The sequence below is a fragment of the Methylorubrum zatmanii genome, from assembly GCF_014845115.1.
Taxonomy (GTDB): domain Bacteria; phylum Pseudomonadota; class Alphaproteobacteria; order Rhizobiales; family Beijerinckiaceae; genus Methylobacterium; species Methylobacterium zatmanii.
In genome coordinates, this window is sequence record NZ_NKUI01000063.1 from 1 (window position 1) to 46,179 (window position 46,179).

The 46,179-nt window shown below is 72.1% G+C and carries 51 protein-coding genes, 1 pseudogene and 1 riboswitch; of the genes and pseudogenes, 8 read left to right on the forward strand and 44 right to left on the reverse strand.

What is annotated here, in order from left to right; translation table 11 throughout:
- Positions 1 to 115: 115 nt before the first annotated feature.
- Positions 116 to 727: a histidine phosphatase family protein gene (locus MZTS_RS08815; protein ID WP_192283295.1), complete on the forward strand. Its 612-nt coding sequence runs from the start codon at positions 116 to 118 to the stop codon at positions 725 to 727.
- Positions 728 to 812: 85 nt separating this feature from the next.
- Here the strand turns inward: MZTS_RS08815 and MZTS_RS08820 are convergent, their stop codons facing one another.
- From MZTS_RS08820 to MZTS_RS08945, 26 genes are all read right to left on the reverse strand, one after another.
- Positions 813 to 1,553, reverse strand: coding sequence for a hypothetical protein (locus MZTS_RS08820; protein WP_009866795.1), 741 nt, complete (start codon positions 1,551 to 1,553; stop codon positions 813 to 815).
- 79 nt (positions 1,554 to 1,632) lie between these two features.
- On the reverse strand, positions 1,633 to 2,649 hold the full coding sequence (locus tag MZTS_RS08825) for a nickel/cobalt transporter (RefSeq protein ID WP_192283296.1): 1,017 nt from the start codon (positions 2,647 to 2,649) through the stop codon (positions 1,633 to 1,635).
- Entirely contained in the window at positions 2,640 to 3,299 is a 660-nt protein-coding gene (locus MZTS_RS08830; protein WP_009865399.1) for a DUF1007 family protein, read from the reverse strand. The genes MZTS_RS08825 and MZTS_RS08830 overlap by 10 nt, the downstream gene beginning before the upstream one ends.
- Positions 3,300 to 3,425: 126 nt before the next feature.
- Positions 3,426 to 3,884 (reverse strand): cytochrome c-type biogenesis protein, encoded by a 459-nt coding sequence (locus tag MZTS_RS08835; RefSeq protein WP_009865400.1) that lies wholly within the window; start codon positions 3,882 to 3,884, stop codon positions 3,426 to 3,428.
- Positions 3,884 to 5,884, reverse strand: coding sequence for a heme lyase CcmF/NrfE family subunit (locus MZTS_RS08840; protein WP_192283297.1), 2,001 nt, complete (start codon positions 5,882 to 5,884; stop codon positions 3,884 to 3,886). Before MZTS_RS08840 ends, MZTS_RS08835 begins: the two co-directional genes overlap by 1 nt.
- A gap of 46 nt (positions 5,885 to 5,930) precedes the next feature.
- On the reverse strand, positions 5,931 to 6,440 hold the full coding sequence (ccmE, locus tag MZTS_RS08845) for a cytochrome c maturation protein CcmE (RefSeq protein ID WP_009865983.1): 510 nt from the start codon (positions 6,438 to 6,440) through the stop codon (positions 5,931 to 5,933).
- A 172-nt stretch (positions 6,441 to 6,612) separates the two neighbouring features.
- Positions 6,613 to 8,133 carry a c-type cytochrome biogenesis protein CcmI gene (gene ccmI / locus MZTS_RS08850; protein ID WP_192283298.1) on the reverse strand — a complete coding sequence of 507 codons (1,521 nt, stop codon included), beginning with the start codon at positions 8,131 to 8,133 and terminating at the stop codon, positions 6,613 to 6,615.
- 147 nt (positions 8,134 to 8,280) lie between these two features.
- On the reverse strand, positions 8,281 to 9,696 hold the full coding sequence (locus MZTS_RS08855) for an ATP-binding protein (RefSeq protein WP_192283299.1): 1,416 nt from the start codon (positions 9,694 to 9,696) through the stop codon (positions 8,281 to 8,283).
- Positions 9,697 to 9,981: 285 nt separating this feature from the next.
- Complete coding sequence (locus tag MZTS_RS08860) at positions 9,982 to 10,659, reverse strand: response regulator (RefSeq protein WP_009866692.1); 678 nt, start codon at positions 10,657 to 10,659, stop codon at positions 9,982 to 9,984.
- Between the two features lie 161 nt (positions 10,660 to 10,820).
- Positions 10,821 to 11,192 (reverse strand): PepSY domain-containing protein, encoded by a 372-nt coding sequence (locus MZTS_RS08865; RefSeq protein ID WP_192283300.1) that lies wholly within the window; start codon positions 11,190 to 11,192, stop codon positions 10,821 to 10,823.
- Between the two features lie 189 nt (positions 11,193 to 11,381).
- Entirely contained in the window at positions 11,382 to 11,618 is a 237-nt protein-coding gene (locus tag MZTS_RS08870; RefSeq protein ID WP_192283301.1) for a hypothetical protein, read from the reverse strand.
- Between the two features lie 19 nt (positions 11,619 to 11,637).
- Positions 11,638 to 11,991, reverse strand: a complete 354-nt coding sequence (locus tag MZTS_RS08875) for a hypothetical protein (RefSeq protein WP_192283303.1) — start codon at positions 11,989 to 11,991, stop codon at positions 11,638 to 11,640.
- A gap of 92 nt (positions 11,992 to 12,083) precedes the next feature.
- Positions 12,084 to 12,623, reverse strand: a complete 540-nt coding sequence (locus tag MZTS_RS08880) for a hypothetical protein (protein ID WP_246482056.1) — start codon at positions 12,621 to 12,623, stop codon at positions 12,084 to 12,086.
- A 32-nt stretch (positions 12,624 to 12,655) separates the two neighbouring features.
- Positions 12,656 to 13,210 (reverse strand): lysozyme, encoded by a 555-nt coding sequence (locus MZTS_RS08885; protein WP_192283305.1) that lies wholly within the window; start codon positions 13,208 to 13,210, stop codon positions 12,656 to 12,658.
- A 67-nt stretch (positions 13,211 to 13,277) separates the two neighbouring features.
- Entirely contained in the window at positions 13,278 to 14,369 is a 1,092-nt protein-coding gene (locus tag MZTS_RS08890; protein WP_192283307.1) for a DUF2793 domain-containing protein, read from the reverse strand.
- 39 nt (positions 14,370 to 14,408) lie between these two features.
- The gene (locus tag MZTS_RS08895; protein WP_192283309.1) at positions 14,409 to 18,317 is read right to left on the reverse strand and encodes a baseplate multidomain protein megatron; all 3,909 of its coding nucleotides are present in this window, start codon (positions 18,315 to 18,317) and stop codon (positions 14,409 to 14,411) included.
- A 19-nt stretch (positions 18,318 to 18,336) separates the two neighbouring features.
- Positions 18,337 to 18,795, reverse strand: a complete 459-nt coding sequence (locus tag MZTS_RS08900) for an NlpC/P60 family protein (RefSeq protein ID WP_192283311.1) — start codon at positions 18,793 to 18,795, stop codon at positions 18,337 to 18,339.
- Positions 18,796 to 18,802: 7 nt separating this feature from the next.
- Positions 18,803 to 19,696: a DUF2163 domain-containing protein gene (locus tag MZTS_RS08905; protein WP_192283313.1), complete on the reverse strand. Its 894-nt coding sequence runs from the start codon at positions 19,694 to 19,696 to the stop codon at positions 18,803 to 18,805.
- 10 nt (positions 19,697 to 19,706) lie between these two features.
- Positions 19,707 to 20,348 (reverse strand): DUF2460 domain-containing protein, encoded by a 642-nt coding sequence (locus tag MZTS_RS08910; protein WP_009863026.1) that lies wholly within the window; start codon positions 20,346 to 20,348, stop codon positions 19,707 to 19,709.
- A 10-nt stretch (positions 20,349 to 20,358) separates the two neighbouring features.
- On the reverse strand, positions 20,359 to 20,982 hold the full coding sequence (locus MZTS_RS08915) for a phage tail tape measure protein (protein ID WP_192283315.1): 624 nt from the start codon (positions 20,980 to 20,982) through the stop codon (positions 20,359 to 20,361).
- The gene (locus MZTS_RS08920) at positions 20,979 to 21,212 is read right to left on the reverse strand and encodes a phage tail assembly chaperone (protein WP_192283317.1); all 234 of its coding nucleotides are present in this window, start codon (positions 21,210 to 21,212) and stop codon (positions 20,979 to 20,981) included. Before MZTS_RS08920 ends, MZTS_RS08915 begins: the two co-directional genes overlap by 4 nt.
- Positions 21,209 to 21,562: a gene transfer agent family protein gene (locus MZTS_RS08925; protein ID WP_192283319.1), complete on the reverse strand. Its 354-nt coding sequence runs from the start codon at positions 21,560 to 21,562 to the stop codon at positions 21,209 to 21,211. Before MZTS_RS08925 ends, MZTS_RS08920 begins: the two co-directional genes overlap by 4 nt.
- A gap of 2 nt (positions 21,563 to 21,564) precedes the next feature.
- A complete protein-coding gene (locus tag MZTS_RS08930; protein WP_192283321.1) occupies positions 21,565 to 21,975 on the reverse strand; it encodes a phage major tail protein, TP901-1 family in 411 nt (136 codons plus the stop codon).
- A 26-nt stretch (positions 21,976 to 22,001) separates the two neighbouring features.
- Positions 22,002 to 22,421 carry a tail completion protein gp17 gene (locus MZTS_RS08935; RefSeq protein WP_192283323.1) on the reverse strand — a complete coding sequence of 140 codons (420 nt, stop codon included), beginning with the start codon at positions 22,419 to 22,421 and terminating at the stop codon, positions 22,002 to 22,004.
- Positions 22,418 to 22,759 carry a head-tail adaptor protein gene (locus MZTS_RS08940; protein ID WP_009864501.1) on the reverse strand — a complete coding sequence of 114 codons (342 nt, stop codon included), beginning with the start codon at positions 22,757 to 22,759 and terminating at the stop codon, positions 22,418 to 22,420. The genes MZTS_RS08935 and MZTS_RS08940 overlap by 4 nt, the downstream gene beginning before the upstream one ends.
- Positions 22,760 to 22,784: 25 nt before the next feature.
- Positions 22,785 to 23,354 carry a head-tail connector protein gene (locus tag MZTS_RS08945; protein ID WP_192283325.1) on the reverse strand — a complete coding sequence of 190 codons (570 nt, stop codon included), beginning with the start codon at positions 23,352 to 23,354 and terminating at the stop codon, positions 22,785 to 22,787.
- A gap of 31 nt (positions 23,355 to 23,385) precedes the next feature.
- On the opposite strand from MZTS_RS08945, the gene MZTS_RS08950 reads away from it, so the two are divergent.
- Both MZTS_RS08950 and MZTS_RS08955 read left to right on the forward strand, forming a co-directional pair.
- The gene (locus MZTS_RS08950) at positions 23,386 to 24,135 is read left to right on the forward strand and encodes a trypsin-like serine protease (RefSeq protein WP_192283327.1); all 750 of its coding nucleotides are present in this window, start codon (positions 23,386 to 23,388) and stop codon (positions 24,133 to 24,135) included.
- A gap of 146 nt (positions 24,136 to 24,281) precedes the next feature.
- Entirely contained in the window at positions 24,282 to 25,127 is an 846-nt protein-coding gene (locus tag MZTS_RS08955) for a S1 family peptidase (protein WP_192283329.1), read from the forward strand.
- Between the two features lie 60 nt (positions 25,128 to 25,187).
- On the opposite strand, the gene MZTS_RS08960 is transcribed toward MZTS_RS08955, so the two are convergent.
- The 15 genes and pseudogenes from MZTS_RS08960 to MZTS_RS09030 all read right to left on the reverse strand — a co-directional run bounded on the left by MZTS_RS08960 (position 25,188) and on the right by MZTS_RS09030 (position 40,277).
- Positions 25,188 to 26,453, reverse strand: a complete 1,266-nt coding sequence (locus MZTS_RS08960) for a phage major capsid protein (protein ID WP_192283331.1) — start codon at positions 26,451 to 26,453, stop codon at positions 25,188 to 25,190.
- Positions 26,454 to 26,496: 43 nt separating this feature from the next.
- The gene (locus MZTS_RS08965; RefSeq protein WP_192283333.1) at positions 26,497 to 26,973 is read right to left on the reverse strand and encodes an HK97 family phage prohead protease; all 477 of its coding nucleotides are present in this window, start codon (positions 26,971 to 26,973) and stop codon (positions 26,497 to 26,499) included.
- A 53-nt stretch (positions 26,974 to 27,026) separates the two neighbouring features.
- Positions 27,027 to 28,187 carry a phage portal protein gene (locus MZTS_RS08970; RefSeq protein WP_009864863.1) on the reverse strand — a complete coding sequence of 387 codons (1,161 nt, stop codon included), beginning with the start codon at positions 28,185 to 28,187 and terminating at the stop codon, positions 27,027 to 27,029.
- 51 nt (positions 28,188 to 28,238) lie between these two features.
- Positions 28,239 to 29,504 carry a DNA-packaging protein gene (locus MZTS_RS08975; protein WP_192283361.1) on the reverse strand — a complete coding sequence of 422 codons (1,266 nt, stop codon included), beginning with the start codon at positions 29,502 to 29,504 and terminating at the stop codon, positions 28,239 to 28,241.
- A complete protein-coding gene (locus MZTS_RS08980) occupies positions 29,467 to 29,895 on the reverse strand; it encodes a hypothetical protein (RefSeq protein ID WP_246482057.1) in 429 nt (142 codons plus the stop codon). The genes MZTS_RS08975 and MZTS_RS08980 overlap by 38 nt, the downstream gene beginning before the upstream one ends.
- A gap of 131 nt (positions 29,896 to 30,026) precedes the next feature.
- A complete protein-coding gene (gene cobJ, locus MZTS_RS08985; RefSeq protein WP_192283335.1) occupies positions 30,027 to 30,806 on the reverse strand; it encodes a precorrin-3B C(17)-methyltransferase in 780 nt (259 codons plus the stop codon).
- Positions 30,803 to 31,600, reverse strand: coding sequence for a precorrin-2 C(20)-methyltransferase (locus MZTS_RS08990; RefSeq protein ID WP_192283337.1), 798 nt, complete (start codon positions 31,598 to 31,600; stop codon positions 30,803 to 30,805). Before MZTS_RS08990 ends, cobJ begins: the two co-directional genes overlap by 4 nt.
- Positions 31,600 to 32,232 (reverse strand): precorrin-8X methylmutase, encoded by a 633-nt coding sequence (locus MZTS_RS08995; protein ID WP_192283339.1) that lies wholly within the window; start codon positions 32,230 to 32,232, stop codon positions 31,600 to 31,602. The genes MZTS_RS08990 and MZTS_RS08995 overlap by 1 nt, the downstream gene beginning before the upstream one ends.
- Positions 32,229 to 33,548: a precorrin-3B synthase gene (cobG, locus tag MZTS_RS09000; RefSeq protein WP_192283341.1), complete on the reverse strand. Its 1,320-nt coding sequence runs from the start codon at positions 33,546 to 33,548 to the stop codon at positions 32,229 to 32,231. The genes MZTS_RS08995 and cobG overlap by 4 nt, the downstream gene beginning before the upstream one ends.
- On the reverse strand, positions 33,545 to 36,850 hold the full coding sequence (cobN, locus tag MZTS_RS09005; protein WP_192283342.1) for a cobaltochelatase subunit CobN: 3,306 nt from the start codon (positions 36,848 to 36,850) through the stop codon (positions 33,545 to 33,547). Before cobN ends, cobG begins: the two co-directional genes overlap by 4 nt.
- Positions 36,851 to 36,863: 13 nt before the next feature.
- On the reverse strand, positions 36,864 to 37,775 hold the full coding sequence (locus tag MZTS_RS09010) for a DUF4349 domain-containing protein (RefSeq protein WP_192283343.1): 912 nt from the start codon (positions 37,773 to 37,775) through the stop codon (positions 36,864 to 36,866).
- Complete coding sequence (cobW, locus tag MZTS_RS09015) at positions 37,772 to 38,806, reverse strand: cobalamin biosynthesis protein CobW (protein ID WP_192283344.1); 1,035 nt, start codon at positions 38,804 to 38,806, stop codon at positions 37,772 to 37,774. The genes MZTS_RS09010 and cobW overlap by 4 nt, the downstream gene beginning before the upstream one ends.
- A gap of 89 nt (positions 38,807 to 38,895) precedes the next feature.
- A pseudogene (locus MZTS_RS09020) lies at positions 38,896 to 39,294 on the reverse strand (DUF1636 family protein); the annotation flags it as partial.
- Positions 39,287 to 40,063 carry a CbtA family protein gene (locus MZTS_RS09025; protein ID WP_192283345.1) on the reverse strand — a complete coding sequence of 259 codons (777 nt, stop codon included), beginning with the start codon at positions 40,061 to 40,063 and terminating at the stop codon, positions 39,287 to 39,289. The gene MZTS_RS09025 and the pseudogene MZTS_RS09020, both read right to left, overlap by 8 nt.
- A 31-nt stretch (positions 40,064 to 40,094) precedes the next feature.
- Positions 40,095 to 40,277: a CbtB domain-containing protein gene (locus MZTS_RS09030; RefSeq protein ID WP_192283346.1), complete on the reverse strand. Its 183-nt coding sequence runs from the start codon at positions 40,275 to 40,277 to the stop codon at positions 40,095 to 40,097.
- Between the two features lie 42 nt (positions 40,278 to 40,319).
- A riboswitch (cobalamin riboswitch) is annotated at positions 40,320 to 40,517 on the reverse strand.
- 90 nt (positions 40,518 to 40,607) lie between these two features.
- On the opposite strand from MZTS_RS09030, the gene cobU reads away from it, so the two are divergent.
- From cobU to MZTS_RS09045, 3 genes are all read left to right on the forward strand, one after another.
- Positions 40,608 to 41,129, forward strand: a complete 522-nt coding sequence (gene cobU, locus MZTS_RS09035) for a bifunctional adenosylcobinamide kinase/adenosylcobinamide-phosphate guanylyltransferase (protein WP_378739854.1) — start codon at positions 40,608 to 40,610, stop codon at positions 41,127 to 41,129.
- Entirely contained in the window at positions 41,126 to 41,740 is a 615-nt protein-coding gene (gene cobO, locus MZTS_RS09040) for a cob(I)yrinic acid a,c-diamide adenosyltransferase (RefSeq protein ID WP_192283349.1), read from the forward strand. The genes cobU and cobO overlap by 4 nt, the downstream gene beginning before the upstream one ends.
- Before the next feature lie 350 nt (positions 41,741 to 42,090).
- The gene (locus MZTS_RS09045; protein WP_192283351.1) at positions 42,091 to 42,345 is read left to right on the forward strand and encodes a hypothetical protein; all 255 of its coding nucleotides are present in this window, start codon (positions 42,091 to 42,093) and stop codon (positions 42,343 to 42,345) included.
- Between the two features lie 125 nt (positions 42,346 to 42,470).
- On the opposite strand, the gene fae is transcribed toward MZTS_RS09045, so the two are convergent.
- The gene (gene fae / locus MZTS_RS09050) at positions 42,471 to 43,010 is read right to left on the reverse strand and encodes a formaldehyde-activating enzyme (RefSeq protein WP_026105577.1); all 540 of its coding nucleotides are present in this window, start codon (positions 43,008 to 43,010) and stop codon (positions 42,471 to 42,473) included.
- A 201-nt stretch (positions 43,011 to 43,211) separates the two neighbouring features.
- Between fae and MZTS_RS09055 the strand changes: the two genes are divergently transcribed.
- Entirely contained in the window at positions 43,212 to 43,433 is a 222-nt protein-coding gene (locus MZTS_RS09055; protein WP_192283353.1) for a hypothetical protein, read from the forward strand.
- On the opposite strand, the gene MZTS_RS09060 is transcribed toward MZTS_RS09055, so the two are convergent.
- Complete coding sequence (locus MZTS_RS09060; protein ID WP_192283355.1) at positions 43,434 to 43,880, reverse strand: hypothetical protein; 447 nt, start codon at positions 43,878 to 43,880, stop codon at positions 43,434 to 43,436.
- Between the two features lie 205 nt (positions 43,881 to 44,085).
- Between MZTS_RS09060 and MZTS_RS09065 the strand changes: the two genes are divergently transcribed.
- Positions 44,086 to 44,982: an alpha/beta fold hydrolase gene (locus MZTS_RS09065; protein ID WP_192283357.1), complete on the forward strand. Its 897-nt coding sequence runs from the start codon at positions 44,086 to 44,088 to the stop codon at positions 44,980 to 44,982.
- 75 nt (positions 44,983 to 45,057) lie between these two features.
- On the opposite strand, the gene MZTS_RS09070 is transcribed toward MZTS_RS09065, so the two are convergent.
- Positions 45,058 to 46,179: ATP-binding protein (locus MZTS_RS09070; RefSeq protein WP_192283359.1), on the reverse strand; the 1,122-nt coding region annotated here is incomplete at its 5' end.

The following is a 46,179-nucleotide window of genomic DNA, read 5'->3' on the forward strand; positions in this document are numbered from 1 at the left end:
AGCCCGGCCTGACGGCGGGACCAATCCGAAAGGCAGGCGCCGGTTTCCCCGGATGCAGGGCAGGCGCGGCATCGGAGCCGCTGTTCCGACGGCGTGGATCGCCTACATCCGGGCCATGTCACGCCCAGTCCCGCCTGCCGCCACCCGCATCGTCTGCATCCGCCACGGCGAATCGACCTTCAACGCGCATCACGAGGCGACCGGTCGCGATCCCGGGCATATCGATGCGCGCCTGTCCGAGCGCGGCCATGCCCAGGTCGCCGCCGCCCGGCAGGCCCTGCGCGACATCCCGTTCGAACTCGTCGTCACCTCGCCGCTGACCCGGGCGCTCCAGACCACCGCCGGGCTCTTCTCCGATCACCCGGCCCGGCCCGCCGTGCTCGTGGAAGTGCTCCATCGCGAGTGCCAGGAGAGCAGTTGCGACATCGGCCGCGCCGCCTCGGTGCTGGCCCGCGAATTCCCGGCCTTCCGGGTCGACCACCTGCCCGAGACGTGGTGGTACGCCGAGGGGGAAGCCGGGCCGGAAGGCTGGCATGTCGAGCCGCGCACCTTGTTCGACCGGCGCGTCGCGGGTTTCCGGGACTGGCTGCGGGCACGGCCGGAACGGACCATCGCGGTGGTCGGCCACTGCACCTTCTTCTACCACCTGACCGGCCGCTGGCTCGCCAACTGCGAAGCCTTGGACATCGACCTCGCCGACGAGCCGCGCCCGCGCGCCTACGGCTGAGACGGGGCCCGCTCGATCAGAGCGGTCCCGCATCGGCAAGCCCGCGCGGCGTCTGAGCGAAGGCCGAATCCGCATCCCGAAGGGGTCAACCGGATTTGATATGAGCACCGATCCGCGCCGCCTCGAGCCGGTCACGGGCGCTCAACAGATCGATGGCGGGTGCCTGTCGGCCGATCTGCAACGCCGCGTCGAGGAGACCCAGGGCGAGGGTCCATGTCCCTTCGGAGAAGGGAGCCGCTCCCTCCGCCACCTCGGCGGCGCAGCGCGGATCGGTGAAGGCGCGGATCGCGGCCGTAGCGGTGCGCGCCACCGCCGAGGCGCGGGCGCCGACGGCCCAGGCGCGCCGGCAAGCGGCGGCATGGGACAGGGCACCGCCCTGCATCTCGGCAACGCGCAGGACCGCGAGGGCGGTGCCGGCATCCCGCGCCGTCTCGCACCGGGCGGCGAGGGCCGGCAGGCCGGCCCCGTCGAGGAGCGGTGGCAGGATGCGGCGCACGCTCTCGAGGGCGAGGAAGGCGGTGCGGGCCGCCTCGATCTCGGGCGCATCCGCAGAGCCGGAGAGCCGCAGCACGAAGGCCATCAATCCCTGCCGCTCGGCTTCCGGCATCGCGTCGTTGAGACCGAGTGCGTAGGCCGCGAGCGGGCGCGAGAAGCAGGGCGGGCAATCCTCCGTCGCCCGGATCGCCCGATAGGGCAGCCCCGCCGCGACGATGGCCGCCTCGTTGATGCAGGTGCCTCCATCCGGCCCCGGAAAGGCATGCGAGCCCTTCAGAAGTCGCCAGTTCAGGATGGTGTCGAAGGCATCCAGGGCGCTGCGTTCGGTCAAGATGGGCGTCCTCCCGATCCGGGGAGGCAGCCTGCCACGGCTTCGCGGCGCTTGGCGAGAGCTTCCTTGGCGAAGGGCTTCAACCGCCGAAGCCCGTGGCCATGCCGCACACCATCGCCAGCCCCAGGACCAGCACGAAGGCGCCGGCCAGGAGTTCGAGGCCGCCGACCGCGAGGAGGCCGGCTTGGCCGCGCCCGCCTGCGAGCCGCAAGGCCAGCGCCTTGGCGAAGACCGCGAGGCTGGCGAGCACCCCCGTCGTCAGCGCGGTGCCGAGGGCCATGGCGAAGGTCGCGGCGATGCCGGCGGCGAGCATGCCCTGCGCGGCGCAGAACACGAGGATCAGCACCGCCCCGGCGCAGGGACGGCTGCCGGCGGCGAGCACCACGCCGGCCCGCTCGCGCCATCCCCCGAGCCGGTCGATGACGGCGGCATCGGTGAGATGGGCATGGCCGCAGCCGGGCCCGCAGGCCGTGGCGGGTGCATCGCCAACGAGGTTCGCGAGTCGCCCGGCCTTGCGCCACGTCAGGACGGCACCGAGCACGGCGACGAGGGCGAAGCTCACGGTCTCGATCAGGGTGCCGGCGCGGGTCATCCCGGCGGCGGTCGCCTTGAGGACGAGGACACCGAAGCCGACGATGGCGATCGCCACGCAAGCCTGGAGCAGGGCCGCCGCCGCGCTCAGGGCGAAGCCGCGCCGCAGGGTCCGCTCACCGGCAACGATGTAGCCGGCGATCACCGCCTTGCCGTGACCCGGCCCGGCGGCGTGGAACACCCCGTAGGCGAAGCCCATCACCACGAGCGGCATCCAGCCGCCGCCCGCCTTCAGCGCCGTGACCGCGTTCTGAAGCGCGCGTGAGAAATTCGATTGGACCGCGAGCAGCCAGCCGCCGAGCCCCGTCGCCGCAGGGGCTGCCTCGCGAAAACCGATGCCGAAGGGGGAGCGCGGCGGCGGCGCGGCGAGGTTGGGGCCGAACGCCCAGGCGATCAGGGCCAGGATGGCGGCGGCCGCGAGCACCGCGCCGGCGGTCAGCACCAGCCGAAGCGGCAGCCGGCTCGAGGCCGGCCCCGCGCGCCGGGGCGCGGCGCTTACGGACATGCGACGATGGCCCGGTTGGCGAATTGCTCGCCGTAATTCGAGGCGGTGGTGAGCGCCTCGAACATCGCCTCCGTCATCGACTGGCCGGGCTGAGCTGCGGCGGGTTCGGTATTCTTTGCCCGTGTCACCGTGGTGATGCAGCCGGGCGCGGCGCCGGGCAGGCGCACCGCATCCGTTCCTTCGGCGAGGCTGAAGGCGACGAAATAGGTCGGGTCGTAGACTTCGAGCGCCGCGACGCCCCGGCCCTGCGCGGCCGGCGCCTTCAGCGGCAGCAGGAAGCTCAAGGTGAGCCGGTCACCGTCCATCACCATGCGGGCATCCCGCGGCTCGGCGAAGGCCTGCTCCTTGCCCGCCACCTTGAGCTTCGTGAAATACGCGAACTCGGCGAGGCTGCCGGTATTCTCGGTCGCGAGCCCCTGCAACTCCTCGGACGAGAGCTTGCCGTCGCCATTGGTGTCGAGGCCCTGCGTCACGAAGGACGAATAGGCGGAGTCGAACGTCCAGGTGTGGCGGATGCCGGCGACCCGCCCGGCCTCGTAGGCAAGCTCGGCCTTGGCGGTCACCCAGACATGGGGATGAGCCGCGGCCGGACCGGCGCAGCCGAGGGCGGCGGCCAGGACGAGACATCGAAGGGATGCGGCAAACGGCATGGCGCTCGGGTCGATGCTCGGCTGGCTGTCCGGTTCGGCGACGGGGCTTACCCTGCCCGGACGATCAGGCGAAAGCAGGGCGTCGCCTCTTCCGACCAGCCGGAGACCACCTGTCGGGACGAGGCGCTATGGACGCTTGAGCAGCGCCTCGACTTCGGCGGCCTCCGCCTCGGACAAGCCCTCCGCCTTGGGTGCCCGGCGGCGCGACAGGCGCCAGATGCCGAAGGCCCCTAAGCCCACCGCGAGGAGCGGACTCAGCCAGAGCAGCAGGGTGTGCCAGCCGAAGACCGGGCGCAGCAGCACGAACTCGCCGTAGCGGGCCACCACGTAATCGACGACCTGCTCATTGCTGTCGCCCTCCTTCAGCCGCTCCCGCACCAGCACGCGCAAGTCCTTGGCCAGCGGGGCATCGGAATCGTCGATCGACTGATTCTGGCAGACGAGGCAGCGCAGGCCCTCGGAGATGTGCCGGGCCCGCGCCTCCATGGCAGGGTCCTTGAGCACCTCGTCGGGCTGCACGGCGAGTGCCGGGACCGCGACGAGGCCCAGGGCGAGCGCGACGAGCGCGGAGCGGAGGCGGGGCATCACTCGGCCGGCACCGCGGCGGGCGGCAGCTTCGCCCGCGCCTTGACCGGCGCGCCGACGCGCATGCGCCGGTCGGTGAGGGACAGCCCTCCCCCCGCCGCCATGATCAGGGCGCCGATCCAGATCAGCAGCACCAGCGGCTTGTGATAGAGCCGCAGGCCGATCGAGCCATCGGGCATCACCTCGCCGAGGCTGGCGTAGATCTGGCTCACCCCCACGGTCTTGAGGCCGGATTCGGTCACCGTCATCCGCCGGGAGGGATAGAAGCGCTTGCCGGTCTCGACGGTGCCGACCGCGTCACCCTCCTTCGTGCGAAGGGTCAGGAAGGCGGTGGTCTCCTCGTAGTTCTCGCCCTTGCGCGGGCCGACCCGGTCCAGGGTCGCGACATAGGGCCCGGCGGCGACCCGGCCTCCGGGCTTCAGGGTGGCGAGGCCTTCCGTCGCCCAGCCTTGGCCGGCAATGCCGAGCACCACCACGCCGACGCCGGCATGGGCGAGCGCCGTGCCCCAGGCCGAGCGCGGCAGGCCGAGCGCCCGGCGCCAGGTCGTGCCGAGATCGCGGGTCCGGCTCTGGCCGTAGCCGCGGGCGCGCGACCAGATTTCGAGGCCCGAGCCGATGATCAGGTAGGCGCCGAAGCCGAGGCCCACCGGCGCCATCACCGGGCCGCCCCAGGTGAGCGCCGCCGCGACGACGCCGACGACGAGGGCCAGGGCGAAGGCCGCGAACAGGCGCTGCGCGGCCGCCGCGATGTCGCCCCGCTTCCAGGCGAGCGCCTGCCCGAAGGGCACGATCACCAGGAGCGGCAGGGCGAGCGGCACGAAGGTCCAGTTGAAGAAAGGCGGACCGACCGAGATCTTCTCCGCCGTCAGCATCTCCAGGAGCAGCGGATAGAGCGTGCCGACGAACACCGTGGCGCAGGCGGCCACGAGGAACAGGTTGTTGAGCACCAGCGCGCCCTCGCGGGAGATCGGCGCGAACAGGCCGCCCTGGCGCAGGGTCGGCGCGCGCCACGCGAACAGGCTCAGCGAGCCGCCGATGAACAGGGCGAGGATGCCGAGGATGAAGACGCCGCGGCTCGGATCGGAGGCGAAGCTGTGGACCGAGGTCAGCAGCCCCGATCGCACGATGAAGGTGCCGACCAGCGAGAGCGAGAAGGTGAGGATGGCGAGCAGCACCGTCCAGACCTTCAGGGCGTCGCGCTTCTCCATCACCACGGTGGAGTGCAGCAGCGCGGTGCCGGCGATCCAAGGCATCAGCGAGGCGTTCTCGACCGGATCCCAGAACCACCAGCCGCCCCAACCGAGTTCGTAATAGGCCCAGTAGGAGCCCATGGCGATGCCGAGGGTCAGGAAGCTCCAGGCGATCAGCGTCCAGGGCCGCACCGCCCGCGCCCAGACGGCATCGATGCGCCCCTCGATCAGGGCGGCGACGGCGAAGGCGAAGCTGATCGAGAAGCCGACATAGCCGAGATAGAGCAGCGGCGGATGGATCGCGAGGCCGGCATCCTGCAGCAACGGGTTGAGGTCGTTGCCCTCCAGCGGCGCGGGCGCCACCCGAGCGAACGGGTTCGAGGTCGTGATGATGAACAGCACGAACACGAAGGTGATGCTCGCCTGCACCATCAGCACGTTGGTGCGCAAAACCGGCGGCACGGAGGCCTTGGCGCCGGCGACCCAGGCGCCGAACAGGGCGAGGATCAGCACCCAGAGGAGCATCGAGCCCTCATGGTTCCCCCAGACGCCGGAGATCTTGTAGATCAACGGTTTGGCGGTGTGCGAATTCTCGACGACGTTCTGGACCGAGAAGTCCGAGGCCACGTGCGCATAGGTCAGCGCGCAGAAGGCGAACAGGATGCAGGCGAAGGTGCCGAGCGCCGCCGGCCCCGCCACCTCGCGCAAAGCCGCATCGCCCGAGCGCGCCGCCCAGGCCGGCATCACCGCCTGAACCAGGGACAAAGCCAGCGCCAGCGCCAGCGCGTAATGGCCGACCTCGACGATCACCGGCACCCCTCCTGCGCGACTTCGATCCGAACGTGCATGAGGTTTCTCACCGCTCGCTGCGCTGGCCCAGGGTCGCGTCGGCCGAGGCCGGCTTCACCGCTTCCTTGGGCGTCTCCTTGCCCCCGCCCTCCTGCCAGCGTCCCTGCGCCTTGAGCGCGTCGGCCACCTCGCGGGGCATGTAGTTCTCGTCGTGCTTGGCGAGCACGGTATCGGCCCGGAACACGCCGCCGGCATCGAGGCTGCCCTCGGCGACGATCCCCTGGCCCTCGCGGAACAGGTCGGGCAGCAGGCCGCGATACTGCACCGGGACGGTCGCGTTGGTGTCGGTCACCGAGAACTCGACATTCTGGTCGGGGCCGCGCTTCACCGAGCCGTCCTTCACGAGGCCGCCGAGCCGGAAGCGCGTTCCCGGCGGGACGCCCTGGGCGGCCACCTCGGCGGGGGAGCGGAAGAACACGATCGAGCCGCTCATCGCCGACAGGATCAGCCCGAGCGCCAGCGCGAGCACGGCACCACAGGAGGCGATGAGGATCAGGCGGCGGCTCTTGCGGGTCACGACGGTTCCGTCCCGGTTCGTCGGCGTCTTCTCAAGACCTTCAGGAGTGGCATGACAGCCTGAAGGCGGCCCGACGTCTTTATGTCGATCAGGCTTCCGGTTTCGGCTCAGGCGCCGTCCGGGTCAAGGTTGCGCGGCCGGGACCGATTGTCAGGGGCCGAACCTTACCCGGTTAAGGCTGGCCGGCAGGCGCCAGGCCGAGCTCCCGGCCCAACGCATCGAGGCGCTCCACCGCCGTCGGGTTGGCCGCCAGCGCCATCTTCGCCCGGTCGAGGGCCTGGGCCGCGGCGGCACGGTCCCCGAGGACGCCGTAGGAGCGCACGAGGCGCATCCACTCGTCGGCGCTGCCGCCCTTGGCGGCGAGGCGGCGGTCGAGATTCGCGACCATGCCGCGAATCGCTTCCTCGCGTTCGGCCGTCGGCATCGCCCGGATCGCGGCGGCGGCATCGGGCTCCGCCGCCTCGGCGCGGCCGGGTTCGGCAGCCTTTTCCCGGGCCTCCGGAGGCGGCGCCCCGGTCCGCTGCGCGAGACCGAGTTCGTGGGCCTGCGCATCGAGGCGGCCCTGCGCGTCCTTGTCCTGGGCCAAGGCCTTGCGCGCCCTGTCCAAGGCCTCGAGCGCCTTGTCGCGCTCGCCGAGCACGGCGTGGGAGCGGATCAGCCGCAGCCACTCGTCGGCGCTGCCACCCTGCTTGGCCAGCCGCCGCTCCAGCCCCTCGACCATGCCGCGGATGGCGTCGATCCGCTCGGACGGCGGCAGGGCCTGGATGTTGGCCCCCGGCCCAGCGGCGGGTGCCTCCGGCTTCGACCCGTCCTCACCCTTCGGCGCGGCGGTGGTCTCGCCCTTCAGCCGCGCGAGGCTGTCCCGCACCGTGGGGAGCCAGGGCGCATCCGCAGGCGCGGAGGCAACCAGCGCTTCGAGGCGCCGCACGGCGCCGGCCGGATCGCCGGACTGCTCGTCGCCGCGCGCGAGGTAGAATTGCGGCTTGGCCGCTTTCGGATCGGCGGCGACGGCCCGGTCGAGCACCTTCCGCGCCTCCGGCGAGACCGTGCCGTCGGCCGCCGCGATCAGAGCCTCGCCCCAATCGGACAAGGTCTGGGCATCCTCGCCCTTGAGGCGGACCAGGGCGGCATAGGCCCGGGCCGCGTCGTCGAAGCGGCCGAGCCGCATATAGACCGGGGCGAGGACGCTCCAGCCGCGGGCATCGTCCGGATGGTTGGCGAGCCGCGCCTCGATCTGGCCGATGGCGGTCATCAGATCCTGCGCCCCCGCCCGCGTCGCCTTGCGGTCGGCATCCGTCTGCGAGGGCAGGTTGGGCGAGCCGTAGAGGCCGTAGACGACCAGCGCGACGAGGGGGATCGTCGAGAGGGCGAAGGCGGAGGCCGCGCGGCGCTGGCGCAGATGCGGCTCGGCGATCGGCGCCGCATCCGCCGGATCCGCGCGCTCCTCGCGGCTCGCCCGCAGCAGCCGGCGCGCCGCCTCGGTCCGGGCCGCCTCAGCCTCGGCCGGGGCGATCAGGCCGCGCGCGAGGTCGCGCTCGATCTCCGCGAGCTGGTCCTCGTAGAAGCCGGTCTCGGTGGCGAGCCCTGCGGCGGCGCCCGCGCTGTCCTGCCGGCGGCGACGCGACATCGGCCACAGCAGCGCGAACACGGCCGTACCGGTCATGGCCGCAAGGATGAACCAGATCGCCGTCATCAGACCCAGGAATTGAACTCGGCTCCGTGTAGAGCCCGAGCGGGTCCCGCACGACATCACCCTCGGGCGACACGTCGTCACGCACGGGCTAAGCATGGCCATAGCACAGGCGAACCGGCGCGTAACCTTTCGCCGGCCAACCTCGCCTCAGCGTTGTCCGGCTCCCGCCGGGGCATCGCCCGGCACCTCGATCACCGCGCGCAGCCCACCCAAGGCCGCCGCCTCCAGGCGGAAGCGGCCGCGATAGAGCGCGGCGAGATCGGCCACGATCGACAGGCCGAGGCCGGAGCCGGGCTTGGTCTCGTCGAGGCGCCGGCCGCGCTTGAGCACCGCCGCGCGATCCTCCTCGGGCAGGCCCGGCCCGTCATCCTCCACCGCGACCAGAAGGTGCGGATAATCGTGCTCGCCCGTCGGCGCCGCCGAGATCGAGACGCGGCCGGCGGCCCATTTCGAGGCGTTGTCGACGAGATTGCCGATCATCTCCTCGAAATCCTGCTTCTCGCCCCGGAAGCGCAGGCCCGGCGGCACGTGGACCTCGTAGGCGATGTCCTTGTCGCGGTAGATCTTGCCGAAGGTCCGCACCAGCCCGGCCAGCGCCGGCTCGACATCCGTCGAGGTGCCGAGGGTGCCGGCGAGAGCGGCGGCGCGGGCCCGGTCGAGGTGGTAGTTCACCTGATCGCGCATCACCGCCGCCTGCTCGCGGATCTTGTCGGCCAGCTCCGGCGGGGCCTCGCTGCCCCCGGCCTCGTTGACGATGATCGAGAGCGGGGTCTTCAGCGCGTGGGCGAGGTTGCCGACCTGGGTGCGGGCGCGCTCCAGGATCTCGCGATTCGTCTCGATGAGCAGGTTGATCTCGCCCGCGAGCGGCGCGATGTCGCGCGGATACTCGCCGTCGATCCGGTCGGCCTCGCCCCGGCGGATCGAGCCGAGCGCGGTGCGCAGCTTGCGCAGGGGCGCGAGGCCGAAGCGGATCTGCAGAAGCGCGGTCGCCGCCAGCGAGAAGCCGAGCAGGCCGAAGGTCATGAACAGCGAGAAGCGGAAACGCTCGACATCGTTGACGATCTCGTCCGCCGGGCCGGCCACCCGCACGGTGTAGCGCCCGTCGGCTCCGACATCGACATCGCGCTCGACGATGCGCAGGGTGCGGTCGTCCTGGCCCTTGCCGTAGCCCTGGCGGATCTGGCCGATGGTGGCGGTGCCGGCCTGATCGGGCCCTTTCAACGGCACGCCGACGAGGGAGCGCGAGGTGCGCAGATCCCTCGGCTTCGCGTCCGGCCGGCCGACCTGCCAGTACCAGCCCGACAGGGGCAGGTCGAAGCGCGGATCGCCCAGCGAGAAGGAGCGTGTCTCGGGATCGCTCGGGCTGACGAGATCGGTGGCGAGATTGTTGGCGAAGACGAGCAGCCGGCTGTCGAAGGCCCGCTCGGTGTTCTCGCGATAGAGCGTCGTGAGAATGAAGGCCGCGATGACGAGGATCGCGGTGCTCGACAGGAACGAGGAGACCGCGAGCCGCACCGCGATGGAGCGGCGGCGCAGGGGAAGCCAAGCGAGGCGGTCGGTCATGAATCCTGGCTCGCAAGAAACCGTGCGGGCGTGCACATCATGCGTGCCCGCTCTCTACACTTTCATTGGGGAGGAGGCGTCGCCCCTCAGATCGGTGAAGCCGAGACGAACCGCCTCGCCCGTCTCCTGCCCGACCAGAACGGCTGGCCGCTCAACGAGGCCACCGAAATTGCCGTTCTCAACGCGTCGGAGCGGGATGAGAAACCTCCGGCCTTGTGGGAGTGGCCGAAGCCGATGAAGCGGTCTTCGCTGCGCTGACCGATTTCGGCCGCCAAACGATGAGCGTCACCCCCGCCCGGTCGGCTGGTTCGGGTCGATGAGGTAGCCCAATCCCCGCACCGTCTGGATCAGATCGACGGCGAGTTTCTTCCTCAGGCGCCCGACGAACACCTCGATGGTGTTGGAATCCCGGTCGAAATCTTGGTCGTAGAGGTGTTCGGTCAGCTCCGCCCGAGAGACGACGCGGCCGGTATGATGCATCAGGTAGGAGAGCAGCCGGTATTCGTGGCTCGTCAGCTTGATCGGCGCGCCGTCGACGAAGACGCGGCCGGAGCGGGTGTCGAGGGTGACGGGGCCGCAGGCGATCTGGCTGCTGGCATGCCCCGCCGCGCGCCGCAGGATCGCCCGGACCCGGGCCATCAGCTCTTCCATGTGGAAGGGCTTGGTGACGTAGTCGTCGGCGCCGGCATCGAAGCCGTCCACCTTGTCCGACCAGCGGTCGCGGGCGGTCAGGATGATGACGGGGGTCTTCACCCCGGCCCGGCGCCAGTTCTGCAGCACGGTGACGCCATCGGCCTTGGGCAGGCCCATATCGAGGATGATCGCGTCGTAGGGCTCGTTCTCGCCGAGATAGCCGCCCTCCTCCCCGTCGAAGGCCTTGTCGGCGACGTAGCCCGCCTCCTCCAGCGCGGCGACGACCTGCCGGTTGATGTCACGGTCGTCCTCGACGACGAGCAGGCGCACGGTCGATCACTCCTTAAATACGAGCCGGCGATGATGCCGCATCGCCGCTCGCCCCCTGCGGGGCCGTCATTTTAGATCCTGCGGATGTCCGCGGGAGGCGCGACATCTGATGATCGGTCCAATTCCATGCCACTTCATTAAAATGGTGTCATGGCCCTAGACTACCATTGACCGCTCACCTGTCCCGATTGGGCATCGACCATGACGTGCAGGAACTGCCCGTCCCGGCGCAAGGCCGTCAGCAGATAGACGAGGCCCTCCTCGTGCCGACACAGGCTGGCGCGTTGGATTTCGGCCCGCGGGACGATCTGGCGCGCCGCGCGAATCGCGGAGAGAGGCGGGACGACGCGCTTTTCGGCCACCGCCTCGCGCAGATCGGCGGGCGAGAGGCAGTCGTCGCCGCGGTTCATCGGCTCCCGCGCCACAGGGGCCGGCGCGATGGCGCCGGTCTCCTCGGCGAGCGGGCCGACCGCACCCGTCGCGAGAACCGCGGCGGTCGAGACGACGATCAGCAGGGCGAAAGCTTGGCGCATCGAGGGCGACTGTCGCGCCAGGGCACTGAATGTGCCCTGAATGTTCGCGAGGACCGACGATTTCGGGGTCGCGTAAGCTGTCTTGCGGTTGAGGGCCATGTCCGGGTCGGCAATGCTGTCGAGATCAAGGCGGAACGGCCGCGCCGGTTCCCGGGCAACAATGCCGGCACCCGTACCGGCCCCTGCCGCTCACGCCGCCTCCCGCTGCGGCGGCCCGAGGGAGCGGTCGAGACACAGCCGGATTGCGAGGCCGGTGAGATCCCGGCCGTCGATAGGTTCGCGGGCGGCATCCCACAGGGTGAGCAGCGAGCGCTCGAAACCGCAGCGGGCGACTTCCAGACGCCGCGACGCGGCGCGGTCGCGACGAAGCCGTGAGAGCCACCGGCCAGCCCCGTCCCGGGCCGATGCGAACAGGTCTGCGGGCATCCTTCACTCTCCTCGTCGTTCACGGCCTCGGGCGGTGCTGCAAGTCGCTCATGCGCCGCAGCACCTCCTCGAACTTCTCGCGGGCGCGCTCGTCACTGCGCTCGACGGCGCAGGCGGTCTCACTCGCGAGCCGCACCAGATCCTCCAGCACCCGAGTGCGGCTCTCCAGGGCGGCGGCCACCGCCGCATTGGTCTGGGAGGCACGTTCCAGGGCCGCGGCGGTCGCCCCGGTCTCGGCGATGCGCGCCTCCAGGACGCGCAGACCGTCTCGATAGAGATGCAGGCAGGCCAGCCCCAGCAGCACCGCGACGATCCAGCCGGCCCCCCCATCGGCGAAGAGCAGGCGCGCGGCCTCGGCGGCGATCTTGTCCACGGAGGGCCTCCCGGCTCATGGAAAAGCCACCGCACCCATCGCGCGATGGGCGCCCCGTTCAAGAGCCCTGCGGCCGGTTCGCGCGCGAAACATCAGGCGAGCGCGCGGGAAACCCGCGTCGGATCGCGCCCGACGATCTTTTCGAGGGCAGGCTCGAGGGTGTTGCCGGCGGTGGCCGCCTCCTCCAGGGGCAGGCCGCGGAACACCTTCTCCGCGAGTCCCTCCCCGCCGCCCGCCGCCCGGATCAGCCATGCGGGCGCTTGATCGAGCGCCCGCTGCACGGCGCGGGCGATCACCGCCGAGCCGATGGACACCGTGAGCGTGCGCCCGCGAACGGCGCCGGAAACGGCGTTGAGGGCGTAATCGGTCGCGTTGCGCACGAGGCGCTCGACCAGAGCATCGGTGACCAAGAGGCGGAGGGGACCGCCGATCCGGGCGAGCATTGCGGCGAAGGCGGCGGCGAGAACCGGCGTGACCAGAGCGGTGCCCCCCTGGGCGAGGGCGGATAGAGCATCGCCCCAAGGCAGGACGACACTGGTGGTCTCGGCGACGGGAGGGGGGACGGCATAGGCCGGCACGCAGCCTCCGAGAACCAGAAGCAGCGGGGGCAGAATGGCCTTGGCGAACGGCATGGGGATGATCCTTCTACGGGGAGGAAAGCGTTTCAGTGAGAACGGCGCAGCCGCTCCCGCAGGCGCGCGATCCATCCGCCCGGCGCAGCAGGCGGGGACGGGGCGGGAAGCGGGACGGGCTGCGCATCGCCGCGCCGGGCTCGCGGCAGGGCCGTCTCGTAGGGCGTGCGGAACTGGTCGTACTCGCCCTGGCGGCGGGGGATCAGCGCGGCCGGGCGGTCCCACAGCAGGATCGCCTCGGCGGCGCCGGCCCGGTCGCCCGCCCGCAGACGCCGCAGCACGGTCGAGCGCAGGAAGGCCGCCGGGCCGATGTTGAAGCAGAGCGAGACCAGCGCATCGAAGGCGTGCTGCGGCAGAGCCTCGGGAAGCGCCCCCGCGACGATGCGGACGAAGCGCGCCACGTCGCGGACGAAAAGCGCGTCGGCCTCCTGTTCGTCCAGGCGCAGCCCCGCCCGCGGAATCGGCGGGCCCGAGGCGGCCGTGTGGCCGACGCCGACCGTCCAGATGCCGGCGCTGTCGCGATAGGCTTCGAGCCGCCGCCCCTCCCGGGCGATCAGCACGGCACGGCCGACGGCACTGAGGTCCATCGCGGAATCTCCGGTCTTGAGAGGAAGGCGGCGCATGGCCGATGGGTCGTCCGCCCGGCGGCGCGCCCTAATCGAGATTCTCGAACAGCAGCGAGAACAGGATGTTGGTGGCAGCCGGGGCGCCGCTGCTTGACACCACCTTGAGGCACCAACGGTCGGCGGCCTCGAAGACCGCGCTACTGGTCAGATCGACCGCCTGGTTGGAGTTGCTGCCGGAAATGGTGCAGGTCAGCGCCGTGTCGCTGAACAGCTTCTGCAGGGTAAAGGTCCAGCTCTGGCCCGAGCCCGGCGCCGCCTGCGTCACCACGCGCAGCTGCCTGAACCGCCCCCGCCGGCCGGCCGCGACATAGACCTCGCTCTGGTAGCCGCTGATCAGGGCGTTGGTGAAGTAGCGCGTCGACCCGGCCGGAACCGAGCCGGGTCCGCTGTTGCCGGCGATCACCTGCGCGGTCAGCACCGGCACCTCCGCGACGGTGGGGCGGCCCGGAAAGGCGACCCGCCCCGTCGCCCGGTCGATCCGCAGGGCCTCGAACCACGCGCCGCCATCGGGGGAGACCTTCACGTGAAGGTCGTCGTCTCCGGTCAGGCCGATCTCGGCACGGGCAGAGAAGCCGGTCTGCATCAGCAGCGAGAGGACGTTGCCGGCCGCCTGCTTGTTGAGGGTGCAGCGCAGGTCGCCGCTGCCGCCCTCCCCCGTGGCCAAGGCGGTCCAGAGCGCCTTGTTGAGCTTGGCCGCGAAGGGGTTGTCCGCGTCGGCGGCCGTGCCGATCCCGAGGCGGGAGAGGTTTTGCAAGATCGTCAGGGTGCTGCGGAACGGGACCCAGGTCGAGCCGGTGAAGGTGTAGAGATCGGCTTCGTCGGCGACGAAGGCGAGCCAGCCGATCCGCGGCAGCAGGGGCAGCCAAGCGCCATCCTGGAAACGAGCGATCCGCCCGGCCCATCCGGCCCATCCGGCCCAGGCGCCGGAGGGATTGTCCGTCGCGATCAGGTAGCGGTCGCCTTCGGCCGGGCCGGAGGGCGGCGCGGTGCGGTCCTTGTCGAGGACCGCGAGCTGCACCAGCGCGTCGAGCAGCGCCAGCGCCTCGTTGTGGGTGACGTGCTTCTGCGCCTGCCCGGCCGCGATCAGCGGCAGGGCGAGGCTCGGGGTCGTGTCGGCCATGGGCCGCCTCCGGGCATGAGGGGTCGGGAAGGTCGGGCTTCAGACCGTGCGCACGCTCACCCGCGCGCGGGTGGCGGGACCGGGGCCGGCCAGCGTGCCGAATTGCGCCACGGCGAAGGCGATCTCGGTGCGCGGGGCACCGAAATCGGCCGTCTCGTCGGCCGCCGTGTAGAGCAGGCGCGTCGTCGCGGCAGAGAGGGTGCGCAGCACGCTCCCGTCATCGGCGAGGATGTCGAGGCGATAGGCTTCGGCACTCTCGCCGAGAGGCACATCCGCCGGCTCCCAGGCATCGGCGTCGCGCCGCGCCCGGCGGGTCCAGCTGAGCCATAATCCCGCCGCCTCGCGCCGGGCCCGCAGATGCACCGGACGCAAGGGGAGGAACGCATCGAGCCCCGCCGCCGCCTCGAAGCCGACGACGGTCGGGTCGGCCGGATCGCGCTCCGCCGGGCCGACCCGGTAGGTGAAGAGCCGCCCCGCCTCGTCGAGACGGTCGACGAGGGGCACGACGGCGCCGTCATCGAGGCGGACGATCAGGCTGCCCGCGCCCGCAGCCCGGCCCGCGGCCGCCTCGCTGCCGGCAAGCCCGCGCAGCAGGCCGGAGAGCCGCCACGTCTCGGGCCCGGTCAGGTCGGCCCTGGCTGCGGCGAGGATCTCGACCGCCCCATCGCTTCCTACGAGCGCGAACAGGTTGCCCCCGGCAAGCGCCGCCGCCTCGCCGATGCCGCTCAGCCCTTCCGCGTGGCGTAAGCTGACGTCGAGCCGGGCATTGCGGTCGAAGCGCCAGAGCGGGCCCGGCGGCAGGGCGCTCAATGTTTGGCCGAGGCAGGCCGGATGGTCGAGATTGCGATGGGGCAGGAACGGGGACCCCGCGCCGGCCGAGCGCCAGACCGCGACCGCGCCGGGCCAGGGATCGGCGGCCACCGCGAGATAGGAGAGCGGCACCGGGTTTCCGCGCTCGACCGGGAGGGTGAGAGGCAGGGCGAAGACCGGCCCCGGCAGGGCCGGCGGTCTCCGGCCCGGCCGCGGTGCCGGCCGGACGGGGGCGGGCTCGCGTCCGGGAAACGGCACGGCCCGCGTCTCGATCCGGCGACCGGCCGGCGCGTCGTCGATGCGGGCGATGCGGTGGAGCACGCCCCGCGTCTCGCCCGGAAGCCTCACGAGGTCGCCGGGCTCCAGATCGATGCGGCGCGGGCTGACGCTGAAGGCGGCCGTGTCGCGGCCGGCCAGGGCCGCGTCGAGCACGGTGTCCGCGAGCGCCTGCGCGGCCTCGCGCCGGGTGAGGATCGCGGCATCGATGCGCAGTTCCTGCCGCCGCTCCCCGGCCGGCCGCGCGGCCGCGACCGTGGCCCGGCGGTACTCCGCGCTCTCGCTGTCGCCGAAGCCGATCTCGAGGGAACGGGGCAGCTCGCTCTCCTGCGCCCGCACCCGGCGCAAGGGGGCCTCGTCTCCCTCGGCCTGAACGAGATCGGCCGTCTCCAGCGTGACCGGCGCGCCGCCGCCTCCGCCGCGCATCCGCAGCACACCGCCGGAGACCGACACGTCGAGGCCGAACAGCCGGGCGAGCGGCTCCAGCGCCTCCCGGGGCGAGAGCGGCCGGTCGAGCACGTAGCCATCGAGGAAGCCGTCCGCGTCGATCTCGGCCTCCGCCGCGACGCCGAGATCGGCCAGGATCGCCGCGATCAGGCGGTCGAGTTCCACCCCCTCGACGCGGCCGGTGATCCAGTGGCCCAGCGCCCAATTGGCCGCGTCCGACCAGACGCCGGTGAAATCGGGAAAGGCCGGGAAGGGCCGCGCGTCCCAGGCCCAGACGAAAACCGTCTCGGGCGCGATCATCCGGCCGCCATAGACCGGCGAGACCGGGTTATGGGCCGGATCGAAGCCCGGCTCGGCCGGGTCGAAGCGCGCGAGGACCGCCTCCAGGCCGCGGGCCTGGATCAGGTCGTCGCGGCTGCCGCGGGAGAAGGGCGGCGCGGCATTCTCCGAGGATTTCGGGTCGGGAAAGACATTGGGTCCGTTGGTGCCGCGGTCGACGGCGGGGATGCCGATCTCGGTGAGCCAGATCGGCTTGCCCCGCGGCACCCAGGCGGTCGGCCCGGTCTCGACCCCACCGGCACGCTCGACATGCGGGTTCTCCCACCACGCAACCAGATCCTTGGCCCGGTAGATCCAGGGCTTCCCGCCATCCCCGTCGGTGATCGGGCTCCGGCGCTGCGCGGCGCGGTCCTCCGGGCTGGCATAGGACCAGTCGAAGGCCTCGCCGGCGCCGAGACGCTCCTTGAGATAGGCGCGGTCGTAGACGCTGGAGGCCTCGCTCGCGTCGCGGTGATCGGGCCCGTCGCGCCAATCGGAGATCGGCGGGTAGTAATCGATGCCGACCGCGTCGATGGCCGGATCGGCGAAGAGCGGATCGAGGGGGAAGCGCACGCAGGCGCCGCCCTCCCGGACATGGGCGCCGTACTCGGTCCAGTCGGCGGCGTAGACTAAGCCGACGCCGTCCCCGAGGCGGGCGCGCAGTTCGGTGGCCAGCGCCCGCAGGCGAGCGACCGCCGGGTAGGTCCCATCCGGTCCGCGCACCCGCGTCAGGCCGACGAACTCGCTGCCGAGAATGAAGCCGGAGAGGGGCGCGCCCGCCGCCGCCCAGGCCACGGCAAGGTCGGCGTAGTGCAGGATCATGGCCCGGTAGCCCTGCGGGCCGTCGAAGAAGGCCGCGACCTGGTCGGCCGCCGCCTGCGTCCCGTCCGGGCTGCCGGGCCGGCCGGGAGCGGGATCGCAGGTGATGCGCCCGCGCCAGGGATAGGCCGGCTGCGGGGCGGCGGGATCCTGCGGGTCCGGCAGGGCATTGCCGGCCGGCACGTCCATCATCACGAAGGGATAGAGCACGACCGAGAGCCCGCGGCGGACGAGATCCGCCACGAGGCGGCCGAGGCCGGCATCGGCGGGCGTGCCGCCATAGGCGGCGGTGTCGCCGACGCGTGACACCGCCCGTGCCGTCGCCCGGGTCAGCCCGGCCACCGCCCAGGGCTCGCCCGTCGTCGCCTTGGCGACGGAGTCGACTCGCGGCGTGACCGTGCAACGGCCGGCGCGCAGATCGTCGCCGAACCAGCTCGTCACCACCGAGACCCGGCTCAGGCGCGGACAGAGCGCCTGAAGCGCATCGAGGGAGGCGACGACGTCGCTCGCACCCTGCAACTGAAACCGGTTGGCGGGCTTCGTGGCGCCGAAGCCCGCCTCCTCGCTGACGGCGAGGGGGTCGAGGCCGCATTCGGTGGAGCCGGGGATCAGGCAGACGGCGCGAATCCGCGCGCCCAGCCCCGCGACGGGGCGGATCACCTCGAAGGCGAATTGCGGGATGCGGTTGCCGAAGGCGCCGAGGGGAAACCGCTCGAGCACGACATAGGCGAGTCCGCGATAGGCGGGAGCGTTGTCGGCGCCTTCCTTGGCGACGATCAGCGGATCGGCCTCCTGCGTCGTGCTGCCGGTATGGATGCGCAGGGTCAGCGTCGTCCAATCGAGTTCGCTGCCATCCGCCCAGATCCGGCGGACCAGGGCGATCTCGCCGGCGCAGAGCCCAATCGCGAGGTTGGCGAAGTAGCTGTAGGCGGTGCGCACGGTCTTCCGCCCGCCGGCACCGCCCTTGGAACCGGAGGAAGCGCGCTCCACGGTGGTATTGGCGACCTCCAGCGGCCGGGTCGCCCAGATCAGCGTGCCGCCGATCCGCGCCCGCCCGTAGACCCGCGGCACCGGGGCCCCCTCGCTCGAAGCAAGGCCGCCGAGTTCGGTCAGCCGCGGCCCCTCGACGAAGCGCGGGCTCGATCCGGCACCGAACATGGCATGATCGATGGCCGCCCCGCCCGCCGCGCCGGCCACCCGCCCGATCATGCCGCCGATGGGGCCGCCGAGGGCATTGCCGAGCGCCTCGCCGGCCGTCTGGAGGACGAGCGTGGTCATGGCGGGACCTCCTGCGGTGTCACGCGGGATCGGGAAATCGGAAGGCGTGGACGAGATGCCGCCGCCACCAGGGTGTCAGGGCGACCTCCGCCACCACCGCGCCGTCATGGGCGTGGATCATCGCCCCCGGTCCGGTGGCGATGGCGCAGTGCTTGGCCGGCAGATGCGCGCGGAAGGCAAAGAGCAGCACGTCGCCCGCCCGGGGACGGTAAGCCGTCATCGGCCCGGCGACGGGGACGAGGTGGCGGCGCGCGGCCGCGAGCAGCGGATCGTCGCCTCGCGCCGACTCGGCCCAGGAGGCGGCATAGGGCGGCGCCTCCTCCGGCTCGGGGCCGAGCACCGCCCGCCAGACTCCGCGCAGCAGCCCGAGGCAGTCGCAGCCCACCCCCTTCACGGAGGCCTGGTGCCGATAGGGCGTGCCGGCCCAATTCCGGGCCTCCGCCACGATCCGCTCGGCGAGCGGCGCGGATTCGCGCATGATCCCCTCACCGGAACAGGCTGGAGCCGTCGAGGCGCGCCCCGGCCTCGGGGGTCGCGCGCAGTACGAAATCATTGCCCGGCATGTGCGGGAATCCCTGGAAGTTGAGGCTGTTGGCGAACCGGTCGCGGCAGGTGGCGAGGCTCTTGTCGCAGCCGGCGGTGAGGCTGAACCCGTCCCCCGCCGCCACCGGTCGGGGCGGCGCCTCCCAGAGGTCAAGGATGGCGCCCGCCCCGTCGCGGCGATGGGTCCGCAGATCGGCCGCGAAGCCGGCATTGGCGCCCCGATCCCAGACGAGGCGCCCCCCGGAGAACCAGCTCTCCGGGAACGAAGCGGCCAGGGTGACGGCGAGGCGGCCGGGTTCCGGCACCGCGTCCACCGTCCCGGTCGTGCGGAAGCGGGGATCTTTCAGGTCGATGCGGCAGCGGCCATCGCCGAGATCCGCGTCGCAGGCGGCGCGGAAGGTCCGGCCCACGGTGACGTCGAGGCGGTGCATCAGCCCGCGCAACTCGGCGACGAAGGCGCCTCCCGCCCGGCGGATCTCGCCGATGGTCGCGAGATCGATCAGGAGGCGGGCCTCGGGTTCGGCCCAATCGACCAGCCAGGTCTCGACGCCGGCTCCGTCATAGAGACCCGCTGCCACGTCCTCCTCGGTGATCCCGGCGGAGGTCAGCGCGCCGGCCACCTCACCGCCGCCAACGGCAAAGCCCAGTTCCGTGCTGACCTCGGCGGCTTCCAGGCCGGTCCGGGCGGCGTAGGTCACACCGGAGAGGGTGAGGTCGCGGTCGTGATCGGTGAAGCCGAGGACGAGGCCGTCGCGGCGGTGAAGGGCCCAGCAGCGGCAGAGGGCCGTCGCCCCCTGGCCCAGGCGGGCGGCGAGGGCGGATGGGATCGGGCGCATCGGCTTCCCCTCACAGTACGATCTCGATCAGCGGAATCCGCGGCACCTCGCCGGCGGTGAAGGCGGCGAGGTCGATGCTGAGCTCGTCGGTGTCGAAGCGGACCGGCACATCGAATTCGAAGCCGGCGGTGATCGCCGCCCCCGGCGGCGGCACCGCACCGGGGGCGAAGGTGAGGCGGCCCGTGGCGGGATCGCAGGAGACGGCGCCCGCCGCGAGCTCGACGCCGTTCACGGCCACGCGGACGCTGCCGGCCACCGGCTTGGCGATGGTGCGGCGATAGGCCTGCGGCCCGCCGCCATAAGTCTTCGCCAGGGCGAAGACGCGGGTCGCGCCGTCGCCGGTGCCGATGGCCTGGTCGATCGGCGCGGGTGCCTGCGAGGGCGGCCCGGAGCGGTAATCGACCCGGTCGCGGTAGCGGAAGCCGTAGAGCCGGCCGCGCCGCTCCTCGAAGAAACTCAGCACCGCGTGCAGCGCGTCGAGGGTGCGGATGCCGAGGCCGGCATCGTAGCGGCGACGCGAATCCGCCCAGCGGCTGTTGCGGTGCTCTTGCCCCGAGGCCAGCGTGACGATCTCCGTCCGCCGCACCGGGCCGCCGCTGCCGCGCAAGGCAACGTCGAGGGGAAAGCGCACCTCGTGGAAGTCGGACGGCATGGCGGATCTCTCAGAGGGCGCGCTGCCCGCGGGCGACCGCGCGGGCGAGGCGGGCGGCGACCTGGGCCTCGGAGCGGCGGAAACCTTCGACGTCCGGCGTCGCGATGTTGACGGTGACGGCGACCGGCCGCTCGGCGGCACCCGCCGCGACACCGAGGCGTCCGTCACTGCCGCGCTTGAGCGGCAGGATCGCCTCGGGACCTGCCTCGCCCATCAGGCCGACGCCGTCATTGCCCGCGAGGGGAAAGTAAGTCGGTGCCGCGACGACCCCGCCGCTGGCGAAGGGCCGCACGCGGCCCCCGCCGACCACGCCGCCGAGCCGGAACGGCAGGATCCGGCCGGCGGAGACGACCCCGCCCCTGGCAAGCGCCGTCGTCTCGTCGGCATCGGACGCCGCGCTCAGCAGATTGTTGACGAGGCTCCTCACCCCCGCCTTCACCGGCGCCAGCGCCACCTTCGCCGCGACGGTCGAGAGCTTGCCCGCGAGCGAGGCCAGCAACCCGTCGAGCTGGCGCCCGGAATTGAGGTTGCGGTCGAAGGCCGAGGACAGGCTCTGCCCGAAGCGCTGGGCCAGCTTGTCCAGGGTTTCGAGCTGCTTTGCCCGCTCGGCGGTGCTGCGGTCGGGATCGGTCATCGTGGTGCCTCGGGATCGGGATGGGCGGCGAGCAGCCGGTCGAGATCGGCCCGGGCCAGGGCGTCGGGGCGGGGCCGGATCAGGCCCGCCGCGGCAGCGAGTTCGCGGGGCGTGGCGGCCCAGAGGTCGCGCGGGCGCCAGCGCAGGGTCGAGAGACCGAGCGCCAGCACCGCGTCCCACGGGAAGGCGGAGACGGGGGTCTCCGGCGCGGTGCTTCCCGCAGCGGTCAAGGGTCCTGAGGCAGCGCCTCGCCGCGAGGGTCCGGAGGCGGCGCCTCGCCGAACGCCGCCACCAAAGCCTCTTCCAGGGCCTCGGCCACCGCCGGCAGGCCCGTGGCGAGGGGCAGGCGAGCCACCGCCGCGTCGTCGAGGGCGTGGCCGCCCCCGCGCAGGGCCGCGCCCAGCAGCGCAATCACGTCACGGGTGGCGAGCCGGCCCGTCGCGAAGCGTTCGGCGAGCCCGGCGAGGTCGCCCGCGCCCAGGGCATCCTCCAGCTCGGCCAGCGCCCCGAGGGTCAGGCAGAGGGTGTAGCGCTCGCTCCCGAGCGCGAGCGGCACCTCGCCGCGTCTGCGGTTGGCCATGGTCACACCGCCGCGAAGCCGAGGGGACCGGCGGAATCGAGGGCGATGTCGAAGGTCACCTCCCCCGCATGGTCGCCGCGATATTCCAGGCTGGTGATCTGGAAGAGGCCCTCGATGGTGCCGAAGGCGGGAATCACGATCTGGAAGGTGTCGATCACCCCATCGAAGAACATCTGGCGCAGGCGCGCGTCGGAGGTCTCGTCGCGGAACACGCCGGCCCCGGAGATGGCGGCCCGCCGGATCCCCGCACCGGCCAGCAATTCGCGCCAGCGCCCGGCCGAATCGGCATTGGTGACATCCACGGTCTCGGCGTTGAAGGCGAGCTGGCGGGCGCGCAACCCCGCCACGGCGGTGAAGCCGCCGGCCCCGTTGCTGACGCGGACCAAGAGGTCCTTGCCCTTCTGTGCACTCATGCTGCGGCTCCAGGATAGTGAGGTGGTCAGGCCGCGACTTCGGTCACGGCCTCGAAGGCGAGGATCGTCCGGGCCTCGCCGGTCTGCTCGTCGCGGGTGCTGGCGATGCGCGTGAGGCGCAGGAACACGAGGGCGTGCCCGGCCAGCGCGAGGTCGGCGTCGTCGAGGAGCACGGCCATGCGCTCGGCGGCATCCAGGGCGGTGCGGGCCGATCCGGGCTTGGCGAAGACGACGAGCGTCAGGGCGTGGCGATGGCGGCGGGCGCCCACGACCGAATCGTCGCCGGCCTCGCCGTCGCCGAAGAGGGCGTAGACCGGCGCGGCGCCCCGTGGCGGCTCGTCGTAGAGCCGCAGGCTTCCGCCCATCAGCACGGCGAGCCCCGGATCCCGGGCGAGACGGGCGAGGATGCCGGCGCGCAGCGCCAGCAGCGGGCTGAGGCTGCTCACGGTGCGGCCTCCTCGATCACTTCCTCCACCTCGCAGACGAGGTCGCGGCGGCGCCCATCGGGGTCGTCGGCGGCGCGGATCGTGAAGCGGCGGGGGCCGTCGGCGAGCCGCATGGCGGGGGTGACGCCGGAGCGGTAGCGCAAACCCACCCGATAGAGGCCGGACCGGTCCGTCCGTCCGCCCCGGTTCGGGGCACGGCTCCCCAGCGCCTCGAGCGAACCCCAGAGGATCGGCCCGGCTACGTAGCGGCGGATCCGGCCGCCGAACCCATCGGGCTCGTCCACCGGCAATTCGAGCACGAAGCGTCGCCGCCGCGCGCCCAGCGGCCTGTGGGTCATGCCGCATTCTCCTCTCTCGTGACGATCACAGCCGCATCCGCCGGCAGGCGGCGGCGAGCCCCAGGGCGGAGGGCGGCAGGGCCGCACCCACGCCGGCCGTATCCCCGCGATTCTCGAAGCCGTCGGCGACGGCGAGGCACAGGGCCTGGAGCAGGGGCTCGGGCACCGGCGGCCCGTCCCCGCCGCAGCCGGCGACGACCTCGATCAGCGCCGTCCGCGTTCCGAGGGGCGGCAAATCCGGCCCGAGCAGGAGGCAGGGCGCCTCCCAGACATCCGGGCCGAGCCGGATCGGCCCCGGCGCGATGTCGGTGACGGCTCCGCTCTCATCGACCAATGCGGCCCGAGTCACCGCCACCAGCGGGCTCAGCGGCAGCGGAAGCAGCCCGAGGGGCGGCCAATCCGTCAGCACCACCCGAAAACGGGCCGGGCGCAGCAGACGGCGCGAGGCGGCTTCGACCGCGCCCCGCGCCGCCACGATGAGGCGGCCGATCAGGGCGTCCTCGGCGGTCTCGTCGGAGGAGAGCCGCAGATAGGTCCGCATCTCCGTCAGGCTCACCGGCTCGACGCCGGATTCCTCCACGCGTATCGGGATCATGCCGTTCCTTCCTGAAAGCGTTTCACGACCGATGCGCGCGCCGAAACCGTCCGCCGCCCATCCGGTGGGCCTCCTCGCCGGGGCGGCCCTGGCGATGCTGCTCGCCGCTCCGGCGCTCGCCATCGTCGGCGGTCGGGAGGGCGCGCAGGTGCCGGGCGCGGCCTCGGCGGTGATGGTGCTGACCTCAGGCGGCGGGGTCTGTTCGGGCGTCGTCGTCGCCCCGGACGCGGTGCTCACCGCCGGCCATTGCGTGGCGGGGGTGGCCGAGAACCGCATCCATTACCGGGACGAAGCCGGCCGGCCGGTGCTGGCGGAGGTGGCCACCCGCCACCTGCATCCGGCCTATGACGGCGACGCCATCCGTGGGCGGACCCGCTCCATCGATCTCGCCCTGCTGCGCACCCGCGAATCCCTGCCCGCCCGCTTCGCGCCGGCCCCGCTCGGCGCGGCCGTCCCGCGGGCGGGCCAGACCCTCGTCCTCGCCGGCTTCGGCGCGGCGCGGGGCAACGACCGGCGCTCGATCGGCCGCTATCGCGGTGCGACGCTGACCGTGGTCGAGCCCTATGGCCCGAGCCGGATCCTGGTCTGGCTGAAGGCACCCGGAGCGGGCGGCTGCCAGGGCGATTCCGGCGGGCCGATCCTCGACGGCACGGCGGTGGTCGCCCTCGCCGCCTGGGTGAAGGATGCCTGCGGCGGCCTGACCCAGGGCATCCTGCTCGGCCCTCAACGGGACTGGCTCGACCGGACGCTCGCGGGCTGGAACGCGGCGGCGCGCTGGTGACCGGCCCCGCCGGATCGTGAACCGCACGCCTTTCCCGAAGAGGAACCGGAGCTTGGCCGCCGAATTGCCTTCGGATACGGTTCAACCGGTCCGGGATTCGGCTGCAGAATCCCGCGGAGCGCGCCCGGGCCCTGGGAGACATGACGATGGTTGCGAGCCCCCTTCGCGCGTGCCTGCTCGGTGCCCTGCTGGGGCTCGTACCGCTTTCCGCCCAAGCCGTCGTCGAGGGGCATACGTCCCGCGATCCCGGCGGCCTGCGCGCCTCCGTCGTGCGCATCGAGAGCACGCAGGGCGAGATCTGCTCGGGCACCCTGATCGCGCAGGACATCGTGCTGACCGCGGCCCATTGCGTGATGCGCAAGGCCGGCTTCGACGTGATCGTGGTCGATCCGAATTTCCGTCAGCGCCGCTTGCGGGCGGTCGCGGTCTCGATGCATCCCGACTTCGTGCCCGGCACGACCCCGGAGGAGCAGCCGGGCACCGACCTCGCCCTGCTCAAGCTGGAGCGGCCGGTCGGCCCCGGTTTCCGCCCGCTCGATCCCCGAGGCGGCGCGATCACCACGGGGGATTCCGTCGACATCGCCGGTTTCGGCGTGCTGGCCGAGAACCGCCGCAACACCGCTCGGACGCTGCGCACGGCCCATCTCGTCTCCATCGGCTCGCTGCAGGTCGCCAACCGCGTCACCGTGGTGACCGATGCCCGGCGCCTCGCCGAGACGGCGGGTGCGGGCGCCTGCCTCGGCGATTCCGGCGGCCCGATCCTGCGCGGCGGCCAGATGGTCGGCGTGGTGAGCTGGTCGAGCGGCGCCATGCGCCAGGACCGCCGCGCCCGCACCGCCTGCGGCGGCTTCACCGCCGTGACCCCCACCGGCGAGCACGCGGGCTGGATCTCGTCCCGCGCCGCCGAGATGGAGGCCTTGCCGGTGGATGTGGCGGCGACGCAGGCCGGGCGCACCGAATGGATGGCCCGGCCCGGACGCCGCCGCAACTGAGCCGCCTCGGCTCATCCGGACGCCGCCCCCTCCCATGGGTCGAGGCGGCGCCTCGGGTGATCAGGCGAACTTCAGGAGCTTGATCGCATCGAAGTCCTGCACACCGCCGCCGACCCGCTTCGTGGTGTAGAACAGCACATAGGGCTTGGCGGAATAGGGATCGCGCAGGGTCCGCAGGCCGATGCGATCCACCACGAGGTAGCCGCGGCGGAAATCGCCGAAGGCGATGGAGAGCGAGCCGGCGGCAAGGTCCGGCATCGCCTCGGCCTCGGCGACGGGAAAGCCCATCAGGGTGGCGTTCCGGTCCGCCGCGAGCGGCGGCTGCCAGAGATAATTGCCCTCCGCATCCTTGAACTTGCGGATCGCGCTTTGCACCCGCCGGTTCATGACGAAGCTCGCCCCCTGCCGGTAGCCGGCCCGCAGGGCGTAGATCAGGTCGTACAGGGTGTCGGCCGGGTTGCTCGCCGGGAAGGCCCCGTTCGCCCCCGTCGCGATGACGCCGAGCTTGTTCGGCACCCAATTCGCGTTGGCGACCGTATCGTAGCCGAGGAAGCCCTTCGGCCGGCCGACGCCGTTGCCCGTCACGAAGGCGACGCCCTCCTGTTCGGCGAAGGCCGTCTCGACCTCCTCGGCGAGCCAGGCATCAATGTCGAGCACGGCGTCGTCGAGCAGAGTCTGGGTCGCCGCCGGCATGGCGTAGAGTTCCATCGCCGGGAAGCTCAGCTCGGACAGGTTCGGCGTGTCGGTCTGCGGCCGGGGTTCGGTTTCGGCGACCCAGCCGGCGGCGGGGCCGTTGACGGAGACCGCCCGCTTGTATTGCCCGCCGGACACGACGCGCACCGTGGCGAGGGCCCGGATCGGCGAGATCTCGGCAAGGCGCCGCAGCACCTCGCGCTCGACGGTCGAGGGCACGAGGTAGCCGCCATCCGGCCCCGCTCCCGCCGAGAGCGCCTTCTCCTCCAGCCGTTTCAGCCCCGCGCTTTCACCGGCCCGGACATAGAGGTCGAAGGCGGCCTTGTGCTCGGTGGCCGAGGCGTCGCGCACCGGCTCGCCGCCGCCGAGGGGCGGGCGGGCGCGGTCGAGGCTGATCCGGTCGAGGCGGGTTTTGGCATGGTCGAGGGCGGCGTCGATGCGGGCGAGCTTTTCTTCCGTCACCACGTCGGCGGTGAGCCGGTGCTCGATCTCAGCGAGGCGGGTGTCGTTCGTCTCCTTGAACGCCTCGAAGGCGCGGGCGAACTCGTCGAGCACCGGGTCGGCGCCGAGCATCGCCGCCTTGTTCTCCGGCATACCGGCCGGGGCCTTGGTCTCGAAACGCATGTCGGTCATGGCATCCTCATCGGTTGGGAAGGGATCGTGGGGGAAGCGAGCGTCAGGCCCGTGCCGAGGCCTGCGGCGAAGCCGAGAGCCTCAGGCGGGACAGCGCGGAGGAGAGCGACGGCGCCGCGGCACGGGACACCCGCGCCTCGGGCTGAAGCGGGAAGGTCACCAGCGAGACCTCCCACAGATCGACCGCCAGGAGGCGGCGGCCGCCGCGCTCGGGCGCGGCTCGCACCACGCGAAAGCCGATGGAGAGCCCGTCGAGGGCGCCATCCCGCATCAGCGCATCGATCTCACGGGCGCGCTGGACCGCGAGGTTGAGCCGGCCCGCGACGCGCAGGCCACGCCCGTCCTCCCGGAGGGAGAGCCAGGATCCGATCGGCTCGGCCGGATCGTGCTGCCACAGCATCCGCACCCCGCCGGCCCCGCGCCGGGCGAGGCTGGCGGCGAAGGCGCCGGGCGCGACGGTGTCGCGGCCGAGATCGGGCACGCCGAACAGGCTGGCGTAGCCGGTGAAGTGGCCATCCATCGAAAGACCTCGGAGGAAGGAGAAGAGCGGTTTCTGTCCCGACCCCCCTGGGGTCAGGCGTCTGATCCCGGAACCTCGGCCGGGTAGCCGATCGCCCCGCGCTTCTCGGCCACGGACAGGAAATCGGCAGCCTGCACCCGGCGCCAGAGCGATTCACGCTCGGTCGCTAGGGCCTCGACGCCGTCGAGATCCGGCTCCAGGCGAACGGAGCCGAAGGCCGGCTCCAGCCAGCGGGCGATGGAATCGGCGGTGCGGCGCACCAGCGGGATCACGGTCTGCCGGTAGAAGGCGCGATTGGCCTCGGCATAGTTCGCGTGGGTGTTGTCGCCGGGCAGGCCGAGGAGAAGCGGCGGCACGCCGAAAGCGAGGGCGATCTCGCGGGCAGCGGCGGCCTTGGCCTCGACGAAATCCATCTCCTTCGGCGAGAGCGAGAGCGGGCGCCAATCGAGTCCGCCATCCAGGAGAAGCGGCCGGCCGGCATTGGCGCTGCCCTGGTAGCTCGCTTCCAACTCGGCCTTGAGCCGGGAAAACTGCGTGTCACTCAAGGAGGCGCCGGTCGATGGCGCGAAGACCAGGGCGCCGGAGGGCCGCGCGGCATTGTCGAGCAACGCCTTATTCCAGGCCCCGGCGGCGTTGTGGATGTCGAGCGGCACCGCCGCCGCCTCCATCGGCGAGAGGCCGTAATGGTCGTCGAGGGGGTTGAACAAGGTCAGGTGCAGGATCGGCGGCACGGCGCCGACCTGTTCGTAGCGGATCACCCGTCCGCCCACGGTGTAATCGTAGGCCGCAGGCCAGCCATCCGCCCCGGCGACGACCCGCATCCGGTCGGGCCGGAGGCAGAACAATTCGCGCGGCACCCCGTCGATTTCGACGGCCTCGAGATAGGCGTTACCGGACACCATCAGATGTCCGTACAGCCCATCGAAGAAGCGCATCCCGCCCTCGCGGGGGTTCGGCCGGGCGAGCAGGGCGAGCAGCGGATGCGCTTCGTCGGCGCCCGCGAGCGTGAGCGGCAGGGAGGCGGCGGCCTCCGCCACCAGCCGGATGGCGCGATGGACGATGGCGTTGCGCTGGAAGCCCTCACGGGCCAGGGCGCCGTAATCCCGCGCGGTCCAGGACGCGCGCGCCTCGCCATAGAGCGCGACGGCGGCGCTGGCCTTGGTCGCGGGCACGAAGCCCGCCGCCCGGGCGAGCTGTGTCAGGAAGCCGGGCATGGCGGTTTTCTCCGCTATCGATGTTTCACGTGAAATTAACCATGCGAGCCGTCACAACCGGCGGATGCGCGGCTCTCCCGAAGGCGACAGCATCAGATGCGTGAGCGCCCAGACCAGGGCGTCGAGTCGATCCGGCGAACCTCCACCCGGCAGACCGCCCGGGCCGAAGGCGCACATCTCGTCTTCGAGCGCCGGCAAGGGGCCGACATGGCGCACGCGGCCCTGAGCGTAGAGCAGGGAGACCGGCTCGGCCCGCAACACCTTCCCCCGCGTGGCCCGCACCGTCACCACCGGCACGCCGGGATCGGCCTCGGCCAGGACCGAAACGACCATCTCACCGCCCTGGTTGACCTCCGCCACCAGGGCATCCGCGCCGAGGCGATGGTAGAGGGCCAGGGCAGCCCGCGCCCAGACCGTGGGCGAGGCTCTCTCAAGGGTTGCATCGGCGAGCACATAAGCTATGCCATCCGCCGCCAGCCCGGCGGCGACGATGCCGCAGGCATCCGCCCCGGCCCGCGAGGAGGCCGGCGGATCGATGGCGACGGCAATGCGCTGCAGGGACGGCGCGGCGGCGATGCGGGCGCTCTCGATGAGATCGCGCGTCCAGAGAGCGTCCGGCCGATCCTCGATCAGCTCGCCGTCGAGTTCCTGGCGCCCGAGCCGCGTGCCGGCATAGCGCCCGACCACCTCTTCGAGAAAAAGCGGTGCGAGATTGTCCGCATTGTCGGCGGTGCGCGAGCGCGTCACCACCGTGCGCGGATCGGCCAGCAGCCGCCGGATCAGCGGCACCGGGCGCGGCGTCGTCGTCACCAAGCCTCGGGGATGGCGTCCGAGGCGGAGACCGAATTGGATCATGTCGTAGGCGGCTTCCGCCTCGCGCCACTTGGCCACCTCATCGGACCAAGCCGCCCCGAATTGCGGCCCGCGCAGGGAATCCGGCTCCTCGGCCGAGAAGGCGAGCGCCACCGCGCCGTTGCCGAACACGACCCGCCGCCGGGAGGGCTGCCAGACCGGCACCGCGCCACCGAGGCGTGGCAGGGCGAGAAGGCCGGACGGTCCCTCGATCATCACGTCGCGGACATCGGCGAAGGTCTCACCGATCAGGGCGATGCGCCCGACCGGCGCGTCGGTGAAGACGGGATCGCCGAGGGCGAGGCCGCGGACCCACTCGGCGCCCGTCCGCGTCTTGCCCGAACCGCGCCCGCCGATCACCGCCCAGGTGGTCCAATGTCCCGGCGGCGGAAGCTGATCCGCCCTCGCCCGATGCAGCCAATCGGCCTCAAGCAGGCGAAGCTGCTCCGGCGAGAGGCGGGTCAGAAAGGCCGTCATCCGGTTCCGCCGCCGCGAATGCAGCATAGCGGCGCGCGATATCCGTGCGCATCGCCACGAGATCGGCAACGGACAGGGCGGGTGAGCCGCTTGCGCCATCCCCCCCTCCCCCCTCGGCGGCCCGGTCGGCCGTCCTCATGTCATCGAGCAGGTTCTTCAGGCCGCCGAGATCGCGCAGCACCTTTCCGGAATCCAACCCGGCAGGCGGCGGCTCCACATCGAGGGCGGCGTCGAACCGGTCGATCTGCCGCTCGATCTGCGCGAGCAGACGGGACCGCAACCGCTGCGGATCGGGTGTCCGCTTGCGGGATCGTCGGGGTTTCGTGGGCGGAGGCGGGCTCGGCGCGGGCTCATGGCATGAGTCGGAGCGGCGCGCCATCGCGGTGTCTCCATTCACACTTCTTGAGCGTGCCCTCTACCTACCGGAGGAGCGTCGCGCTGTCAATGCTAAAAATCCTATTTCAGGGAAATATGCCGATATCGCTACGCCCGCGCCGATGACGGCGGCGCCTAACCCGCCACGCTGCGCGGCGTGTAGACGAACGGCAATTTCCCCTCGCGTACGATCAGCCGCGTGGTCGGCGCGCCGATGATGATCATGGTCGCCATGTCGGCCGGCGCCGTGCGGGCCTCGTCCAGGGTCAGCACCCGCAAAGCCTCGTCGGGCCGGGTCACGGCGCGGGCGAAGATGACGGGCGTTGCCAGCGGCAGGATCTCGGCGGCCAGTGCCAGGGCCCGGCCGAGCTGCCAGGGCCGGGCGGAGGAAATCGGGTTGTAGAGGGCGACGCTCAGGCCCGCCCGCAGCACCGCTTCGAGCCGGGCGGTCACCACGTCCCAGGGCTTGAGGTTGTCCGACAGCGAGATCGCGCAGAAATCGCCGCCCAGCGGTGCGCCGAGGCGGGCGGCGGCGGCGAGCATGGCGGTGATGCCGGGCTCGACCCGGATGTCGAGGTCGCGCCATTCGGCCGGCCCCTTCTCCACCGCCTCGAACACGGCCGCGGCCATGGCGAAGACACCGGGATCGCCCCCCGACACCACCGCGACCTGACGGCCGGCGGCGGCAAGGGCGAGGGCGTGGCGGGAGCGGTCGAGCTCGACCCGGTTGTCGCTGGCATGGCGCGTCAGCCCCTCCCGCTCGGGGATTCGGGCGACATAGGGATAATAGCCGATCAGGTCCTGCGCCCGGTCGAGGGCGGCGCGGGCCGATTCGGTGAGCAGGCGCGGGTCGCCCGGCCCGAGGCCGATGACCGTGACGCTCCCCTCGGTCCTCGCCTCACTGTTCTCGCTCACGGGCGGCGGCCCTCGCCGGGGACCAGCACCATCGAGAAGTAGGGCGCGGTGTCGTCCGCCTTCTGGCTCAACGGCACCACCCGCTCATCGGCCATGGTGCCGCGCTCGACATAGACGGCACGGTCGAGAAAGCCGGTCTCGGCCAGCACACCGCGCACCTTCGGCAGATGGCGGCCGAGCTTCATGATCACCGCCGCGTCGGTGCCCTTCAGCCGTTCCACCAGCGCGGCGCGCGGCAGGGTCGCCGGCAGGATGGTGAGCACGTCGTCGCCCCAGGTGATCGGGGTGCCAGCCCGGGTCCAGCAGCCGGACATGCCGGTGACGCCGGGGATCACCTCGACGGGGAAGCGGTCCTTCAGCCGCCGCCACAGATGCATGAACGAGCCGTAGAAGAAGGGATCGCCCTCCGACAGGATCGCCACGTCGCGCCCGGCATCGAGATGGTCGGCGAGCCGCCCGGCCGCCTCATCGTAGAAGCCGGCAAGCGCCGCGACATAATCGGGATGATCGGGGTGGAGCTCGGTGGTGTAGGGATAGGCCAGCGGAAATTCGCGGGTGGGATCGCACATCACGGCGTCGGCGATGGTGCGGGCATTGCCGCGCTTACCCCGCTTGCAGAAATGCACGAGCACCGGAGCGTGCTCCAGCACCCGCATGGCCTTCACGGTCAGAAAATCGGGATCGCCCGGCCCCATGCCGACGCCGAAGAGCGTTCCGGTCTTGGGGGTCACGGGGACATCCCCGGCGCCGTCGGGAGTCTCGACCGGGGCGTCGATGCGCACGCTCCCCTCCATCACTCGACCTCGTTCGCCAGCGCGTTGACCGCCGCCGCCGTCATGGCGCTGCCGCCGCGGCGGCCATGGACCACGACGAAGGGCACCCGCCCGTCCCGCGCCAGGGCCTCCTTGGATTCCGCCGCGCCGACGAAGCCGACGGGGATGCCGATCACCGCCGCCGGGGGCGCCACGCCCTCGTCGAGCAGTTCGAGCAGGCGGAACAGGGCGGTGGGGGCGTTGCCGACGGCGACCACGCTGCCGGGCAGGTGCTCGCGCCACAATTCCATGGCGGCGGCCGAGCGGGTGGTGCCCATCTCCGCCGCGAGGCCGGGGACGCGGGGGTCGCCCAGGGTGCAAATCACGTCGTTCTTCGCCGGCAGCCGGGCGCGGGTGACACCGTCGGCCACCATGCGCACGTCGCACAGGATCGGCGCGCCGGCCTTCAACGCCGCTTCGCCGGCGGCGGCGAAGCTGTCGGACATCTCGACGTCCTTCGGCAGGTCGGTCATGCCGCAGGCATGGATCATCCGCACCACGACGCGCTCGGCCGCGCCGGACCAGCGGGCGAGGTCGGATTCGGCGCGGATCATCGCGAAGGAGCGCGCGTAGATGGCGCCGCCGTCGCGGATATAGTCGTGGCGGGCACTCATCTCGCGTTGTCCTGAAACATCCGGTTCAAAAACAGCCGATCCGTGGCCGGAAGCCCGGTCGCAGCGGCCTTCCTTATCCGGTCCAGCGCCGCCTCGAAAGCGAGACGCGTTGCCGGCTCAGCCGAAGGCGGACCGGCGAGCACCACGTCGTAGGCGCCCTCGCGGGCCACCAGGGTCAGATCGGCCGGGCCGGGATGGGCGCAGCCCTTGGCGCAGCCCGAGACATGAACCGAGAGGCCGTGCGACGCGAGCGGCGCCAAAGCCTGCGCCAGCCGGGCGGCATGGTCCGGCACCGGGGTGGAGCCGGAGCGGCAGGCCGGCGCGCCGGGACAGGCGGCGACTGAGCGGCGGGGATCGTCCGGCGCCACGATGAAGCCGGCCGCCGCCAATTCCCCTCGAACGGCATCGAGACGGCCAGGGGGCAGAGGCAGCACGAAACCGCGCTCGGCGCTGAGCCGGACGCCCGCCTCCCCGGCCAGAGCGGCGACGCGCTCCAACCGGTCGGCGGTGCAGCGGCCGAACGGCGCCTCGACGAGGAGCGCGGATGCGTGGCCGGACAGGGTGACGAGCCCCGGTGCGGCCGGCGCGGGTGCGGGCGCCAGCGGCGCGGCCGCGCAGGGCAGGAAGCCGGCGGCGGCGGCGATCAGGGCGCGCTCGGACGCGTCGCAATCGCGCATCCGCCGCCGCCCGGTCCCGGCGAAAGCGGCCAGCGCGAGGCCGAGGGCGCCCGCCGCCTGCCGCTCCGGCAGCACACCGCAGCGCAGGGGGCCCTCCTCGCCCGCGAGGCCGAAGACGACGCGGCCCCGCCCCTCGGTGAACAGGAAGACATCGGCCTCGACCGCGCCGAGGCCGAAACGCCCGCCGCCATCGATCGCCACCAGGGTCTTGGGCGGCAGGCCCGGCACGGCGAGACCCGCCGCCTCCACGGCACCGGCGAGCGCCGGCACGTCGATGCCTTCGCCGGGATCGAGGCCGGCGAGCGGCGGCGTCAGCGTCAGGCGCTGCGGCCCGCCATCGTCGCGGGTATCGCCCAGGCCGGCTTCCGCCAAGAGGCAGGCGAGCGGGGAGGCACTCGTCGCACTGACGCCGCGGATCTGGAGATTGCCGCGGGCGGTGACGTCGATATGGCCATTGCCGTGGCGTCGTGCGCCGTCGGCCACCGCCCGCAACTGCGCGGGGGAGAGGCCGCCGAGCGGCGGATGGATGCGGGCGAGCAGCCCGTCGCCGGTCGGCATCGGCTTGGCCAAAGAGGGGCACCAGCCACGGCGGGCGCCCTCGGGCAGGGTGCGGCGCGGAGCTGTGACGGGCGTGCTCATTCCGCCGCCAGCAATGCGTCGGCCGGGGCGGCGTTGCGCCGGCTGTGCCAGAGGCCACGGGCGCGCAAGGCCTCGAAGCGTTCGAGGATGGCGCGGGTCGCCTCGGGATTGGCCGCGCGCAGGGCGTCGAACACCTCCGGGTCGGCGATCCAGGCGCCGTAGAGCCGGTCGAGATCGGCGTGGGAGACGGCATCGGTCGTGGCGGCGAGCACGAACACCGCATCGATCCCTTGCGCGAATTCCTGCGCCCCGCGATAGCCGTGGCGCAGCTGCGCCGCGATCCAGCGGGGATGGCCGAGCCGGCCGCGAATCAGCCGGGCCACGTCCTCGCGGGCGGTGCGGGCGCGCGGCGCCTCCGGGTTCGAGACGTCGAGGCTGTAGAGAGCGGGCGCCCTCCCCTCGGACGCGGCGGCGGCGGAGAAGCCGCCCATGGCGTCGGCCGCCGCATCCCCATCCAGGAGGTCGCGCTCGGCCACGTCGAAGGCGTGGACATAGGCATCCGCCGCCGCGACGCGGGCGGCGAAGCCCGCATCCTCGCCCTCCGCATCGCCATAGGCGTGGGTGGTGGCGGCGAGATAGGCCTGCCCGAGATCGGCGCGGCCGTCCCAGGCGCCGTCGAGCGCCGTCTCGGCGGTGCCGGCGCCGTAGCGGCCGGGGGCGCCGCCGTAGATGCGGGCGGCGGAGTCGCCCCGGCGCCGGGCGGCGGCCAGCGGGTTCTCCTCGTCCTCCTCCTCCCGCGCCGCCACGGCACGGGCCGCTCGGTCGAGCAGCGCCAGGGTCTCCGGAAACGTGTCGCGGAAGGCGCCGGAGACACGGCAGGTCACATCGATGCGCGGCCGGTCGAGGAGCGCCAGCGGCAGGATCTCGAAGCCGGTGACGCGGGTCGAGGCATGGTCCCAGATCGGGCGGACCCCCATCAGCGCGAGGGCGTGGGCCACATCCTCGCCGCCGGTGCGGAGCGTCGGCGAGGCCCAGAGATCCATGACGATGCGGGCCGGATACTCGCCCTCGTCCTGCAGGTAGCGCCGCACCACCGCATCCGCCGCCCTGGTCCCGAGCATCGTCGCGGCGCGGGTCGGCAGGGAGCGGGGATCGAGGGTCGTCAGGTTGCGACCGGTCGGCATCACGTCCCGGCGCCCGCGCGAGGGCGAGCCGGCGGGTCCCGGCGCGACGAAGCGGCCGTCGAGGGCGGCGACCAGCGCGGCACGCTCGGCCCGCGCGCTCGCCCGCACCGGCTCGGCGGCATCGGCGGGGGCCCGGCCGAACACGTGCAGGCCGTCGCGGAACGGCGTCTCGCCGAGGTCGCACAGATGCGCGTCGAGGGCGGTGAGGGCATCGGCCATCGGCGTGCCGGCATCGACGCCCGCGCCTTCCAGAAGTCCGGCCGAGGCCGCCTCGTCGAGGATCGCCTCGGCGATCAGCCCGGCCCGGCGCGGATCGAGCACGCTCGCGGCGGAATATTCCTCCACCAACTCGCGGAGCGCCGCCGCCTCGGGCGTCAGCCCGGCGGCCTCGACGGTCGGGGTGAGATGGCCGAGCGCGATCCCGCCGAGCCGGCGCTTCAGCGGCGCGGCCTCGCCGGGATCGTCGACGATGAAGGGATAGACCACCGGCAGCGCCCCGACCGCCAGCGCCGGCCAGCAGCCGGGCGACAACGCCACCGCCTTGCCGGGCAGCCACTCGGTGGTGCCATGGGTGCCGAGATGGATCAGCGCGTCGAAGTCGCGGCGCAGGCCGAGATAGAAGGCGAGATAGGCGTGGGTCGGCGGCTCGTCGGGATCGTGGTAGCCGGCTTTGCGGTCGGCCGCCCGGCCCCGGTCGGGCTGGAGGAAGAGGGTGAGGCCCCCTCCCCCGGCCGGATCGGCCCGCACCATCCGGAACCGGAACGCCCCGTCCCGACACAGCGGATCGTCCTCCGGCGCCCCCCAGCGGTCGGTGAGGTCCGCCCGCCGCTCCTCCGGCAAGCCATCGAACCACGCCGCGTAGGTGGCGAGCGGGACGGCAAAGCCCGGCTCTCCCTCGGTCAGCGCCGCCATCAGCGTGGTCGCCTCCGGCAGGTCGCCCGCACCGAACCCCGCCTCGGCCAGGTCGGCGGCGATGGCGCGGGCGCTCTCCGGGGTGTCGAGCCCGACGGCGTAACCGGCCCGGCCGCCGCGAGCGGGGTAATCGGACAGCACCATGGCGAGCCGGCGCTTGTCGCGCGGGGTCCGCCTCAGGCGGATCCAGGCGGCGGCGCGCTCCGTCAGCGCGGCGATGCCGGCGGGATCGGGCACGGCCCGGCGCTCGGCGAAGCCCTCGACCGCCTCGGCCTCCTCCTTGAAGGAGATCGGAAAGCCGGACAATCTGCCGTCGAATTCGGGCAAAGCCACCTGCATGGCGAGGTCGGCGGCGTTCATGCCGCGTCCGGAGGCAGCCCAGGCGGCGCGCGGGGCGCCCAATGTATAGGCCTGGAGCACCGGGCAATCGGCGGCATCGAGCACGAAACCGGCCTCGTCGCGGGCCGAGAAGGCGGTGGCCGCAAGCACGATGTCGGGCCGGCGCAGGGCCAGGGCCGCCCGCAGCACGGCCACCGCCTCCGGATCCTTCAGGCTCGACACGGCGAGGGTGAGGCAGGCGATGCCGCGCAGGCCCAGGGAGGCGGCGAGCTGCGCCGCCGGGCCGGTCTCGCCGGACAGCACCGCCGAGCGGTAGACCAGCAGCAGCGCCAGCGGCCCCGGCCCGGCGGCCCGCAGCGCGGCCTCGACGGACAGCACACCGCAGCCGGCGCACCAAGCGAAGCCGCGCGGCAGGGCCTGCGGCGGCGCCGCCTCGCAGGAAGCGCCGGCCTCCGCCGCCAGCCGCCGCAGCAGGTTCTTCAGGTTGTCCGGCCCGCCGGCGCGGAAATAGGCGTCGAGGCGGGCGCAGGTCTCCGGCGGCAGGGTCGAGAAGGCGTCGAGGCGCGGATCCGGCCGGTCGTCGCCGGGCAGGACGGCGAGCTTCACACCCTGCGCCCGCGCCACCGCCGCCGCCCGCTCGATGCCGTAGCGCCAGTAATCGAGCCCGCCGAGGCAGCGGATCACGCAGACCTTGGCCCGCGCGATCACCGCATCGACATAGAGATCGACCGACATCGGGTGGCGCAGCTGCGCCATCTTGGCGAGGCGCAGGGAGGGCAGGCCCGGCTCGCCGGCATGGGCGCGGGCGACGGCCGCCAGATCCGTATCGGTCAGGGACAGGAACACGATCTCGCCCGGGCTCTGGCCGAGATCGACCGCCGCCTCGCCCTCGTCGAGGGAGACCGTATCGAGGCGGATCAGGTGCATGGCGCCCGCCCCCTCACGGTTCCAGCCGCACGCGGGCCGGCTGCGCCCGCTGACGCCGGATGCGCCAGACGAGGCGCAGGAGCAAGACCGCCAAAAGACCGATCAGCAGCCAGGGCAGGCTCGCGACGGTGAACCGCAGGGCCGAGGCGGCGCTGTCGCCGAGAATCGGGCCACTGCGGGCCCAAACCTCCCACACCGGAGCGAAGGCGCCCGCCCGCGCTTGGTGCGTGCGGAAGCTGACCGTGACGATCTCGGTATCGACTCGCTGGTCGAGGCCGCGTCTTTGCGCCTCCGCCTCCTCGATCTGGCTCTGGACCTGCGCGAGTTCCCCCGCGATCTTGATGAGATCCTCGGCCCGATTGTCGGGCTTCTCGGCCAAGACGGTCAGACGGTTGCGGTAATCGTTGAGCTGGGCGAGCCGCCGGCCGGTATCGGCGAGGGTCCGGGTGAGATCCTCGGCGCGGGTTTCCTGGGCGATCAGGGCGACGTCGCCCGGCTCCTCCCCCGGCAGGGGGGCGGTGAGGAAGGCGACATAGGCGGCGACCGAGGCGTGCTTCAGCCGCACCTCGATCTGCGCCCGCGGCTGGCTGGCTCCGCCACCGTCGCGGATCGAAGACCGCAGCAGGGTGCAGTCCGCCGCCTCCTTCAGGCAGCGGTCCCGCGCGGCAGCGAAATGCGGCTCGACCCGGTCCGGCCCGAGGCCGAGGGTGAGATCGTGGCGGTAGGCGAGCTTGGCCTCGCCGGTCTCCCGCGCCGCCGATACGAATGGCGCCGGCGCAGCGAGATCGGCTGCCCGGCCGGATGGCGCGAGGTCGCGCCGGCTCTCCGAGCAGCCGGCGAGCAAGGCGAAGACCGGCAGGAGACCGGGCAGGACGCGGCCCTTGAGCCCGCGCCCGCCCACTCGCCCGGTCCGGCCCCGGCTCATCCCTGCAAAGCCGCCGCGACCGCGTCCCGGTCGAAGCCCTTCAAGCCGATCACGACGAGGCGTCCATCACGGGGCTCCGAGCCCTTCCACGGGCGATCGTAATGCGAGGCGACGCGGCGGCCCACGCCCTGGACCACGAGGCGCATCGGCTTGCCCTTCACTTCGGCGAAGCCCTTGATGCGCAGCACGCCCTCGGTCTCGGCGGCCTTCTCGACGCGGGCGGCGAGGTCTTCCGGGCTGCCGGCGACGCCGACGGGAATCGCGATGGATTCGAAATCGTCGTGGTCGTGATCCTCCCCCTCGCCGTGATGGGACGGGCGGGCGTCGAGGTCGTCCTCGGCCGCCGCCGCGATCCCGAGCAGCACACGCGGGTCGAGGCGGCCGTGCTCGGTGGCGACGATCTCGACGGCGCGGGGCAGATGCGCCTCGATCTCGGCGCGGACCTTTTGCAGGCCGGCTTCGTCGAGGAGGTCGGCCTTGTTGACCACCACGAGGTCGGCGCAGAGGATCTGATCCTCGAACACCTCTTCCAGCGGGTTGTCGTGATCGACCGCCTGATCCGCCGCGCGCTGGTTGGCCAGGGCGTCGGGATCCTCGGCGAACAGGCCGGAGGCCACCGCCGGGCCGTCCACCACCGCGACCACGCCGTCGACGGTGACGCGGGAGCGGATCGCCGGCCATTGGAAGGCCTGGACCAGGGGCTTGGGCAAAGCGAGGCCGGAGGTCTCGATCAGGATGTGCTCCGGCGGCTCGGGCCGGTCGAGGAGCTTCGTCAGCGCCGGCACGAAGTCGTCCGCCACGGTGCAGCAGATGCAGCCATTGGGCAGCTCCACCACCGAATCCTCGTTGCAGCCCTCGATGCCGCAGGAGGCGAGGAACGAGCCGTCGAAGCCGATATCGCCGAACTCGTTGACGATGATCGCGAGGCGGCGCCCCCCGGCCTTCTCGATGGTGTGGCGCACCAGCGTGGTCTTGCCGGCTCCGAGGAAGCCGGTGACGATGGTGCAGGGAATTTTCTCGACGAGGCTCATGATCGGGGCGTCCGGTTCGGGGCCGCCTGAATGTCTCTCACCAAACTCCCGTCGCGCCGTCGTGCCCGCAGGCGAAACGGTCGGTGTGCGGGAGTTTTGTGAGGCACTCTGAGCGGCGGGATGCGGGCGACGACACCCTTGCGAAACGCCTCAGGCCGCTCGCGCCAAGGCACGACACCGTCGGGGGTTTCGAGGTAGCGGCGCAGGCCCGCCAGGATGGTCCGTGCGGAGGTTTCGGGGGCTTCGCGCGCGTCGAAGTCCCCGTAGACGTAAGTCCAGCGGCCGGCTGAGGCGACGGCGACGGTGCAGGGCCGCTTGCAGACCGAGAGGCATTCGGCGCCCTCGATCGCCAGGCCGGGCACCGGCTCGCGCGCGGCCTCCGCCAGCAGCGCGGCCAGGAGCTTGGCTCCCGCCCGCGGTTCCGATGCATCGCCCGCCGCGCGGCAGGTGGTGCAGACCGACAGGATCGCGGTCTCCGGATCAGGCATGGGATCGGGCGTCCGCCTCGCGGCCGAACAGCCCCCAGGCCCAGCCATAGGCCAGCCCGATCAGCGCCCAGAACACGAAACCGATGGCGAGCGAGCGCGCGGCGAACTGCGCCGCCAGGGCCGGCGGCACCTGCGAGGCGGCCTCGGCGACCTGCGGCGCGCCCGCGAGATGCGGCGCGACGATCAGGACGAGGCCGCCCAGGATCGTCAGCGGCACCCGCCGCACGGCGATCAGGTAGAGGCCGAGCCCCGTCGCGATCACGGTCATCAGCCACCAGGATTGGCGCAGCAGCAGCGGCGCGCCGCCCATGCCGGGCAGTTCCGGCGGCAGGCCGATGGCGGGTGCCAGCGCCACCGCGAGGAAGCCGGCAATGCCGATGGCGAGCCCGCTCCGCGGCGTCGGCTCGCGGCGCAGGGCCAGCATCACCGCAGCGAGCAGAAGCGCGTAACCGACGCCACCGATCAGCGTGGCGAGGCCGGTGAAGGCGATCCGCTGCAGGCCCGGGGCGGGCTGCCATTCCTCGGCGGTGCCGTGATCGTGGCCACCCTCGCCGGGAGCGTGGGAATGGGCGTGGGCCGGCACGATCAGGGAGGCGAGCCTGACGGCCGAAGACGCATCGAGAGCCGGGGCGAGGGCATGGGTGCCCTCGCCCTCATAGGTCTCCGCCTGAAGGATCAGCGGGGAGGTCAGGGCGAGCTGCAGGCCCGTCGCGACGACGGACGCGAGGAAGCCGGCGACAAGCGCCGCCGACAGCAACCGAGTGATCATGGAATTGCTGCGTGAGCCGCTGGAGCGCGGATCAGTGGCAGGGGAAGTTCTGCGCGTGGCGGAAGTCGTGGGCCGCGTTGTGCAGCACCGTCGCCGGGGCGAAGCCCACCACGAAAACGAGGCCGAGCCCGAGGAAGGCGGCCACGAGCAGGGCGCGGGCGCCCTCGGCGGAACGGGTGGTGGTGGCCGAGGTCTGAAGGGTCGCGGTCGTCATCGTATCACGGGCTCCGGCCGCCCCACCGGCGGCGTTCGAGGGCATAGTTTCACGCGGACGGCAGGTCTCCTGGCTCGCGGCTGTTTTCGCGCCTGCCGCCTTCCCGGATCGACCGGTGGCTTGTGGCAGGAACTCGCCGCTCACAGTTGCGGGGGCAGCCACGGAATCGAGGTTTTCGCAACCTCTCACCGCATTCCCTTTTCACCCCGTTGGCGGGGCACCGTCACCGGCCACTTGTAACGCGGAGTCGACGACCATGCAAAGCGCCATTGCGTGAACCGGCCGGCCCGGTGCAAACGGGCCGGCATGACGGATACGGCGCCCGACCGGATGACGCTGGTGCTCGGCGGGGCGCGCTCGGGCAAGAGCGCGTATGCCGAGCGGCTGATCGAAGTCTGTCCTGCCCCCTGGCTCTACATCGCCACCGCTCAAGCCTGGGACGACGAGATGCGCACCCGCATCGCCGAGCACCGGGCCCGGCGCTCGGGCGATTGGCGCACCCTCGACGTGCCGATGGCGCTGCCGGAGGCGGTGGCCGCCGCGACCGGGCCGGTCCTGGTCGATTGCCTCACCCTCTGGCTCACCAACCTGCTGCTGGCGGAGGCCGATCTCGACGCCGCAACGGAGGCGCTGGCGCGGGCCTGCACCGCCGCGCCGGGCCCGCTGGTGCTGGTCGCCAACGAGGTCGGCCTCGGCATCGTGCCGGACAACGCCCTGGCCCGCCGCTTCCGCGACGCCGCCGGGCGCCTGCACCAACGCCTCGCGCGGGACGCCGACCGGGTCGTGCTCACGGTGGCCGGCCTGCCGCTGACGGTCAAACCCTCATCCGAGAATCTGGGACATCGCCCATGACCGAGACGACGACCGACGACGACGCCCGCCACCGCGAGAAGATGGCCAAGCGCAAGGCGGTGCAGGACGCCGAGGTGGCCTCGAAACGGATCGAGAAGGGCCTGCTGATCGTCCATACCGGCCCCGGCAAGGGCAAGACGACGGCGGCGCTCGGCCTCGTGCTGCGGATGCTCGGGCGCGGGCACCGGGTCGGCGTGGTGCAGTTCATCAAGGGCGCCTGGGATACCGGCGAGGCGCGGGCGCTGAAGAGCTTCGGCGACCGGATCGCGTGGCACGCCCTCGGCGAGGGCTTCACCTGGGAGACGCAGGACAAGGCCCGCGACATCGCCGCCTGCCGCAAGGCCTGGGACACGGCGAAGGCGCTGATGGCGGATCCGGGCATCCGCCTGCTCGTCCTCGACGAGCTGAACATCGCCCTGCGCTACGATTACCTCGACCTCGACGCGGTTCTCGCCGACCTCGCCGCCCGGCGGCCGGACCTCCACGTCGTCGTGACCGGCCGCAACGCCAAGCCGGCCCTGATCGAGGCCGCCGACCTCGTCACCGAGATGGGCAGCGTGAAGCACCATTTCTCGGCGGGGGTGAAGGCGCAGGAGGGAATCGAGTTCTGAGCCTGCGCGTCGTCCCGTGATTCCAGGGTCTCAACTCAGTCGGCTCGGCTGTATGAGACCCTGCTGAGGGCGGTGAGGTCGCAGCAGGTCGCGCCGCTTCCCCCAGCGGAGGAGTGTCCTGAGGTCGGCCGTTCCGGGGTGCTTCGCGGCTCGCGTCGCGAGCGCCTCGGCGCGAGGACGGTGGGATTGGCCCGGCAAGGGAACGCAAACAGGCTCTGAAAGTCCGAGATGTGGACGGCGGTAAGGGCAGCCGGGGCGACGTGTGCCCAAACACAGCCAAGCCGGTGCGTTCCGATGTCAATCACAACAGACGCAAGCAACGCGTCGCATCAGATCTCGGAACTCTCATCATGACAGATTTCGCTGTTTCCCGGCTGTCCGACGACGATCTCGACACTGTACAGGGCGGCCTGTCCGGCGCCGGCATCGGCAGCATCGCCGGCGGCACTCTCGGTGTTGTCGGTGTCGGCGTTCTCGCGGTCGGCTCGGGGATCGTGGCTGTGGTCAGCGCTCCCGTGCTGATTTCCGCGGCGGTCGTCGGCGTTGTCGGCGCCGGGGTCGGCGCCGGTGTGGGCAAGGTGGTGGATTTGGTCAGAGGCGCCTGAGAGCCCGTTTCAGCTCATCCTTTCAAGGGAATGCTGAGGGTGTTGGCGGCCATGAGGCCGGGGACGCGGACGTTCCGCCTCGAGCGGGACGCGACCTGAGTCGCGCCCCGTCATGTGCGGAAGAATCAGTACTCGATGATGTCTTCGAGCGCGTAGTGCTTCACCGTCTTGCGGTTGGCGATCAGCTCGTCGATCGTCGGCTCGCCCTTCATGGCGCGGGCGATGGCGAGCTTCGTCGCCTCGTAGTTGGTGCGGTAGAGATCCTTGCGGTCGAGGTTCTCGTCCTTGGCGCAGCGCTCGTCGAGCCAGATCGTGATGATCATGCAGAGTTCGTCGAGGCCGTCCTTCGGCAGGATGCCCTCGATCACGCAATCGACGATCGCGTCGCCGGTCGCCGCCTGAACCACGCCGCCCAGAAGCTCGGCATATTCGGCGGTGTGGATCGTGACCTTGGTGGTCATGATGGTGGAGGGGCGCACGAGTTGGTTGAGGTCGCGCACCACGAACATGCGGGTATGGCCCTGCACCTGGCCCAGCATGCCGGCGAAGGCGTGGCCGACGGGGCCGCGGGTCGAGCCGATCAGCACCTCCGGCATCGCGTCGGTGAATTGCCCCTCGGCGGCGAGCACCGTCGCCTCGCCCGTGCGAAACCAGATCTCGGACATGTCGTTCGTCCCTGCTTGTCGTGTCGAAGAGAAGATCCTGCCCGCGCGGGCGGTCGCGGCGCAGACACCACTCCCGGCCCCGCGCGTCAATCGCTTGCGGACGCAGCCTCGGCCGGAGGGCGCCCCTGGTCTGCGATGAAAAAACCGCCCATGTACGCATCACCTCCGTCAGCGGCGGTCGAGAGCGGAAGGACTGATGCGATGAGCGAGCCGGTGACGGGCCGGGAAGCCGCCTGGAGCTTGTCGGCGACGGCCGAGGGCGACGGCGTGCGGCTGGAACTCGCCCTGCCCGATCTCGGCGGTCGCCCGGTCACCGCGATCCTCAGCCTCGAACGGGCCGAGGCGCGCGCCTTCGCCCGGGCCTTGCTGGCCGCGGCGGGCGACGCGACGGAGCGGACCTTCCAGGGATCGGCCGACAGTTGATTACCGCTGGTTGCGCCGTCCCGGCAGGCGCGGCACCACCGTGCCGCGGGGTTCGACCGGGGCGTCGCAGGCATAGGCGAACTCGGTCTGAAGGTCGCTGAACACGGTCTCGCCGGTGATCTTGCAATCCTCGCGGGCGGTCTCGTCGAGATAGGTGCGCATCGCCGTGCGGAAGCGCGCGGCCCGGGTTTCGGCGGGGGGACGACCCTCGCCGGTCGTCCCGACATCGCAGCCCGTCACCTCGCGCAGGGCGTTCGAGACCACCAGCACCCGGCGCCGCTGGCGGTTGTCGTAGATCTCGTAGGGCTCGTTGCAGCCGATCGTCACCACCTGCGGCACCTGGGCCACATAGGTCTGCGAGATGTAGCCGAAGCCGGTGCAGCCCGAGATGCCGAGGCTGCCGCCCAACACGAGCGGGAGCGCGAGCCGCCGAACCGTCGTCGCCATCTGCCGCCTCATGCGCGTGCGAAACTCTCTCCCGCGAAGGGCAGGAACCGGCGCATTGAAACAGTCCAGCTTGCCCGGTCAAGCCGGACGCCCGAACTTGTGGCCGTCGTGCCCCGGGCGCACGGCCTCGTCATCCCCCGTGCCGGAACGGATCGGCCGGGCCGCCGCGTTGCCCTGGCGGCGACAGGGGCGAGGAGGCGCGGGCATGGTGGAGATCCGGCACGAGACGGTGACGGCGAACGGCGTACGGCTGCACGTCGCCCGCGCCGGCGGTGAACCGACGGAGCGGCCGCCCCTGGTGCTGCTGCACGGCTGGCCGGAATTCTGGCTGACCTGGGAGCCGGTGATGGCCCGCCTCTCCGACCGATTCAGCCTGATCGCGCCGGACCTGCGCGGCTTCGGCGCCAGCGAGAAGCCCGACCCCGGCCCCTCGGACCGGGCCGGCCCGGAGGTCCACGCCGCCGATATCGTCGGCCTTCTCGACGCCCTCGGGATCGCGCGGGCCGGTGTCGTCGGCCACGATGTCGGCGCCTCTGTCGGCCAAGCGCTCGGGCGCGCCAACCCGGACCGTCTCACCGGCCTGTTCTTCTTCGATTGCCCCTATCCCGGCATCGGCCCGCGGCTGGCTCAGCCGGAGATGCTCGCCGAGATCTGGTACCAGTCCTTCCACCTGAAACCCTTCGCGGCGCAGGTGGTCGGCGCCAGCCGCGAGAGCTGCCGCGCCTATATCGGTCATTTCCTGCGTCATTGGGCCGGCGGCAACCCAGCCGCCTTCGACGCCGTGCTCGATGCCTTCACCGACACCTTCCTGATGCCGGGCAATCTCCAGGGAGGCTTCAACTGGTATCTGAGCCAGCAGGCGGCGCGGCTCTCCATGGTGCGGGGCGAGGCCCCTGCCCTGCCGCCGATCGCCGTGCCGACCGGCATCCGCTGGGGCACGCAGGACCCGCTCTTCCCTTACGCCTGGACCGACCGTCTCGGCGAGACGTTCTCGCGGCTCGATCTCGCTCCGTTCGAGGGCGCCGGGCATTTCCCGCACCGGGAACGGCCGGATCGGGCAGCGGAGGAGATCGCGCGGTTCTTCGCGCGGAGGGAGGCCTGATGCGACCGGCGCCCGCGCGGGTGACGGGCGGCGAACCACCGATCCGAATGCTTCGAGTGTGGATGGGGTCGGATCCTACCCCCGCGCGATCATCTCCCGGATCCGCAGGCCGAGCGTCTCGACCACGAACGGCTTGGTCAGCACCGCCATGCCCGGCTCCAGATGACCGTTGCCCACGGCGGCGTTCTCGGCATAGCCGGTGATGAACAGGATCTTGAGGTCGGGGCGCGAAACGCGGGCCGCATCGGCCATCTGGCGGCCGTTCATGCCGCCAGGCAGGCCGACATCGGTGATGAGCAGGTCGATGCGCACGTCCGATTGCAGCACCTTCAGGCCGGAGGCGCTGTCGGCGGCCTCGATCGCGGTGTAGCCGAGGTCTTCCAGCACCTCGGTCACCAGCATCCGCACGGTCGGCTCGTCGTCGACCACCAGCACCGTTTCGCCCCGCTCGGCGCGGGGCGCGTCCACCAGGGGGCCGAACGCATCCGGCTCTTCCGCCTCGCCGTAATAACGGGGCAGGTAGATGCAGACCGTCGTCCCCTCGCCGATCTCGGAATAGATCCGCACCTGCCCGCCCGATTGCTTGGCGAAGCCGTAGATCATCGACAGGCCGAGCCCGGTGCCCTGGCCGATCGGCTTCGTGGTGAAGAACGGGTCGAAGGCCTTGGCCCGCACCTCCGGGCTCATGCCGGTGCCGGTATCGGTGACGCAGAGCGAGAGATACTGGCCGGGATCGAGGTCGCGCTCGCGGGCGCCGCGGTCGTCGAGCCACTTGTTGGCGGTCTCGATGGTGATGCGCCCGCCCTCCGGCAGGGCGTCGCGGGCGTTGATGCAGAGATTGAGCAGCGCGTTCTCGAGCTGCGGCGGATCGACGAGGATCGGCCAGAGACCGGCCGCGCCCACCACCTCGATGGTGATGGTGGGCCCGACCGTGCGGCGGATCAATTCCTCCAGGCCCATCACCAGCCGGTTCACGTCGGTGGGCTTGGGGTCCAGGGTCTGGCGGCGGGAGAAGGCGAGCAGGCGGTGCGTCAGCGCCGCGGCCCGCTTGGCCGCCCCCTGAGCGGCGCTCATATAGCGGTCGACATCCTTGAGCCGGCCCTGGCTGATCCGGGTCTGCATCAGTTCCAGGCTGCCGGAAATGCCGGCGAGCAGGTTGTTGAAGTCGTGGGCCAGCCCGCCGGTGAGCTGGCCCAC

What these genes read in the sequence shown, in the direction of transcription:
- MZTS_RS08960 (WP_192283331.1), bottom strand. Translation starts at nt 26,453, where the DNA reads ATGACCGACATGCGTTTCGAGACCAAGGCCCCGGCCGGTATGCCGGAG.
- MZTS_RS08990 (WP_192283337.1), bottom strand. Translation starts at nt 31,600, where the DNA reads ATGGAGGGGAGCGTGCGCATCGACGCCCCGGTCGAGACTCCCGACGGC.
- MZTS_RS08905 (WP_192283313.1), bottom strand. Translation starts at nt 19,696, where the DNA reads ATGCGCCCGATCCCATCCGCCCTCGCCGCCCGCCTGGGCCAGGGGGCG.
- MZTS_RS08885 (WP_192283305.1), bottom strand. Translation starts at nt 13,210, where the DNA reads ATGGACCTCAGTGCCGTCGGCCGTGCCGTGCTGATCGCCCGGGAGGGG.
- cobW (WP_192283344.1), bottom strand. Translation starts at nt 38,806, where the DNA reads ATGAGCCTCGTCGAGAAAATTCCCTGCACCATCGTCACCGGCTTCCTC.
- MZTS_RS08945 (WP_192283325.1), bottom strand. Translation starts at nt 23,354, where the DNA reads ATGATCCCGATACGCGTGGAGGAATCCGGCGTCGAGCCGGTGAGCCTG.
- cobO (WP_192283349.1), top strand. Translation starts at nt 41,126, where the DNA reads ATGACCGAGACGACGACCGACGACGACGCCCGCCACCGCGAGAAGATG.
- MZTS_RS08970 (WP_009864863.1), bottom strand. Translation starts at nt 28,187, where the DNA reads ATGCCCGGCTTCCTGACACAGCTCGCCCGGGCGGCGGGCTTCGTGCCC.
- MZTS_RS09025 (WP_192283345.1), bottom strand. Translation starts at nt 40,063, where the DNA reads ATGATCACTCGGTTGCTGTCGGCGGCGCTTGTCGCCGGCTTCCTCGCG.
- MZTS_RS08880 (WP_246482056.1), bottom strand. Translation starts at nt 12,623, where the DNA reads ATGCCGTTCGCCAAGGCCATTCTGCCCCCGCTGCTTCTGGTTCTCGGA.
- MZTS_RS08915 (WP_192283315.1), bottom strand. Translation starts at nt 20,982, where the DNA reads ATGACCGATCCCGACCGCAGCACCGCCGAGCGGGCAAAGCAGCTCGAA.
- MZTS_RS08910 (WP_009863026.1), bottom strand. Translation starts at nt 20,348, where the DNA reads ATGCCGTCCGACTTCCACGAGGTGCGCTTTCCCCTCGACGTTGCCTTG.
- MZTS_RS08890 (WP_192283307.1), bottom strand. Translation starts at nt 14,369, where the DNA reads ATGGCCGACACGACCCCGAGCCTCGCCCTGCCGCTGATCGCGGCCGGG.
- MZTS_RS09060 (WP_192283355.1), bottom strand. Translation starts at nt 43,880, where the DNA reads ATGGCGACGACGGTTCGGCGGCTCGCGCTCCCGCTCGTGTTGGGCGGC.
- MZTS_RS08855 (WP_192283299.1), bottom strand. Translation starts at nt 9,696, where the DNA reads ATGACCGACCGCCTCGCTTGGCTTCCCCTGCGCCGCCGCTCCATCGCG.
- MZTS_RS08995 (WP_192283339.1), bottom strand. Translation starts at nt 32,232, where the DNA reads ATGAGTGCCCGCCACGACTATATCCGCGACGGCGGCGCCATCTACGCG.
- MZTS_RS08955 (WP_192283329.1), top strand. Translation starts at nt 24,282, where the DNA reads ATGGTTGCGAGCCCCCTTCGCGCGTGCCTGCTCGGTGCCCTGCTGGGG.
- MZTS_RS09030 (WP_192283346.1), bottom strand. Translation starts at nt 40,277, where the DNA reads ATGACGACCGCGACCCTTCAGACCTCGGCCACCACCACCCGTTCCGCC.
- MZTS_RS09065 (WP_192283357.1), top strand. Translation starts at nt 44,086, where the DNA reads ATGGTGGAGATCCGGCACGAGACGGTGACGGCGAACGGCGTACGGCTG.
- MZTS_RS08865 (WP_192283300.1), bottom strand. Translation starts at nt 11,192, where the DNA reads ATGCGCCAAGCTTTCGCCCTGCTGATCGTCGTCTCGACCGCCGCGGTT.
- MZTS_RS08830 (WP_009865399.1), bottom strand. Translation starts at nt 3,299, where the DNA reads ATGCCGTTTGCCGCATCCCTTCGATGTCTCGTCCTGGCCGCCGCCCTC.
- MZTS_RS08895 (WP_192283309.1), bottom strand. Translation starts at nt 18,317, where the DNA reads ATGACCACGCTCGTCCTCCAGACGGCCGGCGAGGCGCTCGGCAATGCC.
- MZTS_RS08930 (WP_192283321.1), bottom strand. Translation starts at nt 21,975, where the DNA reads ATGAGTGCACAGAAGGGCAAGGACCTCTTGGTCCGCGTCAGCAACGGG.
- MZTS_RS08965 (WP_192283333.1), bottom strand. Translation starts at nt 26,973, where the DNA reads ATGGATGGCCACTTCACCGGCTACGCCAGCCTGTTCGGCGTGCCCGAT.
- fae (WP_026105577.1), bottom strand. Translation starts at nt 43,010, where the DNA reads ATGTCCGAGATCTGGTTTCGCACGGGCGAGGCGACGGTGCTCGCCGCC.
- MZTS_RS09055 (WP_192283353.1), top strand. Translation starts at nt 43,212, where the DNA reads ATGAGCGAGCCGGTGACGGGCCGGGAAGCCGCCTGGAGCTTGTCGGCG.
- ccmI (WP_192283298.1), bottom strand. Translation starts at nt 8,133, where the DNA reads ATGACGGCGATCTGGTTCATCCTTGCGGCCATGACCGGTACGGCCGTG.
- MZTS_RS08950 (WP_192283327.1), top strand. Translation starts at nt 23,386, where the DNA reads ATGCGCGCGCCGAAACCGTCCGCCGCCCATCCGGTGGGCCTCCTCGCC.
- MZTS_RS08835 (WP_009865400.1), bottom strand. Translation starts at nt 3,884, where the DNA reads ATGCCCCGCCTCCGCTCCGCGCTCGTCGCGCTCGCCCTGGGCCTCGTC.
- MZTS_RS08825 (WP_192283296.1), bottom strand. Translation starts at nt 2,649, where the DNA reads ATGTCCGTAAGCGCCGCGCCCCGGCGCGCGGGGCCGGCCTCGAGCCGG.
- MZTS_RS08925 (WP_192283319.1), bottom strand. Translation starts at nt 21,562, where the DNA reads ATGGCCAACCGCAGACGCGGCGAGGTGCCGCTCGCGCTCGGGAGCGAG.
- MZTS_RS09045 (WP_192283351.1), top strand. Translation starts at nt 42,091, where the DNA reads ATGACAGATTTCGCTGTTTCCCGGCTGTCCGACGACGATCTCGACACT.
- cobG (WP_192283341.1), bottom strand. Translation starts at nt 33,548, where the DNA reads ATGAGCACGCCCGTCACAGCTCCGCGCCGCACCCTGCCCGAGGGCGCC.
- MZTS_RS08980 (WP_246482057.1), bottom strand. Translation starts at nt 29,895, where the DNA reads ATGGCGCGCCGCTCCGACTCATGCCATGAGCCCGCGCCGAGCCCGCCT.
- MZTS_RS08940 (WP_009864501.1), bottom strand. Translation starts at nt 22,759, where the DNA reads ATGACCCACAGGCCGCTGGGCGCGCGGCGGCGACGCTTCGTGCTCGAA.
- cobU (WP_378739854.1), top strand. Translation starts at nt 40,608, where the DNA reads ATGACGCTGGTGCTCGGCGGGGCGCGCTCGGGCAAGAGCGCGTATGCC.
- MZTS_RS08870 (WP_192283301.1), bottom strand. Translation starts at nt 11,618, where the DNA reads ATGCCCGCAGACCTGTTCGCATCGGCCCGGGACGGGGCTGGCCGGTGG.
- MZTS_RS08815 (WP_192283295.1), top strand. Translation starts at nt 116, where the DNA reads ATGTCACGCCCAGTCCCGCCTGCCGCCACCCGCATCGTCTGCATCCGC.
- MZTS_RS08900 (WP_192283311.1), bottom strand. Translation starts at nt 18,795, where the DNA reads ATGCGCGAATCCGCGCCGCTCGCCGAGCGGATCGTGGCGGAGGCCCGG.
- cobN (WP_192283342.1), bottom strand. Translation starts at nt 36,850, where the DNA reads ATGCACCTGATCCGCCTCGATACGGTCTCCCTCGACGAGGGCGAGGCG.
- MZTS_RS09010 (WP_192283343.1), bottom strand. Translation starts at nt 37,775, where the DNA reads ATGAGCCGGGGCCGGACCGGGCGAGTGGGCGGGCGCGGGCTCAAGGGC.